The organism is Maribellus sp. CM-23 (genome assembly GCF_021354595.1).
In the GTDB taxonomy this organism is placed as follows: domain Bacteria; phylum Bacteroidota; class Bacteroidia; order Bacteroidales; family Prolixibacteraceae; genus Draconibacterium.
On sequence record NZ_JADWYJ010000004.1, the window covers coordinates 401444 to 459114 of the forward strand.

A 57671-nucleotide genomic window follows, 5' to 3' on the forward strand; every position below is an offset into this window, starting at 1 on the left:
CCATTTTCTTTTCTTCCTGTGGTTTGTGCGGGTAGATGGTTTCGTTGTGGAGCAGGTTGCCTTGTTCGTCGAGACACACCACTTTACAGCCGGTGCGGTATCCGGGATCGATGGCAAGCGTTCGTTTTTGTCCGAGTGGCGGCGCAAGCAACAATTGTTTCAGGTTTTCGGTGAAGACTTTGATGGCTTCTTCGTCGGCCTTTTCTTTTGAAAGGTTGGAAAATTCGGTTTCAATCGATGGCTGGATCAGGCGTTTGCACGAATCTTTCACGGCCATTGCCACCTGTTCAGCGCTCGGATTGTTTCCTTTTACGAAAAAGCGGTCGAGGTTTTCGAGTACCCTGTCTTCATCGGGCGTTACGCTTACACGCAAAAAACCTTCGTTCTCTCCGCGACGCATAGCCAGCAAGCGGTGCGAAGGGCATTTTTTCAACGGCTCGCTCCAGTCGAAATAGTCGCGGTATTTGGCGGCCTCCTCTTCTTTTCCTTTTACCACTTTGGAGGATATAATTGCGCCCAGGTCAAAGCTCCGGCGGACAATGTTTCGGGCACGCTCGTTTTCGCTAACCCACTCTGCAATAATATCGCGTGCGCCGGAAAGTGCTTCTTCGGTACTGGCAACTTGTTCGTTCAGGAACTGGTTGGCACGGAACTCCGGATCTCGTTCCACCTGTTTCATCAGGATTTTAGCCAGCGGTTCGAGCCCTTTTTCACGTGCCATGGTGGCCTTGGTGCGGCGTTTGGGTTTGTAGGGGAGGTAAATATCCTCCAGCTCTACCGGATCAAAACAGTTTTCAATGCGTGCCTTTAGTTCAGGCGTCAGTTGTTCTTGCTCTTCAATGGTTTTCAGAATGGTTTCTTTTCGCTTCTCCAGCTCGCTGAATTTCTCGTTGAGTTCCTTGATTTGCAACACCTGCACTTCGTCGAGACTACCGGTACGCTCTTTCCGGTAACGCGAAATAAAAGGAACGGTAGCCCCTTCGTTCAGTAACAGGATGGTATTGCTTACCTGCACTGTTTTTACCTGAAGTTGTTGGGCGATTAAATCTGTTATGTTGTTTTGCATTGTACCTGTTTTTGCGGAAGACAAAGGTAACGAAACTTGCTTGTTTGTCTTGCTTTTTTACACGATTGATCTGCTGAAACAGGGTGATAAAGCCGTTCCAGCTATCGAAGCCCTGTCAAGCGACGGACTGCCCGGTCCGCAGTGCCGGGTTAGGTGGTGTATATGGACCGTTGTTCGGAGGGATGGGGGGATAAAAGTGCATTTAGCAGTTCGGGACGAAAGGTTGGCAGTCCCACAAAGAACTTTAAATGCCCGAAAGTTCGATGCTTTCTTTACGTGAATCGGATTTTGGTGTTGAGGTGAGCGGCAATATGTCGTTAAGTAGTTGAAATACATCGCCCTGTTAGCTTTTGACTCATCCTGTAGGCCCACGACCCTCCCTGTAGGTGTTTGATCCTCCCTGTTGCGTTTTTAGCCCTCCCTGTTAAACAGGACGGGAAAAAAAGCTACAGGATTGAGAAAAACTTCAACAGGGCAACAAAAAAACTTACAGGACGGCCAAAAATGGTACAGGAAATCGAAAAATTGCCACAGGGAGACGAAAAAGTTAGCAGGACGGCTCGCCAGGTTACAGGAGTTCCGAACTCTTAGCCTGCAATACGTAAATTTTTTCGAGCGAAGCGGACGCAGCCTGGAGCTCGGAAATGCCTTCCTCGTATTTACTATTTGTGTTATGACAAATAGTAAAATCCAGCTGATAAGCTAAAAATTAGAAAGATAAGAGCTTTGGAAATCGAAAAAACCGTTCTTCTATCAACTAAAAGATAGAAGAACGGTTTCTGTGGTCAGACTGTGAGCCTGTCTGTAATGCGTAATAGAAAGAACTAATCTGCCGATAACATCTCCAGCAACCAGTTCAGGTAGTTTTTGCTGATTTCAGAAGAGCTGTTTTTTACTGATTTTTTAAATGCCTTTTCAACCGCTTTCTTTTCATCTTTTGATATGTTCACCGCCGATTTCCGGGCTGCAATATCAAAAAGTGCCTGTTTGGCGCCGGCTTGTGCTTTTGGATTATTTTCACTGAGCATCTGAGCCAGTGTCTCAATTATTGAAGCGCCTTTTAAGACGGCTGCTTCCCCGGCTTGCTTTCTGATATCTGCATCAGCACTGTAAAAACCTTTTTTTACATAGTCCGGGTCGTCATCCAGGTTCAGAACAGAAACGTTCCTGAACTTTGCAAACTCGCCTTCTTTGCTGTGATTTGACTGAAAACCGATGGCCCCCGCCATGTTTTTGCCCTGCATGCTTTTAACCGTATCTACATCGGCCACGGTGGTTATTTTTCCATCTACAGAAACGGTGATGTTTTTCCGGTTGCATTTTATTTCCATTGTGTGCCATATTCCGGTGGTTTCATCGGGGCGGTTGCTCACAGCTACGTGCCCGTATATGGAACCGGTACAATGCAGGTCGTCACGGTAGGGTGTCCATGGAGCCAGTAATTGTACTTCTACTCCGGTTCCCCATGGATTCTCGGGATTGCAGCGAATAAGTACTCCGCTGTTTCCTACTTCAGATAGCAGGTATTCAAACTTAAAAATAAAATTGCCGTACTGCGTTTCTGTATACAGTTCGCTGCCGTTGTGGGGAGCTGCCACCAGCACTCCGTCAAGCACTTCAAAACCGGGAACTTTCCCCGGCATCATCCATCCGGAGAGGTCTTTGCCATTAAACAAGGAGGTAAAACGATCTGTGTTCTGCGAAAATCCCGCAAGGCTTATTAGTAAAAAGGCAAAAAATATTGATACTCGTTTCATTTGTGTAGTTTTTAGATGCTTAATAAACCGGAAGCGACCAGGGTGAACGGTATTCCCTTGACAACAGGAAATTGGCTGCCGGATCATTTATAAATTCTTCTTTATGGCTGTCCCACTGTAATTTTCGTTTCAGGCGGAACGAGATTAAGGCCAGGTGCATAGGCAAAGTCATTTCCCGTGCGTATTCCAGATTACTTTCCGGTTGGATACGTGATTTTACGGCATCGAGGAAATTTCGCTGATGACCCGGTGAGCGGGGGATCGATTGTGCTACTTCCGAAAGATCGTGGGTAGTTTCGCCTCCTATTGATATGATTCGTTTGTCGTAATCGCAGGTGAGGGTCCCTTTTTCTCCTTCAAAGTGGGCTCCGATTCCCATTTTGTCGGCTCCGGGAACATCGGGCGGGGTAGTGGTCCAGTACACATCCAGGTCCTTAAATTTGAAATCCACATCGATCCATTTTGGTGTATCAGCAATTCCGTCGTTTGGAATATCGCCCCGTGCATCAATGCTGGAAAGGCCTTTGGGATGAAGCGACATGTACATAATGTCGGCAATGTGACACCAGAAATCGGCAAACACGCCACCCGAATAATCAAAAAAGCTACGGTAGGTGCCGTGGCATTTTACCGGGGTATATTCAGCATAAGGAGCAGGTCCCAGCCACATGTCCCAATCGAGGGTGGCAGGCGGTGTTTCGTTGGGTGGAAATCCCAAGCCGGATGTTCCCCCGGTTTTCCACAGGCGAACAGTGTGGATTTTCCCCAATGCACCGGATTGAATAATTTCGGCTACGCGGTGGTAATTATCACCGGCATGAATTTGGGTTCCCAACTGGAAAATACGGTCGTGTTTTTTGAGGGATTGCAGCATCACTTTTCCTTCCTTTGCTGTAAAAGAAAGCGGTTTCTCCCCGTACACATCTTTACCCGATTCGAACGCCATAATGGCCACCAAGGCATGCCAGTGATCGGGCGTGGCACAGGTGATAACATCGATGTCTTTTCGTTCGATGATGCGTCTGAAATCAGAGTAAAGTTCGGGATTGGCTGATGAATTGTTGGCAACAAGCAGCTTGCGTGCATTGGCCAAACGCAGTTCATCCACATCGCACAAGGCCACGGTTTCCGCATCGGGGAAAGCCGAGAACCAGCGGATATGCGAACCGCCCATGTTTCCGGTTCCGATATGTGCTACCCTGATTTTATCGCTGGGAGCCACTCCGGAAAAGCCATTCAGGATCAGCGGAAAACCCATGATACCCATTCCGGTCGTTTTCAGGAAATTCCTTCTGTTGGTTTTAGGTTTTAGACTCATTTGCTTTTGTTTTATTCGTTTAATCTTCCGGTTATTTGCCGGCTTTGTTTTATTGTCAGCTTAGAGCATCTTTCTTTTGTTGTTGACCCACTATTGCCTGTATGAAGGAGAGACAGGTTTAATAGGAATACATAAGTTTATCTAAAAGTGAATCCATACTGTTTGTAGTATGGATTCACCGGAAATTTAGTTCAAATATGCCTTTTTCGCAAGGCAAAATTTACCTAAAAAGAGGTAATATAAACTTCTAATGGTTGTAATTCTTTTTTATCTACCTCCGGAATGTCGATGGATAAAACATCTGTTGTACTCGTGTTGGACGCAATGATGTATTTCTGGCCATCCTTGCTTTCCTTTATCATAATATGCAGGTTGTCGTCTACTTTCCTGTGTTTTGTTTCGAGCTTAACAATGGGCAAATTGTTGTTTAATTCCTTTAGCATCGGAAGCAAGGTGTCAAAAACTTCGGGTGTTTTTCTCCAATCGTTCCAAAAAAGAATACCCGTTGCCCCGTGAATAATTGACGTATAAATCTGGCATTTCACGTGGCTGATGTATTCTTGCGGTGCCATTTCGGAAGGCCTGGCATAACCGTTGCCGTCAAAATAAATCCATAGGGGTGTTTTTTCACCTAAGCCCGCTTTAAGTGCATCGACCGTTATCCCAGACAATACGGGATGGGCAAAGTAATCACGGAAAGCATTTATTCCAAATACATCGCCGTTGTTTTTATAGCCTTGCGCTATTAACCGGGTATTCTCGTACCACACCGATTTTAAGGTCTCCAAATCATAATCAACATATGAATATTCACCATTACTAAACTGGTAAACAGGATTGCCATTGTGGGCATGGAAAAATCCCAGCAATGGTATTTTACAGTTACGCGCCTCCGGATCGATTAACTCATAAGGCGGGTTTTCAGGAAGAGCACCATGTTCTTTTAAATAGTTTTCTTCAAAAAGGTAGGTACTTCCTTTGCAATGGCCCAGCAGATCTACAAAAACAAGTGCATTCTTATCCTGTTTTTTTAGCCTGCTGTTTATTTTAGCCCCCACCGAAGGCGGTACCGCCCATTTGCCTACACCGCCCAAAGCGATTTCGTCAATATGAGAGTATATGTACTTATCATTAGGAAGATTCTCCGAGATTTTTTTGATCGCAGCATCCAGGTACTGCTCAAATTCCGGACTGTTTACGTGCTTTTTAATCGCCCGACTCCGGTAATAATCTTTATCATTGCCCTCAGGTAATCCGGGTATCTTATCGATGTAAGTATGCAGCATCGGTGAAAACGGATTGAGAATATGTATTTTATCCGCCATGTAATCTTTTTGGGTGCCCGGTGTTACAAAAAACATGTTAAATGGCTCCGATTTCTTTTGAAACAGGGCCGCATTTTCGCGGTAGGCTTGTTCATCCGCTTCCGGAGAATTGGTAAAGGTGTAACCGGGAACATGCCAGGTTCCGATTGCAAAAAACTTTTCATATTCGCTGCTTCCTGCTTTTTGGCTCATAATCCAGCCATCATGGCTTGCTTGCCAGTTAAATTTTTGGGCGTGTAATGCAATTGGCTGTATGAAAATCAGGAAGAGCCAGATTGAATTGAATACCATTTTTTTATTCATTGGTTTATCGTTGTTAGTTCTTCAGCAGTTCAATTTGTTCACAAGAATTAATTCTGTCGTTGTTTTGAACAAATGGCAATATAGTGTGCCCGTTTTATCTTTGCAAGTATCCGCTAATTAAAAAAGAAGGGAGCGGGTTGAAATCTCAGATGTTTTCGATAATCTGTAACCTTGTCTTTATTTAATCTTTCTAGCTCTGCCTATTCATGGATAAAGAGGATGCAATGTTGGCTGGTCGTTAGAGATTAAGTTTTGAAAGGAAGCAGAGTTTCCAGAAAGAAAGTTCCCGGAAGCTCTGCTAAATAAGATTGTGGTTCAGATTATCAAAACGAGGTTTTTGATGAAAACTTACATTCTATTCTCCCCAGACTATAAATTCGGCCAGGTCGCATTGAGCTCCGCTTTCTGCTCCTGTTTCTGCATTGTGATAAACAAAAGCTTCTGTAATCACCAGTTTTACGTACCGGGCTTTTGTGCCTTCAACTGTAAAACGATGTTCACGCGGAAGATTATCTTCTATTTCCCAATCTCTTAGTTTTGTCCAGTTTTCTCCATCGTTGCTTGCCTCAAAATATCCTGCTTTAATATTTCCCCTCCAGGTACTGTTGGTAGGCTTTACCAGGTCTATTTGATAAAGAGTATGCTCTTTTTGCATGTCGAAGATGAAATAGTACGGAAATGGCTTTGGTGCATCCCATTTGGAACCCCAGTAGCTTTCGCCATTACCATCCAGTAAATTTTCAGGAACCCGTCCCAAGCCTTCGTATTGAGGCTCTTCGCATATGCAAGAATTCCATTCAGTTATTACCCATTCACTTCGGTCGAGAAGTAGTGGTCTGAAAGAGACCGGAATGTATTGAATGGCTTTTTCCGGATTGATGTTGTTTTTGCTTACCGAAGTAAGTTTTACCGGTAGTAGATAATCTCCGAACTGGTACTGGCCATTGCCGTCAGAAAAGCCTTCCTTTACGAAAGTGATTTTAATGGGTTGTTTGTTCGTATATATGGGAATTGTCAGCGATGAGGGATCAATCTTGAATGCTGATTCGTTCAACACCTTGTAGTTTGTGTTGTTGATTGCATTGTATTCTTCTACCAGATTGCCTTCTGTTGCAACCGCAAACTCAATGTTCCACTGGTTGTTGTAGTTAATCTGTACTTCCGAAAAGAACATGGTTTCTTCAGGTGAGCGTAAGTCTATTATTGTTAACTCGTGCAGCAGTCCTGCTTTCTCCATTTCAATGTAAGGTTCATTTACTGCCGGAACCAAAAGAGAGAACATGCTTTCTGCGTTTTCCATTTTAAAGTTTCCGGATAAAATTTCCATTTGAAAAGGCAATGCGTATTGGTCGCCCGTTGTTTCAATTAGCAGGGTGATCTCTTCTGTATTTAATTCAATTTCGAAAAAGGCCCTGTAATCTCCTGCTTTCAATGTCAAAGATGGATTATTAATCTTGACCAGCTCCTGAGGCAACATTTTCAAGTCGGTTTGATTGGCTTCATTGAAATCAACCAGCAATGCTTCGTCAATTTTCAATGCTACTTCTCCTCCCTGCTGACCTATTCCACTCTTAATTACACCGAGTTTATAGGTGTAACCCGGCCAGTTGAAAATTGTCTGTTCATTGAGTCCCGGGTTTAGCAGGTATATTTTATCGTCTTCCATGTCATTCATCCTGTTGTCTTCACAAGCTGTAAATAAAACAGTACAGATTAGCAGGATAAGAATTGATATATGGTTATTGATTTTCATGGGAATATTTCTTAGTGTTAAACTTTTACCATCCATAGTTCTGCGTAATATTTTTCATCTCGCTCAATTGAGTCTGGTGAATTGGGAAGAAGTAATGTTTCGGTTCAAATACCATTTCTCCCGGGAAAATTTTGTCTGTTCGCGTCCATGAATCCTCGTAATTGGTTGCTTGCAGGTTACGGGTGTAGTTTGGTCCCGAGAACTCTTCTTCTGCAATCATCCAGGTTCTGATGTCGTAATACCGGTGTCCTTCAAAAGCCATTTCAACCATGCGTTCCTTCTGAATCAACTCACGCATCAGCTCTTTGTCTCCAATTACTTCAGGGTATGCTTTTTCAAGTTTGTTCAGGCCACTGCGTTCCCTCACTTTATTTATGTACAGCAGAGCTTCCTGTTCGTTTCGGCTAGGCTTTTCATTGCATGCCTCTGCATAGTTCAGATAAATTTCGGCTAAGCGAAAATAAGGCCAGCAAAATTGCCCCCACTTATTATCTTCAATATTATTGGACGGGTCACTCATTCTGCGCCACAAATAACCGGTTTTCACACAGTCACCTGATTGTTGATAAGATGAAGTACCTCCTGCAAAAAAAGTAATCACTTTATCGCCTTTGTACCTGTTCACCCAGTTCATTCCGTTTGCAAGCACCGATGCATAAAAGCGTGCATCTCTTCCCACGCAACTGTTGTGTGCTTTGATAGGAGCCCAGTTATCAAGCGGGTGTATGTATGAATTTGTAAAACCTTCGTCGCTGTACCCGGAAAGAGGGTCAATAATTGGTTCACCATTGCTGGAATAGCCGGTTACCGGGTAGCGTCCTGATTCGGCCATCGGATATGTATCTACCAGTTTTAGCGAAGGGCTATAGCCACCGTAACCTGTTTTTACCGCCCGTGGAGGAGCTGTTCTTACAACAAAGCTAAAAGCATTTGAGTACCATCTTCCCCAAATGACTTCGTCGTTCCAGAAATCGAAATAAATTCCCATGTAGGATTTAATTGCTTTTCTAAAAGGATCGCTTTCTGTTGTGTTTTCATACAAAGAGTATTGGTTTAGATCGATTACTGCTTTAGCCGCCTTTGCTGCGTCTTCCCATTTATTTAAATCCGATGATTGTGGAAACAGAAATTCGCCGTAATAGTTCTTCATGCCTTTGTAGAGTTCGGCCCCGTTAAACAAGGGACGTGCGGCGTATACCGTTAGACGAGATTTTGCGGCCATTGCGACCCCTTTGGTCACCCGTCCCGCCCATGCATCGTCTGTTATGGTCGCGGGTAGTACCTCAATACTCTTATCGAATTCCGAAAGAATGAAATCCAAATTCTCCTGCAAGGAATGCCGGTCTACTTCTTCTGCTCTTATTGTAATGTCAGATTGCTGGTCGCCCCAAACATATACAGGTCCGTACTTGCGCAACAGTGTGAAATAGAAGTACGCCCTTAAAAAACGCGCTTCTGCTTTCATGATATCAATGGACTGCTGATCCATTTCGGTATTGCGGTCAACATTGTTGATAAAAATAGTTGCCTGGTTAATGCCGGTATAATCGTGTTCCCAGGTTTGATAGGCACTACTTGTTGGTCCCCAGGAACCATTGTTGAAGTTGAGCCAGGCCACACCCGACAACCATGAGAATAGAGCTTCATCACTTCTTGGAACAACAGTTCCATCTCCATAGACAAGATCTTGATCGCTTGGCAAATAACCATATATTTGAGCCAGATATGCTTCCGTTGTTTGCCGTTTGTCAAAAACTTCTTCGAGTGTCATCTGGTTTTGAAGTTCAACATCGAGGTAGCTGCTACAGGAAATAATAAATATACCAAAGAAAAATAGCAGACTTATTTTGATTATTTTCATTGCGATTCCTTTTAGATTTTAATATTTAGTCCAAGGTTAACGGTTCTCATATGAGGATAAATATTCCCCCAGTTTGTGCCCAGTTCCGGATCCCATAATTTGAACTTGCTGAAAGTTAGTAGATTCACGCCCTGTAGGTAAACTCTTACGGTAGACAGTTTTACCTTATTGGTAATGCTTTTAGGAAGAGTATAACCCAATTCTCCTTGTTTGAGTCTTAGAAAGCTCATGTCGCGGAGAAAAAAAGTGGAGTGATGCACATTGTTTTCGTTGTAGGCCAAAGTAAGTCGGGGGTACTTGGCATTCGGATCCGGATTTTCTGTGGTCCACCTGTTGTCAGCCAGATCAGAATAAATTTGACCATTAACCAAGATACTTCCGGAAGGGCCTACTACCGGGCTACCGTTGATTACTCTGGTAACATTTCCTACTCCCTGGAAGAACAGAGATAGGTCAAGTCCTTTCCAGCCCATTGAAACACCAAAGCCATAGTTTATTTCAGGGATGTGTGATCTTCCAATTGCAACAAAGTCATAGCTGTCAACAATACCATCTCCGTTTATGTCCTTGTATTTGATATCGCCGGGCTGAACTTCGCCAAACTTTTGTACGGGACTGTTTTTTATATCTTCTTCCGACTCAAACAAGCCCAGGGCAATCAACCCGGTTTGTTGTCCGTAAACTTTTCCTACTTCTGACTGGTAGGGCCAAACCGGAGTAGGTTTGTCATCGTATAGCTTTTTGTTGCGGTTGAAGGTAAAGTTTGCTCTTCCCTGAATCGTGAATTCATCAAAGGTTTCAGTATACTGCAGAGATGCATCAAAACCCCTGTTTTCCATTTCTCCTAAATTCACATACTGTGCAACATTTACTCCAACGATGGAGGGAACGCTTTCCTGTAAAATGTAAATTCCATCTCTTTTGTCATAGAAAACATCTGCCTGGAGTTCGATTTTTTCAAATAATCCCAATTCTATCCCAATGTTACTTTTTCGGGCACTCTCCCAGGCTACGTTGGGGTTTCCGGGATGTCCGGTTGCAATACCATCTCGCCACTGTTGGCCTGTGGTTCCGAAGTGATAACCTCCTGTGTTTTGCATCTCCGAGTTAAAGGCAAACCTTCTGTTTCCTCCAATCTGGTCATTTCCGATTTCTCCGTAAGAACCTTTGATTTTTAATAAGTTGATGAAAGGGAACATGTCCTTGAAATACGGAGCGTTGCTTGCCAGATATCCTAACGCAATGGATGGGAAGAAGCCAAAACGGTTTTCCGGAGCAAAATTTTCAGATCCGTTGTAGCCGAAGTTTCCTTCAATAAAATAGGTGTCCAGGTATGAATAGGTAGCTCTTCCGGCAATCCCAATATTCCGGAATGGAAAAGCGGCAATAAAATCGCCGGGGAAATTATTGGTATGTTCGCGCATGCTGAAAAGAAACAGTCCCCCGACCCGGTGCTTTTCTCCAAAAGACCTATCATAATTCAACGACGTTTCGAGATTGGTTGTCCGGTTTCCCCGGTTCGATCGGGCAAGAGACAAATAATCGCTTCCATCTTCATTTTTATGAAGAATCAAGTTTCCGTTTTCGTCTCTTCCGGTGGCATAATAGGTGGCAGGATGTTTACGCAGGTCAAGTGTTGAGCCGTTGTAAGCATCCCACGAAAATTTGAAATTAAAATTTAGTCCGGAGGTTACCAACTCTGACAAATCCTGAGAAAACTCTAAAAGAGCCTGTGAATTGTTCCAAAAGTCGTTGGAGTAGCCCGTGCTGTTCAATGAATAATACGGGTTCCGCCCCACAAGTGGTTGGGCATGTGTTCCATCTGAATATTCTGTGGGAATTGATATTGGAGGGGTTTGCAGTAGCATATTATACATGCTTCCCATATCTACCCCCAACCTGTTTTTTCTTTCGTATTGGTTCGATAAACTTAAGGCTACTCTTGTTGTTTTTGAAAGATTTACATCCAGGTTAGAACGGAAACTGAATTTGTCGTAGTTAACAGAAGGGTCGTATGTTTTTGTCGCTTTAGGGTCGAATATCCCATTTTCGTTGTAGTAAGATCCCGCCACAAAATAACGGAGCGCTTTCCCTCCTCCGGTTACGTTCAGGTTCACCCTTTGGCTAGTTGTAAAGTCTTTATAGATTTCATCCATCCAGTCTACATTGGGGTATAAATCTGGATCACTTCCATCCAGGTATTTTTTCTTAATGTGATCTGGAAACGGAATCTGCCTGGAGGCATCAAATGAAATATCGTTGTAATAATCCATCCATTGTTCGGCAGTAGCTAATTTAGGCAGCCTGGTAGGCGCCAGCGTTCCATATTCTACTTTTGCATTGATAACCGGTTTGGATGTCTCGCGTCCTCTTTTGGTGGTAATCAATACAATTCCGTTGGCACCGCGAACACCGTATACGGCGGTGGCTGTTGCATCTTTCAGGATTGAGAAAGACTGGATGTCTTCCGGGTCGACAAGGTCGAGCGATCTTTCAACACCATCCACCAATACCAGCGGGCGGTTATTGGCTCCAAAGGTACTTACTCCCCGAATCCAGAAATTAGAACCGGAACCAGGTTCTCCGGAGCTTTGCATCGATACGATCCCGGCGAGCTGACCCGCCAAACTATTACTTAGTTTACTTACAGGTATTTGCAGGTTTTCGGAAGACATAGAAGTGATCGCTCCAATCACACTTTCTTTTCTTTGTTTTCCGTAGGCTACAATCGTTACTTCATCCAACTCTTCATTTTGGGCACCCAGCTCAATATCTATAGTGCTTTGGTTCCCCACATTAACGATTTTGCTTTCCATTCCAATAAATGAAAAGACCAGTTTGTCGCTGGGATTTGCTTCAATTGTATAGCTTCCGTCAATGTCGGTTATTACACCCCGGGTAGTTCCAACAATGGTTATGGTGACCCCGGGAAGAGGGAGTCCTTCGGAATCGGTTACCTTTCCTTTTACAACATTTGATTGCGGTTGCGATGCCGGTAATTCAGGAGTATTGGATTTCGAGATAATTACCGTGTTGTCGAGCAGTCTGTATTGCAAATTGACAGGTAGAAAGATTTGATCCAGTACCTCTTTTAATGTCCCATTCTTTATTGATAGGTCAATTTTAGTATTGGTGTCAAAATCATTGTTACTGTAAAAGAAATCCAGATCACTTTGTTTCTTTATGTTCTCCAATACTTGTCTGATGGAAGTGTTCTTGTATTCAAAGCTGAAGCTTTGCGAGTAGGTTTCCTTGGCACATACTCCCAAAATATTTAAGAAAACCAAAAAAAGCGTTAATCGCATAAAGAGAAAAATTTTAGACACATCAATCCAGCTCCAAGGGAGGGGAAATTTTTTTTTCATACATTTGATTTTAGTTAGTTAAACATTTGTGCTCTTTCAGTAACGCGCAAGAGCATAGATTAATTAATGTGCCGGGAATTGGTCCAATAATTCCCGGTTTTTAATTTTGTTCGATTATGGATATTTCATTCTCATTTTTTTCAAATTTTACTTTATTGGTTAGTTCTATAATATTCAAGTTATAATCCAAGGGTTTATTTTTGTTGATTACCCCGGTAAAGGTTAACTCTTTAAGGTTTTTACTGTTGAACACAAATTTCTCCCCATACCATTGTTCCATCAGGAATACCAGGTAGCCTAGGCTATTGTTGTCAAGGAAGACTTTACCTTCTTTCCATTGATTGTAACTATCCAGTTCAACCTTCTTTTGGGTAATTTTATCTGTAAGCAGATTGTCAGAAAGACTTTCTCCGGGGATCATAAAACTGGAATGCTCTTGGCGCAGGTATTCTACTTTCCCTTCCAGCAGTACTACATCGTTTTTATTGCCTTGGGCGTAACTGGTGACTACGAACTTTGTTCCATGTACTTTTATTGAGGCCTTTTGTATGTTTACTAAAAAGGGGAGTTTGTCATTTGAAGTAACATCAAACATCGCCTCCCCATCTAGTTTTACAAACCTATTTCTCTCACCAAATTTATTATTGTATTTTAATATGGAATTTGAGCCCAGCCAGGCATTTGTTCCATCAGGCAATTCTACTTGCTTCATTTCACCGGTGCCCGAAACAATCTCTGTAAGGAGTACCTGTTCGTCGGAAGTAGGGGACAAATAAGTTACTACTCCCAAAGCCCCTCCCAGTAATGCAAGTATAAAAAGGGCGGCTACATAAGGAAAACGAAGGAACTTTTGAACGATAAGATTCTGCTTTTTTTCTATCATCCGATCCTCTGTTTCTGCCCAGGCGCTTTCCGCCGGTTTTAGCTTCGCGAGCAGGGTGACCTTTTCCCTTAGACTGTAGATTTTTTCTACAGACTTAAACTCCTTTCCGTAATAGTCTTCTTCTTGTAGATCTTCTCTTTCTCCCTCATGGAAAAAGGAAACCAAATCATCTAATTTATTTTCGCTTTTACTTTTCATCTTTGTTATTTAAGACACATTTTGGATTAAACAGGGTGAAGAAAAATTTAAAAGAATTTACAATCGATCGAAAGATTGCCGATTGACGTTGGTAAAACTTCCTTTTCGTGAAAATGCAAACAATACTATTTTTGAAAGATTTGCATTAAAACGATAAGCGACTGACGGAGTTTGTCGCGGAGTTGACGGTAGGCAATTCCCATCTGGGTTTTTACGGTATTTTTAGATAGGTTGAGTTCGTCGGCAATTTGTTGGTAGGTGAAATTCTCTTTATAAGCCAGTGAGAAAATGTTATGACAGGCTGGGGGCAGTGTTTTTATAGCTTCCGCGAGTTTTACTGATAATTCTTCTTTCTCAAATTCTTCCGATTCACTTTCTTCTAAATCAATCTCTAGTTTTGAAAGTGAAACGGTGTTGGTCTTATCACGTTGTATCCGGTTTATTGCATGGTTTTTTACAGTCGAAAGCAGGTAGCTTTTTAAATTGCGTTCTATCTGAAGTTCTTTGCGTTTTTCCCACAAGGCCACAAACACATCCTGAACCATATCTTCGGCACGATCAATGTCGGGGATGTAGCGTAAGGCAACAAGGCATGCTGTATGATAATTCTTTTTGAAAAAAGTGCCATACTGTTCTTTTGTCAGCATTAACCTCTCTTTCGTCTCCATTTTTTAGGCTGTAATCTTTCTCTAAACTGGTTATAGTAGCTCTTACTAAATTGAAGAAAGATGAATTAGTTTTAACGTTTTGTGTTTTACTCTCACAAGCAAAAATAGAAGAATATATCTAACCCGGGCCGAAATAAATGAAATGTTACTAACCTAGTTTTGTTTGATAATTTAACTTTTTACCGGGTTGTTTGTCCTGGTTACTTGCGATATTATTGGCTGTAAACGGTGTTTTTATTTATGCCCCAAACAGGATTTGGTATTATTACACATAAACAAACAACTGTATCCATCCCTGGATAATTTCACCGGTTTCGGGATCCAGTTCTGAGCCATACATGCTGTGCGGAATTGAATAAACAAGTAACATAACCACGGCGGCTAAAACCGTATAAAACGGACGCTCTTGCTTACGATTCATCGCAAAAGCGAGTATCCAAAAGAGAAAGGCCACCAACGTTTTGTTGTCGGTGAGGTCCCAGGCAAAGGGGATTCCGGCCCAGGCTTCTCCAAATGCATACAACTGCACCAGTGGACCCAAAATCATTCCGCCAATAAAAAGGGTAATAAGCATAAGTGTGGTGTAGAATTTAAACCGTTTGTGTTTAAATAGTGCCATCGTTCCAGCCAGGTTGCCCAGAAACATCGCAAAGAACATAACGAAAATGTGAGGGACAAGAATTCCAGCCGGAACATGGCCTTTAAACCGTATGATCACCGGCATTCCGTCATTTAGCCGAAAACTTTGGTCTCCTTTGGTCAGTGTAATCTTGTATTCGTATTTTCCTGCCGGCGGCAAATGCGGTAAAGTGGCAACAAGGTATGTGCCTTCACGCGTCAGTCCCTGTTCGGTCCACTCGTTTTTCGAGGGGAAAGGTTTAAAAAAGATGGTTCCGCCAATGTTTTCATCCTCTAACAGCAATTGAATTTTGCAGTCGCTTTCACCTCCGTGACTGCGGGTGAGGCGTAGTTTATATTCCTTGTTTTCGATGGTAATTTTTACCCGTTTGTCTTTGGTTGGACCCGTGGTGCGTTGGTAAGCCATTGCGCTTAGTGTGATAACAACTGCAATCAGCCAGTAAAGTACTGTTTTCATAAAGTTAGGATTGAATCTGTTATAATGATAGCCAGATTTCAGGACTCTTCAAAACAATCCTGATTTTTTCTCAGTAGTTGAAAATCATTGATTTAATCCATTGTTTTCCTACGGCTTTTTTAAATCACGTTGAAACTCCAATTCGGTAAAATAGGTGTGTGGAAAAGTAATTCTTTGCTTAATGAATAATAGATTTCTATTTTTACGATGAATTACGGGAAGAGATAAGTCTTCAAACCCGTTTGCAATGTCTGAAAAATTACAATAGACTGTATGGCTTTAAACTACCTCTTTATTTTCTTTTTTTTAGCTGCATTTGTGATTGGTTTGGCCCGCCTGGTATTTCTGGGAGATACGGCAGTTTTTACCGAAATGGTGAACGCTACGTTTGACATGGCCAAGACAGGATTCGAAATTTCCCTAGGTTTAACAGGTGTGCTGACGCTTTGGATGGGGATTATGAGAATAGGGGAGAAAGGTGGAATTGTGCATGTATTCTCAAAGTTGATCGGTCCCTTTTTCAATAAGCTTTTCCCTGAATTGGGAAAGGAACATCCGGCGCACGGTTCTATTATGATGAACATTGCTGCCAATATGCTGAATCTCGACAATGCCGCAACTCCCATGGGCTTGCAGGCAATGAAAGAGATGCAGGCAACCAATCCTCACAAGAACACGGCTTCCAATGCCCAGATTATGTTTCTGGTGCTAAATACCTCCGGGTTAACTTTACTCCCGATTAGCATCATGGTTTACCGGGCTCAGTTGGGAGCGGTAAATCCTTCAGATATATTTATTCCTATTTTGCTGGCAACCTATTTTTCTACCATTGCCGGTTTAATTGCTGTGGCGCTTTATCAAAAAATCAACTTGCTCGATAAGGTTGTGCTCGCCTACCTGGGAGGACTGACGGCCATTATTGGTGGCATAATCTGGTATTTTTCAACACTCGACAAGGATGCAATTACCAATATTTCGAACATTGCCAGTAATTTTATTCTGTTTTCGGTGATCGTGGTTTTTATCCTGATGGCTTTGTTCCGAAAAGTAAATGTCTACGAGGCATTTATTGACGGTGCAAAAGACGGGTTCAAAACCGCTGTAAAAATTATACCCTACCTGGTGGCTATTTTAGTGGCTATTGGTGTTTTTCGGGCATCGGGCGCTATGGACTGGCTGGTAGCCGGGTTTACCTGGAGCTTTGAACAACTGGGACTGAACACCGATTTTACCGCAGCTTTGCCAACCGCCCTGATGAAACCATTAAGCGGAAGCGGCGCTCGCGGAATGATGGTGGATGCCATGACTACCTATGGAGCCGATTCGTTTGTTGGCCGTGTTGCCAGTACTGTGCAGGGAGCAACCGATACTACTTTTTACATCCTGGCTGTGTATTTTGGCTCTGTGGGAATTAAGAATACACGTTACGCGGTAGTATGCGGGTTAATCGCTGACTTTGTTGGAATTATTGCAGCCATATCAATGGCTTATCTTTTCTTTCACTAATTGAAAAGTGCTCAGTTAATGGGTTTATCCAGCGAGTCGTAAACAACCACTTTGTTCCATAAATGCTGGTTTTTTTCCACAAATTTAAGATGGATGGGATCAACCTGGTAGGCATCTTGTCCTGCCTGGTCGTCGAACATGACCATGTACGAAACAGAATAAGAATGGTCTACCACGTCGCGGCTTTCAGTACCTGCCGGGAAACCGATATGGCTCATTTTTATGGTTTCAACTTTCAGTAACTCCTGCAAGGCTTCCACCAACTGTTTTTTGTGGGCTTTGTTAGCCGGTTCTTTTAACCAGAAAAATACGTGGTGAATCAATGCCCCTGTAATTTTCACTTCACCGGCACGGGAAGTTTTGGCAAAAGGCAGCAGTCCGGCCAATGTTGCTCCAGCTACTGCTTTTTTCAAAAAAGATCTTCTGCTTTTCATTTTTTATCAGGTTTTAGTAGTTCTTCAATTTCTGAAAGATGTAATCTGAAATGTCTCGGAAAATCATCGACCATATCCCGGAGGCTTACTTTTTGATCTTTATCGGCCACCCATTCATTCTGCAATTTCTCCGGATTGATCTGCTGAATGACATGAATGATATGCAGGTGCAAATATTTCCAGAGATTTACGAGGTTTTCCCAATTTTCATTTTCATAATTCTGAATCGATATCCAGCGGTCGTTGTTTCCGTGAGTTGCATAATTCGGAAATATCAGCGGTATTTCGTTGTATTGCAGATGAACAATTCGGTGTGTATTGTTTGAGGCAGAATCGACCATGTGTCCCACGATCTGGCGGATGTTTCGACCTTGTCCGTTACGGGGTACAGAAACTTGTTCTTCGGACAGAAGAATTAGTTTGTTCTCCCATTCAACGAGCAAGGTGTTCAATTCATTGGCGATTCGATCAAACATACAGTAAGTTTTAATGATTTTTATCTAAAACCGTTCACCGTTTTTCTAATGGCAACTAACCTGGTCAGAAGTGATTCAAGTAAATCGAGTCTCAGCATATTGGCGCCGTCCGATTTTGCCATTGCCGGATTCGGGTGTGTTTCAATAAAAACGCCGTCAACACCCACTGCAATTGCTGCGCGAGCCACTGTTTCGATGAGTTCGGGTTTGCCTCCGGTAACTCCGCTTGATTGGTTGGGTTGTTGCAGCGAATGGGTGATGTCCATCACTACCGGAACATTCATGGCCTGCATTTCGGGTATTCCCCGGTAATCTACCACCAGGTCCTGGTAACCGAAAGTTGTTCCGCGCTCTGTAAGTACAACGTTGCTGTTGCCGCTGTCGATGACTTTATTGACCGCAAATTGCATCGCTGCAGCAGAAAGAAACTGTCCCTTTTTAATATTGACCACTTTTCCGGTTTGGGCTGCTGCCACCAATATGTCGGTCTGGCGGCAAAGAAATGCCGGGATTTGAAGCACGTCGACGTATTCGGCGGCCATGGCAGCTTCTTCAGCGTTGTGAATATCGGTCACCACCGGAATGTCAAAAGTATCAGCTACTTTTTTCAGGATTTTTAGGGCTTTTTCGTCGCCAATACCCGAAAACGAATCAATGCGCGAACGGTTGGCTTTTCGGTAGGAACCTTTGAAAATGTAGGGAATTTGTAATTGGTTCGTGATGGTTACAATTTTCTCCGCGATTTCCAATGCCATTTCTTCGCCTTCAATAGCACAGGGGCCGGCCATCAAAAAGAAATTACCTGAGGCCGTATTTTTGAGTTGTTTGATTGTCGGAATCATATCTAAAATGTTAGTGCTCAAAAGTAGCAAGAAATTTACAAATGCGTTTGATTTGTTCCTGAACTGCATTGTAAGAAATGCGAAATTGTGCTGCTAATCCGAAAGGCTCTGGTTGGTGCTTTTGTAGATGTTTTGAATGAGGGAATACATGAGTGCCGTAGACCAGCCGATCAGCATAATGCCATTGATGGCTTCAAAGCCCGACAGCATCCTCCACTCGGAGCTAATCGTTAAATCGCCGTAACCAAGCGTAGTGAAGGTCACGATCGAGTAGTAAAAGATATCTCCAAAATTACTGAAGTCAACATTGGTTTTGGGAAGAATTTTAATGCAAATTGCCCAGGTAAGCGCATGCGTCAGATGCAAAAGTGTCAGGTATAGAAAAGAGAAAATCAGAAGGTTGAACGATCTTATTCCGGATAAGTTATTATTCCATTTCGAAATTATTTGTTTGGTTTTACGCAGCCAAAACATACTGGCAGCCGCCTGGATCACCACATTGAGAGCCACAATCAGAAAACCAATGATAATAATTTTAAACATCCATGTTTTGTTTCGTTTGCATTAGTGAACCAGTATCGATCGCAGTTATTGCTTGTTTAATCGTTGCAATGGATTGGTTATTCGATATTTAAAACTAGTGATTTTCTGAGATGAAACCTTGCGATTGCTCTAAAAAGTGAGGGGGTAATCTGGAATCTAAAGGTATAGGGGGTATAAAAACACAAATGGGAACTATTCTTTGACAAATAGTTCCCATCCACTTCCAAACAACCGGAGTTGTTTATGGTGCCAGGCTACGGTTATTACGACTGGCCGCTGCTTGTTTTTGCAAACAAACCCTGACCCTTTACCTGCCGGTTTAGCTTTCTACGGCTGAACCTTTGGGTAGTTCATTCGGCATTCGCGTTTACCTTCCTGAACGAAGTGTCTCACAGTGTATGGCTGTCTTCTTCCTTGCGGATTGGTACAGTGTCATCAGTAAACTTCGGTTTCCCGGTTGTACTGAGCAGTGCTGCATTGAAAAAACCGAGGTTTTTTTGGCATTCTGCCTGGAGACCCAATCTTGAAAGAACTTCTGGAGATTCTCTCAGATGATTGCCTGAACTTTGACATTCCAGATTATCTTGTTCAAACTTCGGCTTTCCATTGTGCCGTCCCGAAGGATGGTTCGAATTGGCTCCGGATTCAGCTAAGAAACTTTTGCCTTTTCCACAATTTCCGGCGGTCATTTATCGCTCACCTGATATTTCAAATTTACAACGAAAAGCGAAAAAAGCAAGTGATTTACAGTGGTTTATATTCACCTTGAATCAACCGAGGATATTAACAATTGTTGATAACCGGCTTGTTCTCTGAATGGCTTATTTTATCCAGATCCACTGAAAATTTAGCGGTTCATTTGCACCTGGTTCTACTTGCATTTCTATTTCATAAAGGCCCGGTTCCGGAAAATGAATGCTACCCAAACGGTGCGACTTGTATGCGTCAATGTGCCAGTTTTCGTTGGGCTCACCCACTGTTAACCCGGTGGGGTGTATGTTTTCTTCCAGAGTTGATTCAGTGGTGCGAATCGTAATTTTCCCCTTAACTTCTTTTCCCTGATAACTGTAGGAAGCATCCACCCTTTTTTCTCCGGCTTTATCCACGAATATTTTCCATTTGAAGGTTTGGGATTTGGATACAAGCACATGTGCGGGTATGGTTTCGTATTCTGACGGAGACACGATTTCAATATTTTCCGGCTTCGGACTTTGGTTCCCGGGAAGCAGTGAATAACCACCATCAACGGTTTTGGCAACAATGCCGTCTACCGCTGCCGGGCGCTGTTTGTACTCGAGTACCACCACCGAAACATAGGGATCGGGCTGATCGTTGGGCAACGAGACTTCAGTGTAAATACTGTTGTGAGAGAAGCTCAGCGATGCTTTGTCTTTATCGGCCAAAAGATAGGCCTTCTCCGGATTTCCGCTTACGCCGGTCAAATAAAGCTTTTTGTTCAGCGGCCAGTTGTAAACGTGCAGGTAAAGTTTGAACAAATCGCCTTCCTGTTTGCAGGTGATCTTTCCCCAGTCGTGCTGATCCTTGTTCAAATCAAAAGCCTGCGTGCCATAAATCGCTTTTCCGTTTACTTTTAGCCATTCGCCCATTTCGAGCAGGCGCTGCGAAATCTCAAACGGCACATCTCCGTTGGCGCGTGGCCCAATGTTGAGCATGAAATTGCCGTTGAGGCTGGCATTCCCAATCAGGGCTTTTAGCAACGATGAGGTTGATTTCCATTGTGTATCAGAAGCATGAAATCCCCACGAATGTGCCACCGTACCAGGCGATTGCCATGGAAAGTCTTCTTTCTTGTCACCCAGTTGATTGTCGCCGAGTGTTTTAAAATCAATGTCCGGATCTTCTTCCATGGATAAACCAAGTCGGGAATTGACCAAACAAGTGGGTTGAAGGTCGCGGATCATGGTTTTTAGTTGTACCAGTTGCTCTTTGGTAATAATCGATTGCGAGTGGTTGATCCACATGTCGAACCAAATCAGGGAAATTTCTCCGTAGTTGGTAAGTAACTCGCGTACTTGCGGTATCACCTTTTCCTGCCAGTAACGGTCGTACTCTTCTGCGCTGATGTTGTAAATTTCTTTGCTGTGATCCCAACCACCGGGATGTTCCCAGTCTACCCAGTGAGAATAGTAAAGCCCGAGTTTAATGCCGTGTTTTTTACAGGCCACCGCCATTTCCTTAATGATGTCTCGCTTGGGCGAGGTATGATCTCCCAAGTCATATTCACTCACCTGGCTGTCCCACAGCGCAAATCCATCGTGGTGTTTGGCGGTAATGGTAAGGTATTTCATCCCGGCATTTTTGGCCAGAATCACCCACTTTTCCGGATCAATGCTGTCCCAGTCGAAACGATCGAGCAATTGCAGGTATTCGTCTCTGTTGATCTGATTACGGTAATAAATCCATTCGGCATAATCGTTGGCGTGCCTTAGTTTCTCTCCTTTCCAGTAGCCTTCGGCACCGCTGTAAAGCCCCCAGTGAACAAACATTCCAAATCGGGTATCGGTAAACCATTGGGCACGTTCGTTGGTATCTTTTTGTGCAAAAAGCTGAAGGCTAAAAACAAATAGTAGTCCGGTTATAAAAGTGGTTTTCATTGGTTTTGGTTTGATTGTTTTATTGATTTTACGAAAGCCGGGATTTAAAATCGTGGTATGAAAATTTCCGAACGATTTTCAGCTCATCGTTTTCAGTCCAAATAGCAATGGCCGGGTGATTGACCCCGTTGAACATGGTGGTTTTTACCATGGTGTAATGAATCATATCCAGAAATACCAGTTGTTCGCCAATTTGGAGTTCGTGGCCAAAATCATAAGCTTCCATAAAATCTCCGGCCAGGCAACTTCCGCCGCCTAAACGGTAAAGGTGTTTGCTTTCATTTGTTAGGTCGCTTGCACCTATTATTTTCGGACGGTAAGGCATTTCCAGCGTGTCGGGCATGTGCGCGGTAAACGAAACATCCAGGATGGCTGTTTTTACTCCCTTGTGCTCCACAATGTCCTGAATGGTGGAAACAAGCACCCCGGTTTCCCAGGCAATGGCGCTTCCCGGTTCCAGTATAACTGTCACGTCGTATTTTTCGCGGAAGGTTTTCAGCAGGTTGATCAGGTGGGCGTGATCGTAGCCTTTGCGTGTCATTAAATGACCGCCGCCCATGTTCACCCATTTAACTTTGTGCAGGTATTTGCCAAAGTTGGCTTCGAATTTCTCCAGCACTCTCTCCAGACTGTAGGAATCCGATTCACACAAAACGTGGAAGTGAATACCTTCGATTCCTTCAGGCAGTTCATCCGGCATATTTTCGATGCCCACTCCCAAGCGCGATCCCGCAGCACTTGGATTGTAAAGATCGGTGGCAACATCCGAAAATTCGGGGTTTACACGAATTCCACACGATATTTTATGATCGGCCTGTAAGGTTTGTGCGTAGTATTTTTCAAATTGCCTGAAGGAGTTAAAAACAATGTGGCTGCTGTATTCCATTAACTCTTCAAACTCGTTTTCGAGATAAACTGGCGAATAGGTGTGTGCGCGCGTCTGCATTTCCTCGAAGCAAAGCCTTGCTTCGTTGAGCGAACTGGCTGTGGCGCCTTTCAGGTACTCTCTTACCAGCGGGAAAGCGCTCCACATGGCAAAACCTTTAAATGCGAGGATAATTTCAATCCCGGCTTCGTTTTGCACCCGGTTGATGAGTTCGAGGTTTTTCCTCAGTAATTTTTCGTCCAGCACAAAAGCCGGGGAGGGAATTTCTTGGTAATTCAATGTTTCAATTTTAAGTGTAAAGTAAAAAGGCAAAAGTGAAGCCGATCAGAATGGATAGAAAAAAGCCCCAAGCTTTTGACTCGGGGCTCGAAGCTTGCATCTTATATTAAAGTTCCAGATCGCCGTTTATTTCTTCCTGCCACGGAAGTCCGAATTCTCCGATGCGTTCCATGAACGGATCCGGATCGAATTCTTCAACGTTGAATACGCCTTCGCCTTTCCATTTTCCGGTAAGCACCATCATGGCTCCCAGCATGGCAGGAACACCTGTGGTGTAAGAAACGCCTTGTGTACCTGTTTCTTCAAAAGCTTTCTGGTGGCTGCAGTTGTTCCAAACGTAGTACGATTTTTCCTGTCCGTCTTTAACACCTTTAATGCGGCAACCAATCGAAGTTTCGCCGGTGTAGTTATCGCCCAGATCGCCCGGGTTCGGAAGTACTTCTTTTAAGAACTCCAGCGGAATAATGTCAATTCCCTTGTATTTAACCGGATCGATGCGTGACATGCCAATGTTTTGAATCACACGCAGGTGAGTAAGGTATTCGTCGCCAAAAGTCATCCAGAAACGGGCGCGTTTCAAACTCGGGAAATTTTTGGTCAACGACTCCAGCTCTTCGTGATAAAGAACATACGAATTACGTGCACCGATATTCGGGTAGTTCAATGCTTTTTTAATTTCAAACGGTTTGGTTTCAACCCACTGACCGTTTTCCCAGTAGCGGCCATTTTGCGTTATCTCACGGATATTAATTTCAGGGTTGAAATTGGTGGCAAATGCTTTGCCGTGGTCGCCGCCGTTGCAGTCAACAATGTCCAGGTAGTGCATTTCATCAAAATGATGTTTGGCTGCATAAGCCGTGTAAATGCTGGTTACCCCCGGATCGAATCCACAACCCAGTACTGCCATGATCCCTTTTTCTTTGAAGCGATCGTGGTAAGCCCATTGCCAGCTGTACTCAAACTTAGCTTCGTCTTTGGGCTCGTAGTTGGCGGTGTCGAGGTAGTTAACGCCGGTTTCCAGACAGGCATCCATAATGGGCAGGTCCTGGTAAGGAAGCGCCACGTTAATAACGAGTTCCGGTTGGAAAGATTTAATCAGGGCAACGGTTTCTGCTACATTGTCAGCATCCAGTTGCGCGGTTTGTATGCGGCCTTTGCCTACTTCTTTTGCAATTACATCGCATTTCGACTTTGTACGGCTGGCCAGCAAAATTTCTGAAAAAACTTCCGGATTGTCGGCACATTTACTGGCAACAACGCGGCCAACACCCCCGGCTCCGATTATTAAAACTTTACTCATCGTAATCTTCTGTTTAAAAAATTCCATTAAAAATACTGAACTTTAATTGAATGCCTGAACGATCCTTCGGATTTATTCCAAGCAGGGGGCAAATTAAATATTTTTTTTGATGCCAAATTCACCCATTCGGGAATGAACGAAATAAATTAAAGAGGGAAATTAATGGAAGAATAAGTTGAAAGTGAAATGAAGTTGTTATAAATTGCTGTTGCGACGGAATGTGAAGTTTTGGTTGTTTTTTATTTGTGTTGAATATCAGGTTTTTATATTTGAGAAAGACCTTGTTTTATGTTTATGAAGTTCATATTTTAATTTTTCAGACTCTGCTCAATAATTCTCGGGAAAAATGATTTTATTTGCGGTCAAAATAAAAACGAATAAACTCTTTATGGTTACGTAAAATGAAGAATAGCTATTTTGATTTGATTGAACAAAGCTACTACTTTCCGCAGGAAGGCTTTGATTTAAGAGACAACTACCTGACTTTTCACGGTATCTCTTTAAAATATCTGATTAAAAAGTACGGGACACCGTTTAGGTTCATATACCTGCCGAAGATCGGTGATCAAATCAAAAAGGCACGAAACCTTTTTAACAAGGCCATAAAGAAAAGCAACTACAGGGGGCGGTATTTCTACTGCTATTGTACCAAATGTAACCACTTTTCGCATGTGGTTGCCGAGGCCCTGAAACACAACGTCAACCTCGAGACTTCCTCTTCGTACGACATTGATCTGATTCTGTATCTGTTTCATGAAAAGAAAATAGATAAGAACCGTATTATTGTGCACAACGGATACAAAACCGAAGAGTACCTGACGAAAATTCTTTCGCTGCAAAAGCTTGGTTTTAAGAACAATATTATTGTACTCGACAGTATCAATGAGCTAACCCGCATTGAAAAACTGGCCAACGGCGAGAAGGTGAAAATCGGTATCCGCATGGCGATCAACGAAGAATCCCAGTCGGCTTATTATACCTCGCGTTTGGGAATTCGTCATACGCAGATTCTCGACTTCTTTAATGAAAGAATCAAAGACAAGAAGAACATCGAATTGAAGATGCTTCACTTTTTTGTTGATTCGGGAATCAAAGACAGTCTTTATTACTGGGGTGAATTCCAGAAAGCACTGAAGTTGTACATCGACCTGAAAAAACAATGTGATAGCCTGGATTCGTTCAACCTGGGCGGAGGATTCCCGATTCGCAACCACCTTGGTTTTGAGTACGATTACGAGTACATGATCAAGGAAATTGTTTCAAACATCAAAACTGCCTGCGAAAACGAAAACCTTCATGAGCCCGATATTTTTACCGAGTTTGGTAAATACACGGTGGGCGAAAGTGGAGCGATTATTTTTGAAGTGCTGGAGCAAAAGCAACAAAACGATACGGAAAGCTGGTACATCATCAACAACAGTTTGATGAATACCATCCCGGATGCCTGGTCAATTTTCGAGAAGTTTATTCTTCTTCCCATTAATAAGTGGAACAACGAATACAAACGGGCCAACATTGGCGGTATCAGTTGCGACCACTCGGATTACTACAACTCGGAAGACTTTAACCAGGAGGTTTTGCTGCCTTCGTATTCCGATAACGACAAAGAACCGCTTTACCTTGGTTTCTTCCACACGGGAGCCTACCAGGATGCGATCAGCGGTTACGGCGGTATTAAACACTGTCTGATTCCTTCTCCAAAGCACGTAATTATCGATCGTGACGAGAAAGGGAACATTATCGACTTTGTTTACCGGAACGAGCAGTCGGCACAGGATATGTTCAAAATCCTGGGTTATGCAAAAGAAATGGAGGAAAAAAAGGGCCTGGATAAGCCAGTCTAAGGTCTCCTTCTGGTAATATTCATTCAGTTAGTTGAATCGAGAAATAGTTGGGCAAAGAAAGGTCCCGACCAGGTGATGTTTTGTCCTTTAATTAAATAATACCTCGTGGCTTGCCACGGGGTATCCTTATATTCTCCCCTGAGTTTCAGGGGAGATGTCATCCGTCAACAGACGGGTGACAGAGGGGTGAAGTAAAGAAAATTCGATTTTAAGCTATTTGCGGAAATAAAGTTGGCGTAATGTCCTTGGCTCTGCCACGGGGATAGTCAAGTTTAAGAATTTTCTTTATTTGCAACTTTTTTACCGGTACCGTGTTTTTCTGTTTTCAACTAACTTTATTATGAATTACAATTCCATTTCAGAGATTATAAAGGCCCGACGGGCAACGCCACCCGGTATGCTGATGAAAAAGGAGATTTCCAAAGAAGTCATTGAAGAGCTGCTGGAGAATGCTTCGTGGGCACCGAACCACAAGAAAACAGAACCCTGGCGGTTTAAAATTTACACCGGGGAGTCGAAGCAGAAACTGGCTGAGAACTGTGGCAGTATTCTGGAAGCCAAGCGTGCGGAGGGCTATCCGGTGGCCGAAGAGAAAGTAGCCAAATTTGTCGGGAACCTGCAAAAAGTACCCGTGGCAATAGCCACTATTGTACAAATAGACCCGGCTAAACGTTTGCCCGAGTGGGAAGAAGTGGCCGCTGTTTCAATGGCCGTGCAAAATATGTGGCTAACAGCTACAGAAAAAGGCTTGGGAGCATTTTGGGCCACTCCCGGTTTTGTGGAGCTGTTTGACGAAATCCTCGAACTTCAACTCGGACAAAAAATGCTTGGATTTTTTTATGTCGGTGAGGTGATGATGGATTATCCTTCGCCGGGGCGGAGAGACCAGGCACCCAATATCGAATGGAAGTAGCAGCGACGTTAGTCCTCTTTTCAATTAAATGAGAGAGCAAGACAGATTCCCTTTTGTTTCAGAACAAAAGAAATAGCAAAAACTTCATGTATCTCTGTGAAGAACTCTGTGACGCTCTGTGGTTACTTTAACTTCTAAACACAGAGCGCCACAAAGAAAATGCACAGAGTACCACAGAGATTCAGTAGTGAGGGAAATTTGTAGTACACCCATTAAATGAGGCACAGGCAAGCGCACAAAATATTTCATTAACTTTCCCGGAAATTACCAAGCTTTACTTTAAAACTGAACAATGAGAAAATTGGTTCTGAGCATTGCACTGCTGGTTGTTGGTCAGGTATTGTTGGCGCAGGGTTTAAATTCTGCGGACTACCACACTCACCGGGAGTCGCTTCAAAATTCATTTCTGAAGTTTCAAAACGAGAAAAAAGGACGGGTTGCCTTTTTGGGTGGCTCCATAACTTTTAACCCGGGATGGCGCGATTCGGTTTGTAATTACCTGCAACAGAAGTTTCCTGAAACCGATTTTGATTTTATTGCGGCCGGAATACCTTCGATGGGATCTACACCCGGCGCGTTTCGTTTTGAACGTGATGTCCTGAAAAACGGGCCGGTGGACCTGCTTTTTGAAGAAGCGGCTGTAAACGACGATACCAATGGAAGAACCGCCGATGAGATCATCAGGGGAATAGAGGGAATTGTACGCCGTGCACGAAAAGCCAATCCCGCATGCGATGTGATAATGATGCATTTTGTCGATCCCGGGAAGATGGAGGATTACCGTTCAGGAAATATCCCCGAAGTAATTCGGTTGCACGAACAAGTAGCGGGTCATTACAAGGTTTCAAGTATTAACCTGGCAAAAGAAGTTACCGAACGTATTGATGCCGGTGAGTTTGAGTGGGAGAAGGATTTTGTTGATTTGCATCCTTCACCGTTCGGACAGGGAATTTATGCACGATCGATCATCCGGTTTTTGGAAGATGCCTTTAGCCGTGATTTTACAGGAAAGCAAGTGGCTACACATGATTTTCCGGAACCTTTGGACGCATCTTGTTACGACAACGGAGTGCTGATACTTCCCAATCCGCCGAAGCCGGTTAAAGGCTGGACGCTGGTGGAAAACTGGCAGCCGGAAAACGGGAAAGACACAAGGCCGAATTATGTGGATGTACCGATGTTGGTGGGCGAGTACCCCGGCAAGATCATCAAATTTGCATTTGAAGGAAACGCCGTAGGGATTGCGGTTGCCGCCGGACCCGATGCCGGAATTATCGAATACAGCATTGATGATCAGCCCTGGCAGAAGCAGGATTTGTTTACCCGGTGGAGCAAAAGTCTTTATCTGCCCTGGTATTTTACCCTGGAGAGTGGCCTGAAAAACCGAAAACACATGCTGCAAATACGTACGACCGCTGAACGAAATCCCGAAAGCACAGGAAACAAATGCGTAATAAGGTATTTCTACTTCAATAAAAAATAATTCAGACTGGCTTGATCTATCTTTTTTCAATCAGTAATCAGCTGGCCGTATTTTATCGCTCTATATTTGAATGAGCGGAAGGAATCCGGAGGATTCAAATGTTGGTAGCTCAAGACGCATTGAAAAGCAATTCGACTCCGGCTGGAGTCGGATCTTTTAAACGTGATAATTCGTTTTTACAGACATTCAATCCTTCCGGGATTTTGTAATTGGCGAGAGCCTGTTTTTCTTTATAAAAAATAATGTCAGCGGTGCGCTGCACCTGTGTTCGCGTTTCTATATCCGCTTAACTACAAGTATTTTGGGTGCGCTGCACCTTTTGTTTCTCTTTCTCTATCCACCGAACTACAAATATGCTTGGTGCGCTGCACCTTTTGTTGTGATGTGATATTCATACTTTGTAACGCTTGCAGAGTGTTGCCTCGCATCAGCGGCAGGGGTTTGTAAACCAACATTTGGTTGCCGCGCATCAACGGCAGGACAATGTAACACTTGCAAAGTGCTGCCAAGCACCAGCGGCATCATTCCGAACGATAACATTTGCCTGCAGCGGAGCAGAGGCAAGCGCCCGTATCAAATACAAAGGCATGCCCTTGCACAAGTTCAGCGCAGGTTCAGTCGTATTTTTCAGACCTCAACTTTTCTGCTTCGTCCCACTACCGGGGTGAAGCAGAAAAGCGGGCTAAACATTCATCCGAAAAAATGAAAAGGAAACGGGTATTATTTGATATTTTCAAGAACATCCACCAGGTGTTTCCAGAATTTACCGGTGGTTTCAATGTCCAGCCGTTCGTCGGGAGAGTGGGCTCCGCGGATGGTGGGGCCAAAGGAAACCATGTCGAGGTGCGGATATTTTTCGAGGAACAAACCACATTCGAGTCCGGCGTGGATCGAACGCACAATGGGTTCGGTGGCAAATAGTTTTTTGTAGGAATCAACCGTTATTTTCAATACGTCTGAAGTTGGATTGGGTGCCCAACCCGGATAACCGTCGGTATGGCTTACCTTGGCTCCGGCCAGTTTGAAAACCGATTCGATGGTTTCGGCCGCATAATATTTCCGGCTTTCAATTTCGCTGCGCTGGCTGGTGGTTACCAAAATCTGATTGTCATCCAGGAACTTCACCGACGCCAGGTTGGAGGATGTTTCCACCATTCCTTCCATGCGCGAACTCATTTCCAGCACGCCATGCGGACAAGCATAAACGGCATTTAGCAGGTTCGATTGTGTGTCAGTGTCAATCACCGTTTTGGAAAGACTCACTTCTTCGCAATTTAGCTGAAGCTTGCTTTCGGCAAATTCAAATTCATTTTTGATGGCGGCAGAAAGCGTATCAAAAGCGGCCAGCACTTCCTTTTGTTTATCGGCAGGAACGGTTACAATGCCAAAAGCCTCGCGGGCAATAGCGTTGCGAAGGTTTCCTCCGTTAAAATCGGCAAGCCGGGCATTAAAATCGCGGGAGAATTTCCACAAAAAGCGGTTGAGAATCTTGTTGGCATTTCCACGGTTTTTGTGGATGTCGTCACCCGAGTGACCGCCCAATAAACCTGCGACAGAAATCTTCAAAGCAACGGAGTTGGCCGGAACTTCTTCTGCCCGGTAATCAAAAACAGCGATGGTATCTACACCGCCGGCGCAACCGATAAAAAGTTCGCCTTCGTCTTCCGAATCAAGATTGAGTAAAATATCGCCACTCAAAAAGCCCGGTTGAAGTTCAAAAGCACCGGTTAAACCGGTTTCTTCGTCCACTGTGATCAGGCATTCAATGGGCCCGTGTTGTATTTCGGTGGAAGTAAGCACCGCCAGCTGGGCAGCTATTCCAATGCCGCAGTCGGCTCCCAGCGTTGTTCCGTTGGCTTTTACCCAGCCATCCACCACCATCGGTTCAATGGCGTCGTTTTCGAAATCAAAAACCTTGTCCGAATTTTTTTCGCAAACCATGTCCATGTGCGTTTGCAGAATCACGGTGGGCGAATTTTCTCTTCCGGGGGTGGCTGGTTTTAAGATCAAGACATTTCCGATAGCGTCGGTTTTACTTTCCAAGCCGTTTTGAGACGCAAAATTGAGCAGAAACTGCCTGATCTTTTCCTCTTTTTTTGAAGGCCTTGGAACCTGGCAAATGGCTTCGAAATAATCAAACAGGGGCTGGGGTGTGAGTTGCGACAATGTTTTCATGAATAAGTTATTTCTGTCTGGTTTTAAAAAATCAGTTGAAGGTACAATAAAATGGATAAAAAATGGGATTATTCAGCATAACTGTCAGTGAAATTGCTTTTAACTTTTATGCTTGTCTTGCTTGGTCTGTACTTGCTGAGAATGTCGAAAAATAATCATTCTCACGATGTTTCAATACAACGAACATCGGGGCTTTGCCCCAAACCCCACTTCATTTTTTGGCTTGAACCAAAAAACGAAGCAATCCCGATAGCTATCGGGACAAGGCTGCGTCCGCTTCGCACGAAAAATTGGCGTTCGCACGGCTAAATCGTCCAAACTCGCTCGTCGCTCGCTCAAACAAGGACGATTTTTAACGCCGTCCTCACTGATTTTTCGTCCGTCAGCTGACGGACGAGGCCGACTGGCATAGCCATCTCAGCCTGGCATTGATAAAGAATCACCTCTTCTCCGGTTACTTGTTTTAATATGCAAGACTACCCGTAATCTTTTAGCCAATTTCTTTGGCATAACTGTGTTTGCCGGTATTCCAGCCCCGCTTCCCCAAATGTTTTTCGCCCGATTCAATGGCTCCGGTTTCTATTTCGGTTCCCATGGAATCGTTCCAGCGGTTGAGGTAGCCAAACAAGGCAACCACTCCTGTTATTTCCACAATTTCGCCTTCTTCCCAGTGTTCTCTGAGGTTTTCGGCAATTTCGTCGCTTACCGAATTCGGAACAGTAGAAGCCGCGAAAGCAAAATCAAGCGCGGCTCTTTCAGCCTCCGAGAACGATGCGTGTGTGCGGTACTCCCAAATATTGTTCATTTGCTCTTGCTCTGCACCGTATCTCTCGGCCGCCCGAATGGCATGGGCCTGACAATAGCGACACCCGGCAGTATTGCTGCTGATGTAGGCGATCATTCGTTTTAATGCACTGCTAACCCTGCCTTGGTTTTCCATTACAGCTTTGTTGAGCTCAATAAAAGCATAGGCAATTGCCGGGCGGTGATGCATGGTTTTTACACTGTTGGGGCAAAAGCCAAGGGTTTCTTCGTAAAACTCAATCAGTTTTTGCAATTCGGGATCCGACGCGCCGGATTTTGGATGCACAAGTGGCTGTTTCATAGTTTATAGCAAAATAAATAGGTGAAAAATAAGTGTTTACTCCCGGTCGTTCACTATGCCGTTTTGGCTGAGGAGAATGGCAAACGGTTTGGTTCCCGGAAATTCAGACATAATGATGATCAGAATTACGGTTATCGGAACGCTCAGCAACATTCCGGAAATTCCCCAGATCATTCCCCAGATAGCCAGCGTAAGAAAAACCACCAGCGGGCTAATGTTTAATGAGTTTCCCATCAGACGGGGTTCCAGCAGGTTTCCGACCACCATCTGGATGGCACCCACTACGGCCAATACCCACAAGCCCGGACCCAGTTCGCCAAATTGCAAAACAGCAAAGAGGGTAGGGAAAGCGGTGGCGATCAGCGAACCGATGGTGGGGATAAAATTCAGAATGAAAATCAGAAATGCCCAGAACAAGGGTGCATCTACACCGATAAAAAGCAGGGCCACATAACTGAGCACGCCGGTAATAATGCTGGTGAGGGTTTTCAGCGCAATATAGTTACCGATGGAGTGATCTATTTTGTTAACGAGGTCGTTCATGTGTTGGAATTTTTTATCATCGGGGTACATGGCCCGCAGCTTTTTGGGGAAGATGGGTTCTTCGAGCAAAATAAAAAGAAGGTAAAGCAGCACCGTAAAGGCGTTGCCAAAAAGCCCGGTTAGTGTTGAAAGCAGCGACGATAATATAGCTCCGAATTTGATGTCTTTGGAGAAATCTCCCAAAACCGAAACCAGGTCGATGTTAAACGTTTGGTTGATTTTTCCGGTGATGTTCTTCACATTGGCTTCGTACAAAGGCAAGGTTTTGGACAGCTGGGCAATGTTGCTGGAGATCATCGTGACGATCAGCACCAAAAAGCCTATCAAAACCAGTGTCGAGAAAAGCGTGAGTATCCAGCGTGGCAGGCGACCAATGAACTTTACCCTTGAAAGCAGTTTCTTAATGACCCGGATCAGGAACCAAAATAAAACGGCCAGTACAAAAGGGATAATGATCGTCTGTGCGTAAATACAAACAATTACGGCGATTACAAGAATCAGAAAAATGTAGATCTTTTTGCTGGTTTCCATAGAGCGTAGTTTAGAAAGCCAAAATACAAATGATTTCTGAAGAACAGGGAAGAGTGTCTGGTGGATTTGTATTTTTCGTTGGGTGGGTACTCCAAAATAGTTATTGACAAACCGATTAACCGGCTCCGAATACCCGATATACTTTGCCGGCTTTTTGCATGGTCTTATTATTTTCCAGGTATTGTAGTAACTTTAGAGAACGATAAACATGGTGCATTATGAATGAATATCTTACGTTCTCTCTTACTGTTTTTACCGGTTTCTTTGCTGTTATGAATCCACTTGCCAATACGCCCATTTTTTTGGGTCTCGTGGAAGGTGAAGATGAAAAAGCAAAACGTAGAATTGCCAAAACATCCACTGTTACGGCGTTTATTATCGTAGCGACATTTGTAGTAATGGGGAAATACATTTTCCAGATTTTTGGCATCACCATTCCTGCGTTTAAAATCACCGGTGGAATTCTGATTTTCTACATTGGTTTTGAAATGCTTATGTCGCAGAAGTCGAAAGTACATAACGCTGAAAGTAAGGAAGAAGAAGGTAGCATTGCCATTTCCCCGCTGGCCATTCCCATATTGGCTGGACCCGGAACCATTGTTACGGCCATGAATTTTGTTACAAAAGCCAATTTCCTGCACATTGCTATTGTTATTATTTTGTTTGCCTTGATCATTTATCTAACCTACCTGGCTTTTACCCTAAGTGAGGTGATTGTTAAGAAAGTGGGGCAAAACTTAATTGCGGTTATCGGAAAGATTATGGGGCTTATCCTTGCCATTATTGGAAGTGGAATGCTGATAGAAGGAATAAAGTTGGGGTTTGGTCTTGCAACGTAGTTTCGAATACTGCTTCAGCACTTAATAAGTAGAAAAAAGGATTGTCCTGATGATTCAGAACAATCCTCGGATTATTTTTTAGATCTTCTTGCCAATGTAAAATACATAGCCGTAAAAAGCCTTGTATTTGTGGTACAGTTGCTTCTCGTGCCGTTGGTTGGCAATAAATTCTTCGGCTGTTTTATTCCCTGCGTACTTTTTCAGGAAGATTTCATCAGCAACTGCCTGCGGTGCGTAGAAATGCTCGGTCCAGCAGTTATCGGGCAGAATAAAAGTAGCCACCGGAATGTAACCGGCGTTCTGCATTTGTGCTGCTTTTTTCGGAATCGTGTCTATTTGCGGGTAGGCATCCATCCAAAAATCCTCGATTTCGCGTGGCCGTTCATCGGTAAACCACGAAACTTCTGAAACGGCAATGTATCCACCGGTTTTCAGAAACTTTCGCCATTCGTTGAGTCCCCGTTCAAAGCCAATGTTGTAAATGGCGCCTTCCGACCAGATCAGATCCAGTTCCTCGTTCTGAAACGCAAGATTGTCCATGGACCCAACGATGCCTTTTACGCGGTTCTGAACCTTGGTTTTGCGCGCGTTTGCGTTGAACAGATCGATAAATTGGGGAAAGAGGTCAACCCCGGTAATCTGTCCTGAAGTGTGCGCTGCCAAAACCATTGTCTGGCCGCCGGTTCCGCAACCGATATCGGCCATGCGCGATTGGGGAGTGAGGCCTTCAACAAAACTCAGGGCCTTTTGGGTTACTTCGGGGCTTCCCGGGCCCTGGCGTTCTACATGGGTGAAATATTCGCAGATTAGCTGTAAGTCGAATTCGTGGATTGATTTATTTTCGTTACTCATGGTGTTTAAAATTAATGTGTATAAGAAGCATACGTTTTTGTTAAATGATTGCTTCGGTTGCTTATAAAAATAAAAAATGTAAAATGCCCCGAACAGGAATAAGTCCGGGTTCAAATAAGGGATAACCTTGGAAAAACTCCAAAGTTATTTACTTCACCAAATCCTTCTTAATTTTAGACATCCAATGTTTTTAGACGCAGCAAAGATAGAAATATCTTTTGTTAAATATTTCTTTTTCCTGGTTTTCTTATGTTAAGATTGAAGCCATTTATCTGGCTGTTTTCCTGTATCTCCAAATGGCGAGGCTCAGAAAAATGGTTCCGAGGATTAGCAGTGAAACAAATTCTTCCAGCAGATCAAAAAAGCCTGAACCTTTGAGCACCACGTGCCGCATAATCCGCATAAAGTAATAAATGGGATTGGCGCGGTCGAGCATTTGGGCCCAATGCGGCATGCTTTCAACGGGGGTGAAAATTCCGCCCATCAGAATAAAGATCATCATAAAGAAAAAGCTGATGAACATTACCTGTTGCTGGGTGTCGCTAACGGTTGAGATAAAAAGCCCAAGGCCGAGCACGCTGATCAGGTAAACGCTGGCCAAGCCAAAGAGCAGCCAAAGACTGCCAACAATCGGGAGGTCGAAAACGAGCCAGGCGATGAACAGTCCGAACGCAAGATCGAAAAGGGCGATGAGCCAGAACGGTACCAGCTTGCCGATAATAAACTGGTATTTTTTTACCGGTGTTACATTGAGTTGCTCAATGGTGCCCACTTCTTTTTCGCGTACCAGGTTCATCCCCGACATAAACATTCCGATAATGGTTACCAGTATTGCCAGGATTCCCGGTGCCATGTACCACTTGTAATCGAGTTCCGAATTGTACCAGTAATTTTCTGTAATCGAAATTTCTGTTGGTGGCGTAAAACTGGGAAGTCCTTTCCATTCCGCCACCAGGTTTTTATTGAAGTTGCCTATTATTTGGGCCGAGTATGAAAATATGAGTTGTGCTGTATTTCCGTCGATGGCATTTACCAGCAGTTGAATTTGGGCCTTGTCATCGCGTACCAGGTTGCGTTCCATACTGGGAGGGATTACCAGCACCACATCCGCGTCGTCGGTCAGCAGCATGTCTTCTCCAAAGCTTTCGTCCGGAACAGCGGTTTCGAGATGGAAAAACGGGATGCCGTCGAATTTGGCAATCAATTCGCGCGAGGTTTCCGAAAGGTCTTTGTCCACCACTACCATGTCGATCTTTTTCATGTCGAAAGTGGCCGCAAAAACAAGCACCAGCATTTGCAGCAGCGGCACTCCAAAAATCATCGGCAACATGGTGCGGTTCCGGAATATCTGCCGGAATTCTTTTTGTAATATGTATTTTATTGTTTTCATGCAGAAAGCCCCAAGTTATTAGCTACAAGCTACAAGTCTATTTTAAACTTTTTTGTAAGCCTGTAATCATTTTTTGTTCTTCTTGAACATCGTGTGTCAGTTCGTTGAATTTCTCGTCGTTAATGAATGAAAGTTTGTGCGCAATAATAATTTGTGTTTCAAGTTCGAATGAAGAGCCCAACGAAATATCAAGGAATCTGCTAAAATCTTTGTCTGAGTTTCTTCCGGAACCTTCGGCAATATTGGAGGGTATTGATACAGCTGAACGTCTCATTTGAGATGTCAGTCCATACAATTCTTCAGACGGGAAATTTTGAGATGTCTTGTATATGTCAACCACCAGGTTGATTCCTTTTTGCCATATTTTCAGGTGTTTAAAGTCTTTCATCATTTATTGTTTTAAGGTTACTATTGTGTTCTATCATAGAAACTTGCAGCTTGTAGCTAATAACTTGCAGCTATTCAAGCCGAATCTTAAATTTCTTCACACTCAGTGCAATAAAAAACAAGGTCATTCCGATTAAAACGGCAGTTTCCTGCCAAACAAATAAAATTCCGGTTCCTTTTAACATAATGGCGCGGATGATGGAAATGAAATACCTTGCCGGCATAATGTGGCTGACTACCTGCAATACTTCGGGCATGTTTTCAATGGGGTAAATAAAGCCCGAGAGAAGAATGGTTGGCAACATCAACACAATCATGGAAATAAACATGGCCGTCATTTGGCTTTTGGCAACGGTGGAGATGAAGATGCCCAGGCAAAGCGCCATGGCAATAAAAAGAATGGTTTCGAGCATGAGCAGGGTAAAACTTCCGAGAATCGGGACCCCAAAAACAAAGCGCCCCATTAATACAATTACAAATGCATTGGCAATGGATAACAAGAGGTAAGGCAATACTTTTCCGATAATGATTTGCATGGGGCGCAGGGGAGAAACCAGCAGTATTTCCATGGTTCCCAGTTCTTTTTCGCGGGTGATGGAAATGGAAGTCATCATCGCGGAAATCAACATCAGGATCAATGCCATTACTCCCGGAACAAACATATAGGCGCTTTTCATTTCTTCGTTGAAATACATGCGTACTTCGGGTTCAAGCTGCATGGGCAACTGAAGATTCGGATGCATCTTTTTTACGTAGTCGTTGATAATTCCGGAGGTGTAGGAAATGGCGAGCCGGGCCATGTTCGGATCCGATGCATCGGCGATCAGTTGTACATTGGCTTTGCCTTCTTTTGTGAGTTTTTCTCCAAAGTCGCTTTCAAAAACAATCACCTCTTTTACTTTTCCCAGGCGGAAAACAGACTCGATATCGTTGATGTTTTCCAGGTTTTTCTCCAGAATGAAATAGCCCGATGAAAGAATTTTGTTGGTTATTTTCTGCGTGGTTTCATCTTTGGCCTGGTCGTAAATGGCAATGTGTATGTCCTGTATTTCGTTTTTGATAACGGTTCCGAAAATCAGCAGCTGCGCAATCGGAATAAAGAAAAGTACCATTATCGTTCGCGGATCGCGAAAAATGTGGTAGAATTCCTTTCTTATAAATGATTTGAGTTGTTTCATTTTTTTAGTTTTTAGCTTCTAGCTGCAAGCTGCAAGCTTTTTCTCTTGAGGCTCGTAGCTCATCGCTATCTTGCTATTTTTAAAAACACTTCATCCATATTATTGGCATTGTATTTTTCCTTTAGTTTTCCGGGGGTGTCGAGCGCTTCAATTTTGCCGGCGTCCATAATGGAAACGCGGTTGCAATATTCGGCTTCGTCCATGTAATGAGTGGTCACAAACACCGTAATCCCGTTATTCGAAGCCTCGTAAATCAGGTCCCAGAATTTTCTGCGGGTCACAGGATCCACTCCGCCGGTGGGCTCGTCGAGAAACACAATTTTAGGTTCGTGGAAAATGGCCACCGAAAATGCCAGTTTTTGTTTCCACCCCAGTGGTAACCCGGAGATCAGTTTTTTTCGGGCGCTTTCCATTTCCAGTTTCTCCAGCAATTCGGCTTCTTTTTCCTTTGCTTTTTTAGAAGGAATCCCATAAATACCTGCATACAACCGGATGTTTTCGGAAACAGTCAGGTCTTCGTACAGCGAAAACTTCTGGCTCATGTAGCCGATATTTTTTTTGATCTTCTCTGTTTCGCGGTAAATGTCGTAACCGGCAATTTTTATGTCGCCGGAAGTAGGGGTGGAGAGTCCGCACAAAATCCGGATGGCAGTGGTTTTTCCGGCACCGTTTGCTCCCAAAAAACCGAAAATCTCGCCCCTGTACACATCAAAAGTAAGGTGGTCGTTTGCTGTAAACGCTCCGAATTTCTTGACCAGGTTTTTGACTGTTATTATTTTATCCATCTTTTTTACTGTAAACTGCGACTGTAAACTGTGACTATCAGCTGCAACTGCTCACAGCGATTGTAAACTCATAAACACATCTTCAATTCCGGGATGTATCTCTTCTACGATTACATCGGTATGTTTTCGTTCGGTCAGGAATTTATCGAGTTCGCTTATTTCCACTTCGTCATTGACACCGGTAAAATGCACAAACTGCCCAAACGCAAACACTGACTCCGCTTTGGGGAACGACCTCAGATCCTGTATCAGGCGAAACATGTCTTCGGAATGCACCTGGATGATTTTTCTTGGAAATTTCTCGGTGATCCTAGAGGGAGAGTCAACGTCCAGAATCGTTCCTTTTTGGATCAGCGCTACACGGTCGCAAAGCGAAGCCTCGTCCATGTAAGGAGTCGATACCAGAATGGTAATTCCTTTTTGTTGCAGCGCCTTCAGCATCTCCCAGAATTCTTTTCTCGATACCGCATCCACTCCCGTTGTAGGTTCGTCCAGTATCAGAATTTTGGGTTTGTGAATCAGCGCACACGATAAGGCCAGCTTTTGTTTCATTCCGCCGGAAAGTTTACCGGCCCGCCGGGTTTTAAAGGGCTCAATCTGGTAATAAATATCGCGGATGAGGTCGTAGTTTTCTTCGATTGTCGTTCCAAATACGGTGGCAAAAAAGTGAAGGTTTTCTTCTACGCTCAGGTCCTGGTACAGCGAAAACCGGCCGGGCATGTAGCCTACAATGTGCCTTATTTTTTTGAAATCTTTCACCACATCCAGTTCATTCATTTTTGCTTCGCCGGAATCGGGCAGGAGCAAGGTCATCAGAATCCGCATAAGGGTGGTTTTTCCCGCACCGTCAGGACCAATTAATCCAAACAGTTCCCCTTTTTCAACGCTTAGCGAAATCTCCTTCAGCGCCTGAATGTCGTTGTAGGATTTTGATATGTTTTTAATTTCTATCATTCTTGCTAGTGTTCAGTCTCAGTTTTCAGTCAGAAGTCTTTGCTGCTTCCAAATTTTTCCGGGTTATTCATCATGAAGTTCAATAGTTTGCCAATTTCAACACACTCATTGTAAAAACTTTTGTGTATACCAGCATCTAAATATTTGCAGGCGAGTGCAAAATCGAGCCATGAAGCTGTTTCACTGTTTTCGCCATCTGAATCCGTTAGCTTGCTCAGGAAATGTTTTGGATAACGTCTCTTTCGATAAGCCTCGGCAATATTGGTACATGTTGATCTTGAAGATCTGCGGATTTGATCTGTAAGAGAATAGGTTTCTTCTTTGGGAAATGATTTTGAAACCTCAAAAATATCCATAGCAAGTTTAAATGCTTTTTGATAAACGATTAACTCTTTGAAATCCATACTCTTTTAATTTATGTTAGCCATCTGTTTACTGTGACTGTTTACTGAGACTGGCGACTGCGACTACTCACTGCCAACTCACTTCCCCCGGCATACCGATTTTTAGCGTTCCGTCGTTTTTAACGGCCACTTTTACCGCGTACACCAGTTTTACCCTTTCTTCTTTTGTTTGGATGATTTTTGGGGTGAACTCAGCTTCCGATGAAATCCAGGTAACTTCGCCTGAAAGTGTTTGGTTTTCCGTTTCCGATTTATCGATCAGAACATTTACCTGCTGTCCGATTTTTACATTTGGAAGCTGTGCGCCGCTTACATACACTTTTAGCGTCAGCACATCCAGATCAGCAATTTTAAACAGAGGTTTCCCGGGTGTTGCCAGCTCTCCCTGTTCTACATAGGTTTCCAGAATAGTCCCGCTCACCGGCGACTTGACAGTACATCTGGTCAACAGATCTTTGGTTGTTTCCTGCTGAGCTTCCAGTACTTCCAGTTCTTTATTTACCGAAACAAACTGCGTTCGGGTACTTTCAATCTGCTTTTGAATAACACTGATCTGGCCGCTAATATCATCCAGTTGCTTTTGCGTGGCAGCCTGGTCTTTGACCATTTTTGCCACCCGCTCTTCATTAATTTTCAGTGTTTTAATCTGTTCTTCAAAAACTCCGATTTGTGACTGAATCGATTGACGCCTGGCAATAACTGCGGCTTTTTGTGCTTCCAGTTGCTGAAGTTTCAGATGAACCTGGACGGTATCGATGACAGCCGAAATAAAGTCCTTGCCGATCTTCTGGCCTTTCTCAATCGTTAACTGAAGAATTTTTCCCGATGACTCAGAAGAAACAATCACCGGATCGGCTTCAAAATTGCCGAAAGCATCCGATTTCTCGTCTGTACTGCTACAGCTGAAGAGCACGACTGAAATCAATATCATTAATAAATTTCGTTTCATATTATTCTGATTTTTTGTTCTTTTAATTACTACTGAAAACTGTGACTGAGAACTGAGATTGCTTACTTCCTGTTTTTCCCTGAATAAGGCGATACTTTTCTTTTGCTTCGTTCAGCTGAATTTGATGAAGTTCCCGATTCAGTTTGGCAATGGTTTCGGCCTGTACATCCTGAATGTAATCTGATGTTGTAATTGTTTCGTTTTCCAGCTTTGAGGCGGATGTTTGGGCAATTTCAGCGCGCAATGCCACCATTTTTGAATCGGTCTCCATCAATTTTTCCAGCTTGGCGATCTGTTCGTTTTGCTGAACAAGCAGCAGTTGAATATTTTGAGTAAATGTTTCTTCCTGGCGGGTGATCCTGTCGGATTGAAGGTGGAGCATTTGTTTTTCGCGGTTGGTTTTCTTCCAGTCAAAAACATTCCATGACAAACCAACTCCAACCATATAATAAGAATCAAACTTGTCATTCAGCATGTTTAATCCGGGGCGTCCGTAGCCGGCCTGTCCAAATCCGAATAATTTGGGATTTCGGGTTTTGGTAAGAAGATCCGACTGTTTTTCGAGCTGGTTTTTCTGAGCCGAAAAAAGTTCCTGTTCGGGCCGTGTTAGGTCTCCGTTAAAATCGACAGGTAAGGTATTGAATAGTAATTTTGAGTCACTAGAAATGGTTCTCCCGGTTAAAACTGAAAGCATTCGGGTAGCCGTTCTTTTGGCAGCATCCAGCTGCAGATCGCTTTGGTCGAGGTTCAGAATCTCGGCTTCCAGTTCCAACGCAGCCGATTTTTCAATAACCTGGTTTCGAACACCGGATTCAACTTTTCTCAGCTTTTCCTGTAACACTTTCTTTTGCTGGGCCAGCACTTCCCTTTGCTTGTCTACCGCCAGTGCCGTAAAAAAGGCCTGCGAAACCTGTTCGTTCAGTTTGTAAACCTCCACTTCCACCTGGCTCAGGTTGCTTTGCAAAATCGCATCTTCCAATTCCGCGTTGGCCTGAGTAACTCCGCCGTCCCAAATGCTTTGCTTTAATTCAGCATAGGCTTTGTATTGATCTTTTGCAACGCTTGGCACCGAAACATTGGGCACCGAAATGCCAATGTGCGTTACATCCGACTGGTAAGTTGCCTGGCCGTTCAGGGTAACCGTTGGCAGATGGTTCGTTTGATTGTTCTCCTTCCTAAGCGAAGTAATTTCTGTCCATATTTCTGCCTGCTTCAGGTTCGGATAATTCTCCCTTGCCCAGCTGTAGCAGTCGTTCAGGGAGACCTCGTTCTGCGCGAAGACAAATTGCACGGGGAGCAGCAATAAGATGATCAGCTTCCTCATTTTATTAAAATTGAATTTAATACAAACTCTGTGACTGTTTTTTTCCGCCTTTCAATAAATGCTTTGTAGGCGGCTTTGTCGTTTTCAAAAAACATGATCGTTATCAGCGGCCCGGCGGCAATCGGGAAAATGCTAAGGCCAAGTATGTTGACCAAAATGTCACGCGGGTCCATCCGGCGGATTTTTCCTGCGTCCATTTCCTTTTCGAACATGGCAATCACTTCTGTGGGGTTTACGCCGCTGCCTTTGATTATTTTTGCAAGAAAATCCGGGTTTCGGTTCATTTCCTTGAGAATGAAAGTGGGTAAAAACGGGTTCTTTTGTAAAAGATCGATGTAGGTTTCAACAAACATACCCAGCTTTTCTTCCAGTGGCCGTTCCGAACGAACCATCGTCATCAGGTTGGGAAATATTTGCGAAAATACTTTGGTGAAAATGGCATTGAACAGTTTTTCCTTTGTGCGAAAGTAGTAGTGAAGCAAGGCTTTGTTGATTCCGGCTTCATCGGCAATTGCCTGCATACGTGCACCATCCATTCCTTTTTCGATAAACACATTCTGAGCGGCATTCAGAATTTTTTCTTCGGTATTGTCTTTTTTAAGATCGTTCATTATGCAAATAGTTTAACTTTTTGATTTAACCAACTGGTCAAAAATAAAGCAAATAATTTATTTGACCAAATAATTTAACCAAATAGTTAAAAGTGGATTTTGTAGTCGGTGATTTCGCTTCTCTCGTTGAGTACTTTTTTCCGTTTTCCGGATTACGTTCTATTTGTAAATCCATGCACTTTTCGGGGTAGAGTGATTTTCCAAAATTCTTCTACCTTTACTAACGGATAAACCAACAAAATCAAAAAGAATATGAATTCAATCAAGAAATGTGGCGTATTATCGATGGTAGTTTTGTCGATGGTATTGACTGCCTGTACGTCTAAACCTAAGGCACAGAAGGCGGAAGAAACAAAGTCGGCCGAAAACTGGATACAGTTGTTTAACGGAAAAGATCTGAACGACTGGGATATTAAGTTCAAGGGGGAAGAGCTGGGAGTGAATTACAACAATACTTTCAGGGTGGAAGATGGTTTACTTCGGGTTTCGTACGATAATTGGGAGGGATGGAACGGTAAATTTGGTCACATTTTTTACAAAGGCGAATTTTCGCATTACAAGCTCCGGGTTGAGTATCGTTTTGTGGGCGACCAGATAAAAGGTGGTCCCGGTTGGGCATATCGGAACAACGGGTTGATGCTTCACGGGCAAAGTGCCGAATCGATGGAACTGGACCAGGATTTTCCGACTTCGATTGAAGTGCAGCTGCTGGGAGGAAACGGAACAGACGACCGGCCTACGCTGAATGTTTGCACGCCGGGAACAAACATTGTAATGGACGGGCTTCTAACTGAACAACATTGCATGAGTTCGGATTCAAAGACTTTTCACGGCGATCAGTGGGTTACGGTTGAAGTGGAGGTTTACGGAGGCGATGTAATACGGCATTTGATCGACGGCAAAGAGGTGCTGTCGTACGAAAAACCACAGTACGATCCGAAAGATAAATACGCGCAAACACTGATTCCTGAAAACGGTGATCTCATCATAACCAAAGGATCGATTTCTTTGCAGGCCGAAAGCGGGCCGACTGATTTCCGAAAAGTGGAATTGCTGGTGCTTGAATAACAATACGATTAAATACAAGCAGGAAGCCGGTTTCGTCAGGAGCTGGCTTTTTCTTTTAGTGCCCTCCGGTTGGCATAGTTAAGCGACAGCAAGGACAAGGCGATAATGGCCATTCCGGTTAATGAAACCGTATCAGGCTTTTCGTTTTCCATGATCAGCCAGCTAAGCGCTGCTCCTGAAACCGGGATAAGAAATTTCCATACATTGAGCAATGAAACTTTTACGCCCGGACGTTTTAGGAGCGAATTCCAAATGGTAAAAGCGGCAGCCGACAAAAAGCTAAGCCAGGCCAGTGCGTACCAGTATTTGGGTGGGAAGGGGCCTAAATGAATACCTTCTACCGGAACCGATACCACCGATAGCAATATTCCGCCAATCATTAATGAGGTAGAGCTTATTACTGCAGGCGATATCCCTTGTGAATGTTTGGAAACGAGTACGTTGGAGTAGCCGGCAACCAGGTTGTTGACCAGCAGCAGTGCAATTCCAAGCCATTCGAGGGTACCTTTCATTTCCACGCCGGAGCGGCCAAGGGTGATCACTGCAATTCCTGCCACCCCAATCAAAATACTGCCTGTTTTAAGTGGTGTCATTTTATCGTTGTGAAAGGAAAAATGGGCGACCAATGCGATAAACATGGGTTGCGAGCCAATGATCATGGCGGCAAGCGAGCTTGGAAGCAGGTTTATGCCGCTGTAAAACAGGGAATACTGGATAAAAGTCTGTATCAGCGAAAGCTTGAGAATGAATTTTAGGTTTGCTTTTAGTTCGGCAAAATACCGTGCAGGTTTTCCAAAGTACAGGAAAATGAGTATTCCGGAGATAAAAAAACGTACGCCGGCAAATTGCAGCGGAGTGTGGTAGGTAAGCCCGATTTTAACCCCCACAAAAGCTGTTGACCAAAGCCAGCAAGCAATAATGGCGAGAAAAGTGGTGCTTTTTATAATATTTTTCATACGGTTTTCTGAAGCGCAAAGATTAGAAAATTAACAGAATAAAAGAGGTTATGTTTAAAATTAGAACACAATGTAGAAATATTCTATAAAACGAACGGCTGCCTTTTGAAAATGGGTGGGTTCGTGCCTGAAATCTTTTTTTACACTTTTAAAAAAAATTAAATTGGCACCTCAAATTACAGATATGGCAAAAAGAATCATCAACAATTACGCAGAATTTGAAGCCCTTCTCGGTGAGGTTATCGGGGTTTCGGATTATGTTCAGATAACCCAGGAACAAATCGATAAGTTTGCGGACGCAACCATGGACCACCAGTGGATCCATACCGACCCGGAACGCGCAGCCAAAGAATCGCCTTTTGGGAGTACCATTGCACATGGTTATTTGTCGCTTTCGATGCTAACTTATTTGTGGTACAATGTGGTAGATGTTCGCAATGTGAAAATGATTGTGAATTACGGTATCGAGAGTCTTCGTTTCCAGTCGCCAGTGAAGGTGAACGACCGGATTCGGGCTACTGTTTCGCTGAACGACATTAAAAATTTAAGAGGGATTGCCCGGGTGCAGGTAAAAATTGTGGTGGATATTGAAGGAGAGAAGAAACCTGCTTACGATGCGTTGGTGAATTTCCTGTATCATTTTGAATAGCAAAACGGAACAAGATAGATTGAAGCAATGAGATTTAAGCGGCAGCTTAAATCTCATTCTTTTTTATTTTGTCAAGTAAACCCTCGCACGAATCTTCCAACAAGTCTAAAACCAGTTCAAAACCATCGGCTCCCCCGTAATACGGGTCGGGTACTTCGTCGTAATCAAATGCCTGGCTGAAATCGGTCATTTTATAAATTTTACCCAGATCAGCTGTGCCGCTAGCCATTCGCTTCAGGTTCTCGATGTTGCTGTCGTCCATCCCGATAATCATATCGAAATAGTCGAAATCGGTTTTCGGATCGAACTTGCGGCTGAGGCTGGTTAAATTAAAGCCACGTTTGATGGCGTGTGACTGCATTCTCCGGTCGGCAGGCTCGCCGGCATGCCAGCCCGAAGTTCCGGCTGAATCCACTTCAAAATCAGCCAATACTCCTTCTTTTTTGATAACACCGTTAAAAACAGCCTCGGCACTGGGCGACCGGCAAATGTTACCAAGACACACAAATAATATCTTTTTCTTTTCCATAATTTATTAGCTACAAGCTACAAGACACAAGCGCAAGTTGAACAACTGTTCACTGCGACTGAACACTGAATACTATTCCTCCGAGTTCCATATTTCGTAGGCACGGCGGGCTTGCCCGAGTAACATATCGTATCCGTTTTTCACGGTGGCGCCTTTTTCTTTTCCTTTGGCCATAAACTGCGTTACCTCGGGGTTGTAAACCAGGTCGAAAAGTAAATGTTTATCCGTGATAAATTCGTACGGAATGTTGGGGAAGGTTTCCACTTTAGGATAGGTTCCCAGCGGAGTGGCGTTAATGATGAGCATGCGTTCCTGCATCATTTTTTCGTCGATATCTTCGTAGCGAATTTCCTTTTCCTTCAACTCTTCAATAGATGCAGAGACGTATTCGATGCCCAGTTTTGTCAGCACATATTTCAAGGCCTTGGAAGCTCCTCCCGTGCCCAGGATCAGCGCTTTTTTGTGGTGTGCTTTCAGCAATGGCGACAGCGAAGTCTCAAAACCATAGGTGTCGGTGTTAAAACCTTTCAGGTGTACCGAATCGCCGCTTCTTGTTACTTTGATGGTATTTACTGCCCCGATTTCGCGGGCCGAGTCGTTCAAATCATCGAGGTACGGAATTACCTGCTCTTTGTACGGGATGGTTACGTTGAAACCGATCACTTCCGGATTGCTTTTTACCACCTCCGGAAATTTGGTGATGCTGTCGATCTCAAAATTATCGTAAGTGGAGTCGATCTTTTCTGTTTCAAACTTTTCCGTAAAAAAACGTTTTGAAAAAGAATGGGTGAGCGGGTATCCGAGTAGTCCGTATTTTTTCATGAGTCTGTTTTTAATTTCCATGTAAAATATGCAATGTTCAATATCCAAACTTCTTAACTGATTTGTGTCGTTTTTTGTTGAGGATCCAGTGGCAAAAATTGGATATGGGTTATTATTTCTTTTACACCTATTGTTTGTCTGCTGACTGTCAGCTGCGACTGTCTACTTTTTTAGCTTGTTTCCGATGCCTTCCACAACAAAAATGAGTACAAAGCCAACTACAGCCAGTGCAATGGCACCAAGCATCCAGGCTTCGTGACCGGTAATTTGTTCGTAGGTTCCCGGAAGGATGTTTCTTTCCGCAATGGGTTTTAGTTCGCCGTGGCGGTCAATGATTGTTTCGGTTACTTCTTTCCACGGCCAAACCTTGTTGAGCGAACCCACCATAAAACCGGCCAACATTGCAATGGTCAGGTTGTGGTATTTTTTCAGCAGCCACGAAAGTGCGTTCGAGAACGAAATGATGCCGATGGCGGCACCTGCCATAAATGTTAGGAGAACGGCAATGTTCATGTCGCCAACGGCACCGAGAATAAATTTATACATGCCCAGCAAAACCAGGATGAAACTACCGGAAATACCCGGAAGGATCATGGCGCAAATGGCGATCATGCCCGAAACAAAAACAAACCAGTAGGCGGTATTGGCTTCGGCAGGGCTGATAACCGTTATGGCAAAAGCAACCGCTATTCCAATCAGTCCGGAAATAATGGTGCCTGCATTCCATGTTTTTATGGCACGCGCCACATAAATGGCGGAGGCTACGATCAGACCAAAAAAGAAGGACCAAACAAGAATAGGGTAGTGAGTTAGTAAATACTCGAGCCCTTTTGCGAACGAAAAAATACTGATCCCGATTCCTGCCACCACGCTCACCAGGAAAGTACCGTTAATGGCTTTCCAGAATTCGGCGAACTGGCCGGTAAAAAACAGTTTCACTGCTTTCAGGTTGATCGATTTTATAGAGTTGATAAGCTCTTCGTAAATTCCGGTGATAAAAGCGATGGTTCCGCCCGAAACACCCGGCACCACATCGGCGGCGCCCATGCCCATTCCTTTGAGCACTAAAAGGAGGTAATCTTTTGTTGATCTGTTCATATTAAAACATGATTATTGGAAATTGAACATTGGCATTTCATTATTCAGCAATGAATAATCCGTATTCGATGCTCAATTTTAATGAGGTGCCAAAATACAAAATATAGGGTACATGGAAAGAGAAAGCCGCTATTTTTCTCCTTTTCTGAATTCGTCCACCACTTTTTTCAGGCGTTTGCTTTTTAACGACTTCGGATAGATATCAAACAGGTAGTTGATGTTGCCAAAATCCTGCTTCATAGCCACCTTTAACCAGTCAAAAGCTTCTTTCTGGTTTTTATCTTCGAGTAACAAGGCAACCAGACGGTATTTCAGCATAGAATCGTCGTTCTTTTCAATTGCTTTTTTTATTACTTCGATCGCCTGTTCTTTCTCGTCCTCTTTGCGGTAAAGCTCTGCCCAGGTCAGCCAGATTTCCGTATTTTCAGAATCGATCTTAGCTCCTTGTTTAAAAGCTTTCAGGGCCTCCGGAGCTTTTTCTGCGTCGGTGTAAACCTTGCCAAGAGTGAGCCAGTATTCCGAGTTTTCCTTGTCGAGTTTTATGGCTTTGCGGATAAAAACAACCGCCTCGTCAAACTTCTGCTCGATCCACATAATCAACCCGATCCCAAACCACGCCGTATCGTTTTCGGGATTTATGTTAACCGCTTTCTGGTAATGGTATTCCGATTTCAGGCTGTTGTCGAGGTTGAGCCAGCACTCGCCAATGTAACAATAGGCATCATCGTTATCGGGTTCGAGTTCGAGGTATTCCTCGTATTTTGCAATGGCCTCTTCAAAGCGGCCGGCATTGGCCAGCGCATTTCCGATATTGAAAAGCGCCATGTTGAAATTCTCGTTAATCGCCAGTACATACTCGTAAGCTTCAATGGCTTTGTCGTGCATGTCGGCTTTATTGAACACAATTCCCAGGTTAAACCAGGCGGTGTAGTTGTAAGTATCGTTATCGATAAAGCGGTTGTAGTACTCAATGCTGCTTTCGTAATCGCCCAGTTGGTCGCTGAAAAAAGCAAGGTCATACAAAACCATGTCGTTGTTTGGATTGTATTTCAGCGCTTCCTCAAAATAAGAAATCGCTTTTTTCATCTCGCCAATTTGAATGTACGCCGATGCAATGTGATAAAGAATTTCATCCTCTTCATCGTCGGCAAATTTTACGGCTTTTTTGAATGATTTCTGGGCTTTGATTTCATTTCCCATGATCAACCAAGCCGAACCTTTCAGTAAATGAACATCCGGGTTGTTGGTTTCCACCTGTTCAGCGAAGTCGAGGTACTGGTGAGCCAGGTTGTATTTTCCTTTGCTGATCAGTATCTGGGCATATTTCAGCTGAAGCGGAATAGCATTGGGATGTATCTGAATGCCTTGCTGAATAGCTATTTCCGAAGAATTAATATCGCCTTCTTCCATTAGCTGCTCCGCAATTCCTTCGAATTCCGATACATCAAAATATTTTTTTCTACCTGAAACAAGTGAGCTTTTAAATCGCTTAACAGCTTCACTCATATCTTCTTCCCTGTAATTATCTCTTTCCTCGTTCATTACCCCAAATGAGTTCGCGAAATTAATAATTAAGCCGTAAACACAAAAACAGAATTAGAGATGTTGTTCGCGCAACAAGTCGTTCACTGTTTTTACGGGATTAAAAGTCTCTACCGGCACTTCCACAAACAATGTGTTCCAATTGCTCATGGCGCCGTTCCACAGCCCTGGGAGTTCCTGAGCCTTCAGTTCTTTTCCGTCTTTTGATTTTTGGGAAATAAAACCGGTTTCAGGATCGGTATATTTTCTAAGATCGTATTTTTCTCCTTTGTAATTTTTGACTGCACAAACCAAATCAACCGGGTTGAAATGTGTTGCGTTTTTGGCAATGTTTTGCTGCTGCACACTTTCAGGGTCGATCTGCGAACTTTCCACTACCTGCAACGAAACGGTTCCGTCCTGGTTCATTGCCCAAAATGGTCCTCCGCCGGGTTCGCCTTCGTTACGTACCATTCCGCACACACGCAGCGGGCGGTTTACCTTTTCTTTCAGGTAATGATACAATTCGTCTTTTTCTGTGTAGTACTGGTTCGATGCCGGCTTGGTATTCATGGTGTTTTCCAGGAAATTGGCCACTTCGGCCAGAAAACCGCTCTGCAACGCCACCGGATGCTTTTCATTCAGCTCTTTCTGGTAGATAAACAGTTTCTGCTGATGTTTTAGCAACACGCCCGCCAATGCTTTTTTGTAATCGACCGTTGCCTGTTTTAGGCGGTCGGGTACCACATTGTCGATGTTTTTGATGAAAATTATGTCTGCGTTAAGGTCGTTCAGGTTCTCGATAAGCGCCCCATGCCCTGCCGGGCGGAAAAGCAGACTGTCATCCGGATTCCGGAATGGTTCGTTGGCCAGATCAACCGCAATGGTGTCGGTGGCCGGTTTTTGCTGACTAAACGTAATGTCGAAGTTTACTCCGAGTTCTTCTTCGTATTTTTCTTTTACATCAGACAATAACGCTTCAAAGCCTTCCTGGTGCTCGGGCGAAACCGTAAAATGTATTTTTACCGTACCCGACAAGTCGCAGGCATATTTTGCTCCTTCGGCCAAATGTTCTTCAAACGGCGTTCTGGCTCCTGTTTCGTAGGAATGGAACTTTAACAGCCCTTTGGGTTTTGAACCATAATCCAGCCCCTTGGCCGAAAGCAGGTATTCAACCTTGTTGGTGGCATTCAGCTCTGCTCCGTCAGCCTCAATGGCCGTTGTTAAATCTTTGGCAAACGCAAATTTATCCAGTCCTTCGAGGTATTGCTTTACATCTTTGTTTTTACTGATGACTTCTTCTTCCGAAGTTTTAGCAAAGGCTTCCAAACCTTCGAAAAGCGCTTTGAACATACGGCTGGCTGCGCCCGAAGCAGGCACAAATTTCAGCGGTTTAATACCGCCGGCCACTTTTTCGTCGTATAAGGCGATTCGTTTTGCCAGGTTTTCCGGGTTAAGCCGGATAATGCCGTTGTCTACTGAAGCAGCTTCCCGGATGGGTAAATAAGGAAAGCCTTTTTTGAAATTTTCGATTTGCGTCAGAACAGTATGTAATTCACTCCCACGTTGCCTGATCTGTTTTTTATCCTTTTCTGAGAACATAATCTGTCAATTATCTGAAAATAAAAATAGGCATAAGAAACCTGAATCGAAACGGATTTGCGGGAAGAATGCTTTAAAGTTTTCAAGACCTGTTGATAAGTTTCTGCCTACAGACAGGTCCTTCCGAATTTTGTCTACTTTTGCGCCATCAATTAACTGCCAATGGGTGAAACAGTTTATAGTTGGGGGCACGGACGCAGGTACAACGATTTTCCTACGTATTTCAGAGCGCTTTTTTCGGAGCGGGTGCAAAAGGTTTCGATCGATGCAGGTTTTACCTGTCCGAATCGTGATGGATCAAAAGGAAAGGGTGGATGTACGTATTGTAATAACAAAACTTTCAAGCCTACGTATTGCAACCTGGAAAACAGTGTCAGCAGCCAGGTGCAGAAAGGCATTGATTTCTTTGCCCGGAAATACGAGGCGATGAAGTTTTTGGCCTATTTTCAGGCTTACACCAACACTTATGCGCCGCTCGACGATTTAAAACGTTTGTACGAAGAGGCGCTGGAACACCCAAAAATTATCGGGTTGGTTATCTCCACCCGGCCCGATGCAGTTTCGAATGAGTTGCTGGATTACCTGGCCGAATTGAGCAAGAAAGTATACGTGATGGTAGAGTTTGGGCTGGAATCGCACCTCGACCGCACGTTGGAAAGCATTAACCGCGGACATAGTTTTTCTGAATCGGTGTGGGCGCTGGAAGAAACGGCCAAACGTGGCATTAATAACTGTGCACACATGATTGTCGGTCTTCCGGGCGAGAGCCGAGAAGAGCTGCTTGACCAGGCAAGGACTGTATCGCAGTTACCGGTGAAGAACCTGAAATTACATCAGCTTCAAATTCATCACGGTACTATTCTGGAACGGCAATACAGCGAAAATCCCGAACAGTTTCAGCTTTATACAGCCGAAGAATACATCGAACTGGTGGTAGATTACCTGGAGTTGCTCAATCCTGCAATCATCGTAGAGCGATTTATAAGCCAGGCACCGCCCGATATGCTGATCGCACCCAAATGGGGGCTCAAAAACTTTGAATTTGTAGCCAAAGTGGAAAAACGTCTTGCCGAACGAAATACCTGGCAGGGGAGGTTATTTTAGCTGCTGAACTAGGATTTTACTAATACGATCTTTTCGTTTCCCTTTTTTACCATCTGATTCATATAATACTTGATTTTGGAATAAACTTCAGCCGGATAGACGGCTTTTTTAAAAAAGCTCGAGAAAGTAATTACCAATTTGTTCTCAGTTTGATTGATAGTGTATTCCATCTCCACCAGGTCATTTTTTGCTTTAAAGCTTTCCGGAACAAATTCCACTCGATAGCCTTCCGGTATTTCAATTGAGGTGAAGTAGGTATCTCTCCATGGATAAATCATGTCGACAGGATAGGTCCTGGTTTCCTGGTTTAATGGATTGTCCTTCATCGGTTCATTAAGGAAAGGGGATATATATATTTTTTCATTGATGATTTCGGCAGTCGTTTCAGGTTGAAATTCATATTTATAGTACCGGGAATTTTCGTCCATATCCGCAATCGAGACATTTTCTTTCTCAACGCTGTAACTTTTCTTTTTTAAATGCTCCAGAAGTTTTTCCGTATCGTTGCCAATTTCCTCTTTTAAGCCGATTGCCTGGTATTCGTTTACTGAGATTTGAACTGACGATTTTAGCTCACTATTCTCCAAATGCATTTTTATCACCGTATTTGTTTGCGTGGGATAAGCACATTGCAGACCAATCCAGGATACATCTTTATTCTCATTTTCTTTAATCAGCAATCCTTGATCATTGATGCATCTTTGGGGTATCCTATATGATGAACAGTGTATGTCTGTGACATCGGAGAGAACATTTAAGTTGTCGAGTTCGGCGTACAACAATACATAGTTGAAATATTGAAAAAAAGGATAGTCGGTTCGAATCTTACCATTCTTTCTGGTGCTGATTAACACCGGATAGGCCTCAATCCCAATTGCTTTTAATAACCCTATGGTGAAAAGATTAAGATCAGCTGCATTTCCAAATTTGTCTTTCTCCAGATTAGCCGGCGATTTGGAGGCGTATTTTGCATTGTAATCATTCCATTTATAATTGCTTTTTACAAACTCTATCACTGCTTCAAATCGTTCCTTTTTACTTTTGCTCTCCAACGCTTTTACATCAAGGATCTTTGCTGCTAATCTTTCGCTTTTGTTAACATACTTGCCAAAATCCGGATGGTCGTTCAGTTCTTTTATCATGTCCGGCCAGGTTGAAATTATTTTTCTTTCACCACCGCCAGGGTATTTAATTTTAGCAAGTTGAAAATCTAATTTAATGATGTAATCATTTATTGATGTTATGTATGACTCATTTTCAAAAGCAGGAATATCTTTCATCTCATATTCGTGTATGTAATCTTTGTACTCTATAGTTCCGTATCGCTTAGCGGATCCCCCATCCTCATATGAATTTTGAGAATCAAAACTACTTGCACCCTGCAATATGAAAGCATAGTCATAGAATGGAACTATCCTGGCGGTGTATTTGCTAAATACTGTAGGTATTTTACTTTGAAAAGACCAGTCTCTTAAGTTGAATAAATATTGAGTAGATAACTTGTAACGATATTCAATTATAGATCCTTCTTTTATGTTTGGAAATGCCAACTTTTTCACCTTCCAGAAGTCATTTACTTTTTCATCATGAATGTTTTCTTTTTCAACAACCGTTCTGGTTAGCCTGCCATCTTCCAGATTATAAGTATATGCTTCCAGATCATAGACCTTTTCGAAAATATCTCCTTCTTGATAAAAAGGGATCTCAACTTCGGCATATTTCATTCCTGCTTCTGAAAGTATTTTTATTCGCTTCGAATGTTTAAAGATTATTTCAAAGCCACTGGAGGTTTCATTAAAAAACGAATCACCTATGTCGAATAAAATAACTGCTTCGGCTTCTTTGTCTTTGGCATAGGTTTTTAATTCCAGGTCATCTTTTCCTACTTTCCCAAACTCAGTTGAGAAATTTTGTGCGTGAGTATTACTAATAAGTGTACAAATCAGGATGAGTGTTAGAATTAGGTTTTTCATTTTAGCTTTTTTTTGAGGTTGTGATGTAGGTTTTATTTTCAAGGTTGATTACGGTTTGTAAAAACTCGTAAAGGTCATTATACTCCTCTATCTGGTAATATCCGTTGTTTAGAAGAAATGATTTAATAATAATAAGTTCCTTATCCCGAAGTTCTGCTGAAATGGAATAGTTGCCATAAGCACTTGTTAATAGCGTATTTGGTAACGAACTGTTTATTTCATATTCGTCCGTAATTTTATAGTGTAGGGTGTCTTTTTGATAGATGGGATAATCAATCTGAAAAGGTAGTTTTCGCTCAACGGGTGTTTCTATTTTGGGAAGGCTAAAGGGCAGTATTTTTAAGATGAGGTCGTTTCCGTATTCTTTAAAAACCTCACTCGAACGGGCAGAATATTTTAATGTGATTTTTGTTGAATCCCTCTCTTGGGGGGAAAAGTTGATACTGATTGGTTCAAATTTATTTTCAAGTATATTATCTCTGATGATTTCTACCTTTTTGTTTTCTTTGAATGAATTATCGATTTGATCAAGGATTTCAAACTGCTTTCCGCGGTATGTATTTGTAAAATCAGCCAATGTCTCGTTGTTTAGTTCGTATTTCATACTTACATTCCGTTCGAGGAGGACTTGGTTCGGTTGTAGTATAGGCGTTCTGGAAAAAAAGCTTTTGTCTTCATTGATAACAAAAACTTCCCGGTTTTGAATAAAAGTACCAACGTAGTTAAAAGGATCGTCTGAGGTACAATCTATCCACAAGGTGTCCCGGTTGTCAACAGGAACACAAATAATAACGTGATTCGACTGCTGGGAAGGTAAGGTATGGTTAATTGAAGCTATTGTGCCTCCTGCAAAAATCTTTGAGTAAAATGATTCTATATTCTGAGATTTTAGAATAGCTCTGAAATAATTGCTCAGCGCTTTGCAGTCTCCATAACGGTTTTGTGCAACATAGCTTGCCGGGTAGGGTTTTAGTCCTCCTGTTTCGATGCTAATGTTGATGTACCGTGTTTCGTCTTGTAAATAATGAAAGAGCGTTTTAACTATTTGTTTTTTGTCTTCCATCCCCTCTGTCAACTTTTTTGTTTTGTTTATTTCCAGGTCAGGAAGGTCGGATATATCTTTAATCAGTTTATGTTGCCAAAGTCCGTAACTCTGCCAGCTGGCAAACGATCCTTCAATATCAAATTTGAAATCCTCAGGGACAACTGTTACCAACGGAAGGAAATCATACAATGGCGGTGTAAAAGCTTCATTTTTTAAGTGACCATCGTATGTGGCTTCCCATTGGTAGATAAAATTATCTTCCAATGTATCTTTGGCAAATTTACTTACCAATTGAGAATGAAAATTTATTTTGTAGTCTTTGGGAGCTTGGATTGTTAGCGATGCCTCCAATGTCGGTATGTCGAAATCCAAAATTGGATACCAGTTATCGACATAAATAAATTCATCCTCTTTTTCTTCAAATTCATAGCAAATAATGTAGGGATATTGATTGTGCTTTAGTGTAAACTCCTTTACAAACTGGTCTTCATAAAAAGAGTACGATGGATAAGAGTTTCGTTCGCTAATATCATTTTTACTTAATTTCTTTATGATTTTCCCATCGATTGTTTTTATGTGAGCATCGATGTCAGATACCTTGTTCATTTTGGAAAAGGGAATCTCGATATCAGTATATTTTTCACCTTCTCTGTTGTAAATGCATATCTCGTAACTGGAGTGTCTGCTGAGTTTATTGTTTTTTATAGTTATCGAGGTTTTCTGCGATAGTAGGGCTGCATTTTTCTGTGCTGCCTTTGCATTGCCAATGATAGCGAAGCATAGTAAAACTAGTAAACAACTTTTGATTGACAGGAAGCTTATGGGTATTGTCATGTGTTTAATGGTAAATAAGTCAGGTTTTACATAGGTCCTTAAAAATCAGGTTTAACAAATATAGTATTTTGAAAATCACAAGAAAATGCGGTTTGCTATTCTCGGTAATTTAGATTATGTCTAGGTAAAAGATAAATATAGAGCAGGTCAACTTTTTGAACGTGCTTTAGAGATAATCCTTGAAAGGATGCATCGAAAAAGTAGCTTCATTTATAAAATGCAGTCTTTTGTAAAACCTAATGTATATTCTTATATGTTTTGCTTGTGGGTATGTATGATCAGCATTCATCATTAAACAATGAAATAATGTCTTTGTGCTTGTCCAAAGAGGCTCAAAAACTTTGAATTTGTAGCCAAAGTGGAAAAACGTCTTGCCGAACGAAATACCTGGCAGGGGAGGTTGTTTAAAAACTGGTATTCCTACTGGTTTTCTATAGCAGATTAAGATTAGAATACGATATTTTCCGTTTGGTTATATTCTGTGCTGAAGGGTACAAACAGAAAAATCTACCAGTTCCCTTTAGTATGAAAGGTAAAAACAGGTAGATTTTTCAACTGTAGTAAAGTAGAATTAGTCAATTTTATTTTTTGCAGTCCGGTCGTCAATCACCATCAAGCGATATTTGTGTCCGTCCATCACCACCCGGTGAGCTTCAATGCGCAGGTGCTTGGTTTTTACCTGGTTGTTGATTACAAAATCGCGGATCAGCTCTACGTCCGATAAATTCGAGCCCGACAACAGGTTGCGAAATTGGCAGTGTTTACACAAATCTTCATGCGGATCAAGCAGTTTTTCACGTTGCGTGCATCCCATAATCTGGCAAAATTCATGATCCAGAATGTCGCTTTTGCTGCTTTCTGCCAGTACCGAAAACGATTTGTTGTAGTACTTCACCTTGAAATCATGGTCGGTCAGAAAGATAGCATGAGGATGGTGTTCAATGAGTTGGTTTAACAAGCCGTTGGCTTCGTCCACTTTTAAAAATTCTAGTCGCATGGCGTTTTGGTTTTAAGTTTATACAAGCCTTTGCTTTCATGAACCTCCACTGCTAAAGGCATATTTAATTTAAGCATTATTCGCGTAAAATTCAATCAAAGATGTCCAACAAAATAAAAACAGGTGAACGGTTATGAATCAACCGAGCCAAATACCCTTTTCAGCAGGTTGGTAACCCGGGCTGCCGGGTCTTGGCGAATCTGTTTTTCTTCGTCTGCAATTTTGAGAAAAAGGCCGTCGAGAGCTTTGGCAGTCAGGTAATCTTCCAATTGGGTGTTCACCGGTTTTAAGCCTGCAATTTTCCCGGCCACACTGTTGGCCACGGTGTTCCATTTGCCGGTAAGGCTGTCCCAGCTTTCTTTGGTAGAAATGCCTCCCACCAGTTCCTTTTCCACCGAGCTTTTGATTTTTGGCTGGTAGAGCGCAAAAAGCTGGTCGTAAGTGGTTTTGTGAAGGTATTGCGTGGCCGCGTTGTTTTGTCCTTTCAAAATGCCCACTGCATCCGAAATGGTCATGCTTTTAATGCTGTTCACAAAAATGGGTGCGGCTTCTTTGGCGGCGTCTTCCGCAGCACGGTTGATTGTCAGCAGTACGTCCTGAACCAGTTTGTCGCCGCCCGGAATTTTGTTGAGGTTGTCGACAATTACATCGGCTTCGGGCGGAAGCATGATTTTCACCAGCTCGTCTTTGTAATATCCGTCGGTTTTTCCGAGTAATTGTGCCGATTTGTTG

The 57671-nt window shown here is 43.1% G+C and carries 48 protein-coding genes (2 of these 48 running past the window's edge); 8 read left to right on the forward strand and 40 right to left on the reverse strand.

The genetic code is table 11. The annotated features are described in order from the left end of the window. From INQ51_RS15560 to INQ51_RS15605, 10 genes are all read right to left on the reverse strand, one after another. Positions 1 to 1066: the 5' end (the start) of a Tex family protein gene (locus INQ51_RS15560; protein ID WP_233378875.1), read on the reverse strand. Its footprint begins 1067 nt before the window's first position; only the first 1066 of its 2133 coding nucleotides appear in the window; its start codon is at positions 1064 to 1066; its stop codon lies off the left edge, out of view. An 824-nt stretch (positions 1067 to 1890) separates the two neighbouring features. Beyond that, positions 1891 to 2823 (reverse strand): DUF1080 domain-containing protein, encoded by a 933-nt coding sequence (locus INQ51_RS15565; RefSeq protein ID WP_233378876.1) that lies wholly within the window; start codon positions 2821 to 2823, stop codon positions 1891 to 1893. Between the two features lie 19 nt (positions 2824 to 2842). Continuing rightward, positions 2843 to 4141, reverse strand: a complete 1299-nt coding sequence (locus tag INQ51_RS15570; protein ID WP_233378877.1) for a Gfo/Idh/MocA family protein — start codon at positions 4139 to 4141, stop codon at positions 2843 to 2845. Between the two features lie 224 nt (positions 4142 to 4365). Then, entirely contained in the window at positions 4366 to 5769 is a 1404-nt protein-coding gene (locus INQ51_RS15575) for a hypothetical protein (RefSeq protein ID WP_233378878.1), read from the reverse strand. Between the two features lie 355 nt (positions 5770 to 6124). Then, the gene (locus INQ51_RS15580) at positions 6125 to 7522 is read right to left on the reverse strand and encodes a BT_3987 domain-containing protein (protein ID WP_233378879.1); all 1398 of its coding nucleotides are present in this window, start codon (positions 7520 to 7522) and stop codon (positions 6125 to 6127) included. Between the two features lie 25 nt (positions 7523 to 7547). Further along, positions 7548 to 9383: a RagB/SusD family nutrient uptake outer membrane protein gene (locus tag INQ51_RS15585; RefSeq protein ID WP_233378880.1), complete on the reverse strand. Its 1836-nt coding sequence runs from the start codon at positions 9381 to 9383 to the stop codon at positions 7548 to 7550. Between the two features lie 11 nt (positions 9384 to 9394). Beyond that, entirely contained in the window at positions 9395 to 12688 is a 3294-nt protein-coding gene (locus INQ51_RS15590) for a TonB-dependent receptor (RefSeq protein ID WP_233378881.1), read from the reverse strand. 160 nt (positions 12689 to 12848) lie between these two features. Next, positions 12849 to 13829 (reverse strand): FecR family protein, encoded by a 981-nt coding sequence (locus INQ51_RS15595; RefSeq protein ID WP_233378882.1) that lies wholly within the window; start codon positions 13827 to 13829, stop codon positions 12849 to 12851. Positions 13830 to 13954: 125 nt separating this feature from the next. Beyond that, complete coding sequence (locus INQ51_RS15600) at positions 13955 to 14497, reverse strand: RNA polymerase sigma-70 factor (RefSeq protein WP_233378883.1); 543 nt, start codon at positions 14495 to 14497, stop codon at positions 13955 to 13957. Between the two features lie 265 nt (positions 14498 to 14762). Further along, on the reverse strand, positions 14763 to 15593 hold the full coding sequence (locus INQ51_RS15605; RefSeq protein WP_233378884.1) for a hypothetical protein: 831 nt from the start codon (positions 15591 to 15593) through the stop codon (positions 14763 to 14765). 273 nt (positions 15594 to 15866) lie between these two features. Here INQ51_RS15605 and INQ51_RS15610 point away from each other — a divergent pair, with 273 nt between their 5' ends. Next, a complete protein-coding gene (locus INQ51_RS15610; protein WP_233378885.1) occupies positions 15867 to 17099 on the forward strand; it encodes a nucleoside recognition domain-containing protein in 1233 nt (410 codons plus the stop codon). An 11-nt stretch (positions 17100 to 17110) separates the two neighbouring features. On the opposite strand, the gene INQ51_RS15615 is transcribed toward INQ51_RS15610, so the two are convergent. The 7 genes from INQ51_RS15615 to INQ51_RS15645 all read right to left on the reverse strand — a co-directional run bounded on the left by INQ51_RS15615 (position 17111) and on the right by INQ51_RS15645 (position 24474). Next, a complete protein-coding gene (locus tag INQ51_RS15615; protein ID WP_233378886.1) occupies positions 17111 to 17533 on the reverse strand; it encodes a Dabb family protein in 423 nt (140 codons plus the stop codon). Next, positions 17530 to 18009 (reverse strand): DinB family protein, encoded by a 480-nt coding sequence (locus tag INQ51_RS15620; protein ID WP_233378887.1) that lies wholly within the window; start codon positions 18007 to 18009, stop codon positions 17530 to 17532. The genes INQ51_RS15615 and INQ51_RS15620 overlap by 4 nt, the downstream gene beginning before the upstream one ends. 20 nt (positions 18010 to 18029) lie before the next feature. Beyond that, positions 18030 to 18851 carry a 3-deoxy-8-phosphooctulonate synthase gene (gene kdsA / locus INQ51_RS15625; protein ID WP_233378888.1) on the reverse strand — a complete coding sequence of 274 codons (822 nt, stop codon included), beginning with the start codon at positions 18849 to 18851 and terminating at the stop codon, positions 18030 to 18032. Between the two features lie 93 nt (positions 18852 to 18944). Beyond that, on the reverse strand, positions 18945 to 19394 hold the full coding sequence (locus tag INQ51_RS15630) for a potassium channel family protein (protein WP_233378889.1): 450 nt from the start codon (positions 19392 to 19394) through the stop codon (positions 18945 to 18947). Between the two features lie 821 nt (positions 19395 to 20215). Beyond that, on the reverse strand, positions 20216 to 22009 hold the full coding sequence (locus tag INQ51_RS15635) for an alpha-L-fucosidase (RefSeq protein ID WP_233378890.1): 1794 nt from the start codon (positions 22007 to 22009) through the stop codon (positions 20216 to 20218). 28 nt (positions 22010 to 22037) lie between these two features. After that, a complete protein-coding gene (gene nspC / locus INQ51_RS15640; protein WP_233378891.1) occupies positions 22038 to 23174 on the reverse strand; it encodes a carboxynorspermidine decarboxylase in 1137 nt (378 codons plus the stop codon). A gap of 106 nt (positions 23175 to 23280) precedes the next feature. Further along, positions 23281 to 24474 (reverse strand): saccharopine dehydrogenase family protein, encoded by a 1194-nt coding sequence (locus INQ51_RS15645; RefSeq protein WP_233378892.1) that lies wholly within the window; start codon positions 24472 to 24474, stop codon positions 23281 to 23283. 401 nt (positions 24475 to 24875) lie between these two features. Between INQ51_RS15645 and INQ51_RS15650 the strand changes: the two genes are divergently transcribed. The 3 genes from INQ51_RS15650 to INQ51_RS15660 all read left to right on the forward strand — a co-directional run bounded on the left by INQ51_RS15650 (position 24876) and on the right by INQ51_RS15660 (position 28714). Then, positions 24876 to 26318: an arginine decarboxylase gene (locus INQ51_RS15650; RefSeq protein ID WP_233378893.1), complete on the forward strand. Its 1443-nt coding sequence runs from the start codon at positions 24876 to 24878 to the stop codon at positions 26316 to 26318. A gap of 340 nt (positions 26319 to 26658) precedes the next feature. Beyond that, positions 26659 to 27231 carry a nitroreductase gene (locus INQ51_RS15655; RefSeq protein WP_233378894.1) on the forward strand — a complete coding sequence of 191 codons (573 nt, stop codon included), beginning with the start codon at positions 26659 to 26661 and terminating at the stop codon, positions 27229 to 27231. A 292-nt stretch (positions 27232 to 27523) separates the two neighbouring features. Continuing rightward, entirely contained in the window at positions 27524 to 28714 is a 1191-nt protein-coding gene (locus INQ51_RS15660) for an SGNH/GDSL hydrolase family protein (protein ID WP_233378895.1), read from the forward strand. Between the two features lie 720 nt (positions 28715 to 29434). Here the strand turns inward: INQ51_RS15660 and INQ51_RS15665 are convergent. From INQ51_RS15665 to INQ51_RS15675, 3 genes are all read right to left on the reverse strand, one after another. Then, a complete protein-coding gene (locus INQ51_RS15665; protein WP_233378896.1) occupies positions 29435 to 30889 on the reverse strand; it encodes an aminoacyl-histidine dipeptidase in 1455 nt (484 codons plus the stop codon). A 490-nt stretch (positions 30890 to 31379) separates the two neighbouring features. Further along, entirely contained in the window at positions 31380 to 31994 is a 615-nt protein-coding gene (locus INQ51_RS15670) for a carboxymuconolactone decarboxylase family protein (protein WP_233378897.1), read from the reverse strand. Between the two features lie 36 nt (positions 31995 to 32030). Beyond that, positions 32031 to 33068 carry an AI-2E family transporter gene (locus INQ51_RS15675; protein WP_233378898.1) on the reverse strand — a complete coding sequence of 346 codons (1038 nt, stop codon included), beginning with the start codon at positions 33066 to 33068 and terminating at the stop codon, positions 32031 to 32033. Positions 33069 to 33286: 218 nt separating this feature from the next. Here INQ51_RS15675 and INQ51_RS15680 point away from each other — a divergent pair, with 218 nt between their 5' ends. Next, on the forward strand, positions 33287 to 33907 hold the full coding sequence (locus INQ51_RS15680) for a MarC family protein (RefSeq protein WP_233378899.1): 621 nt from the start codon (positions 33287 to 33289) through the stop codon (positions 33905 to 33907). 78 nt (positions 33908 to 33985) lie between these two features. Here INQ51_RS15680 and INQ51_RS15685 read toward each other — a convergent pair whose 3' ends face one another. From INQ51_RS15685 to INQ51_RS15730, 10 genes are all read right to left on the reverse strand, one after another. Continuing rightward, a complete protein-coding gene (locus INQ51_RS15685) occupies positions 33986 to 34759 on the reverse strand; it encodes a class I SAM-dependent methyltransferase (RefSeq protein ID WP_233378900.1) in 774 nt (257 codons plus the stop codon). A gap of 268 nt (positions 34760 to 35027) precedes the next feature. After that, positions 35028 to 36149 (reverse strand): ABC transporter permease, encoded by a 1122-nt coding sequence (locus INQ51_RS15690; protein WP_233378901.1) that lies wholly within the window; start codon positions 36147 to 36149, stop codon positions 35028 to 35030. Between the two features lie 37 nt (positions 36150 to 36186). Further along, complete coding sequence (locus tag INQ51_RS15695; RefSeq protein ID WP_233378902.1) at positions 36187 to 36537, reverse strand: four helix bundle protein; 351 nt, start codon at positions 36535 to 36537, stop codon at positions 36187 to 36189. Between the two features lie 70 nt (positions 36538 to 36607). After that, positions 36608 to 37714, reverse strand: a complete 1107-nt coding sequence (locus tag INQ51_RS15700) for an ABC transporter permease (protein ID WP_233378903.1) — start codon at positions 37712 to 37714, stop codon at positions 36608 to 36610. Between the two features lie 65 nt (positions 37715 to 37779). Further along, on the reverse strand, positions 37780 to 38499 hold the full coding sequence (locus INQ51_RS15705; protein WP_233378904.1) for an ABC transporter ATP-binding protein: 720 nt from the start codon (positions 38497 to 38499) through the stop codon (positions 37780 to 37782). Positions 38500 to 38550: 51 nt separating this feature from the next. Beyond that, positions 38551 to 39453, reverse strand: a complete 903-nt coding sequence (locus tag INQ51_RS15710; RefSeq protein ID WP_233378905.1) for an ABC transporter ATP-binding protein — start codon at positions 39451 to 39453, stop codon at positions 38551 to 38553. Positions 39454 to 39482: 29 nt separating this feature from the next. Then, positions 39483 to 39857: a four helix bundle protein gene (locus INQ51_RS15715; RefSeq protein WP_233378906.1), complete on the reverse strand. Its 375-nt coding sequence runs from the start codon at positions 39855 to 39857 to the stop codon at positions 39483 to 39485. Positions 39858 to 39924: 67 nt separating this feature from the next. Then, positions 39925 to 40806, reverse strand: a complete 882-nt coding sequence (locus INQ51_RS15720) for an HlyD family secretion protein (RefSeq protein ID WP_233378907.1) — start codon at positions 40804 to 40806, stop codon at positions 39925 to 39927. A 22-nt stretch (positions 40807 to 40828) separates the two neighbouring features. Further along, positions 40829 to 42130: a TolC family protein gene (locus INQ51_RS15725; RefSeq protein ID WP_233378908.1), complete on the reverse strand. Its 1302-nt coding sequence runs from the start codon at positions 42128 to 42130 to the stop codon at positions 40829 to 40831. After that, the gene (locus INQ51_RS15730; RefSeq protein WP_233378909.1) at positions 42127 to 42741 is read right to left on the reverse strand and encodes a TetR/AcrR family transcriptional regulator; all 615 of its coding nucleotides are present in this window, start codon (positions 42739 to 42741) and stop codon (positions 42127 to 42129) included. Before INQ51_RS15730 ends, INQ51_RS15725 begins: the two co-directional genes overlap by 4 nt. Positions 42742 to 42993: 252 nt before the next feature. Here INQ51_RS15730 and INQ51_RS15735 point away from each other — a divergent pair, with 252 nt between their 5' ends. Further along, a complete protein-coding gene (locus INQ51_RS15735; protein ID WP_233378910.1) occupies positions 42994 to 43809 on the forward strand; it encodes a DUF1080 domain-containing protein in 816 nt (271 codons plus the stop codon). A gap of 35 nt (positions 43810 to 43844) precedes the next feature. Here INQ51_RS15735 and INQ51_RS15740 read toward each other — a convergent pair whose 3' ends face one another. Continuing rightward, a complete protein-coding gene (locus tag INQ51_RS15740; protein ID WP_233378911.1) occupies positions 43845 to 44765 on the reverse strand; it encodes a DMT family transporter in 921 nt (306 codons plus the stop codon). 184 nt (positions 44766 to 44949) lie between these two features. Here INQ51_RS15740 and INQ51_RS15745 point away from each other — a divergent pair, with 184 nt between their 5' ends. Further along, positions 44950 to 45414: a MaoC family dehydratase gene (locus INQ51_RS15745; RefSeq protein WP_119440188.1), complete on the forward strand. Its 465-nt coding sequence runs from the start codon at positions 44950 to 44952 to the stop codon at positions 45412 to 45414. Positions 45415 to 45460: 46 nt separating this feature from the next. Here INQ51_RS15745 and INQ51_RS15750 read toward each other — a convergent pair whose 3' ends face one another. The 5 genes from INQ51_RS15750 to INQ51_RS15770 form a co-directional block, all read right to left on the reverse strand. Next, complete coding sequence (locus tag INQ51_RS15750; RefSeq protein ID WP_233378912.1) at positions 45461 to 45943, reverse strand: low molecular weight protein-tyrosine-phosphatase; 483 nt, start codon at positions 45941 to 45943, stop codon at positions 45461 to 45463. Positions 45944 to 46015: 72 nt separating this feature from the next. After that, positions 46016 to 46765: a shikimate dehydrogenase family protein gene (locus INQ51_RS15755; RefSeq protein ID WP_233378913.1), complete on the reverse strand. Its 750-nt coding sequence runs from the start codon at positions 46763 to 46765 to the stop codon at positions 46016 to 46018. 162 nt (positions 46766 to 46927) lie between these two features. Beyond that, on the reverse strand, positions 46928 to 47863 hold the full coding sequence (locus tag INQ51_RS15760) for a DUF368 domain-containing protein (RefSeq protein WP_233378914.1): 936 nt from the start codon (positions 47861 to 47863) through the stop codon (positions 46928 to 46930). A gap of 129 nt (positions 47864 to 47992) precedes the next feature. After that, entirely contained in the window at positions 47993 to 49405 is a 1413-nt protein-coding gene (locus INQ51_RS15765; protein WP_233378915.1) for a tetratricopeptide repeat protein, read from the reverse strand. A gap of 54 nt (positions 49406 to 49459) precedes the next feature. Then, positions 49460 to 50986, reverse strand: coding sequence for a DUF4301 family protein (locus INQ51_RS15770; protein WP_233378916.1), 1527 nt, complete (start codon positions 50984 to 50986; stop codon positions 49460 to 49462). A gap of 162 nt (positions 50987 to 51148) precedes the next feature. Between INQ51_RS15770 and INQ51_RS15775 the strand changes: the two genes are divergently transcribed. After that, positions 51149 to 52090 (forward strand): TIGR01212 family radical SAM protein, encoded by a 942-nt coding sequence (locus INQ51_RS15775; RefSeq protein ID WP_233378917.1) that lies wholly within the window; start codon positions 51149 to 51151, stop codon positions 52088 to 52090. 8 nt (positions 52091 to 52098) lie between these two features. On the opposite strand, the gene INQ51_RS15780 is transcribed toward INQ51_RS15775, so the two are convergent. From INQ51_RS15780 to INQ51_RS15795, 4 genes are all read right to left on the reverse strand, one after another. Then, positions 52099 to 54063 (reverse strand): DUF3857 domain-containing protein, encoded by a 1965-nt coding sequence (locus INQ51_RS15780; protein ID WP_233378918.1) that lies wholly within the window; start codon positions 54061 to 54063, stop codon positions 52099 to 52101. Between the two features lies 1 nt (position 54064). Further along, positions 54065 to 55942 carry a DUF3857 domain-containing protein gene (locus tag INQ51_RS15785; protein ID WP_233378919.1) on the reverse strand — a complete coding sequence of 626 codons (1878 nt, stop codon included), beginning with the start codon at positions 55940 to 55942 and terminating at the stop codon, positions 54065 to 54067. A 571-nt stretch (positions 55943 to 56513) separates the two neighbouring features. Beyond that, complete coding sequence (locus INQ51_RS15790; protein ID WP_233378920.1) at positions 56514 to 56939, reverse strand: PAS domain-containing protein; 426 nt, start codon at positions 56937 to 56939, stop codon at positions 56514 to 56516. Positions 56940 to 57070: 131 nt separating this feature from the next. Next, positions 57071 to 57671, reverse strand: partial view of a DUF4197 domain-containing protein gene (locus tag INQ51_RS15795; RefSeq protein ID WP_233378921.1) — the 3' portion only. 152 nt of this gene lie beyond the right edge of the window; the window shows 601 of its 753 coding nt (coding positions 153-753); its start codon lies beyond the right edge, outside the window; its stop codon occupies positions 57071 to 57073.

What these genes read in the sequence shown, in the direction of transcription:
- INQ51_RS15565 (WP_233378876.1), bottom strand. Translation starts at nt 2,823, where the DNA reads ATGAAACGAGTATCAATATTTTTTGCCTTTTTACTAATAAGCCTTGCG.
- INQ51_RS15570 (WP_233378877.1), bottom strand. Translation starts at nt 4,141, where the DNA reads ATGAGTCTAAAACCTAAAACCAACAGAAGGAATTTCCTGAAAACGACC.
- INQ51_RS15575 (WP_233378878.1), bottom strand. Translation starts at nt 5,769, where the DNA reads ATGAATAAAAAAATGGTATTCAATTCAATCTGGCTCTTCCTGATTTTC.
- INQ51_RS15580 (WP_233378879.1), bottom strand. Translation starts at nt 7,522, where the DNA reads ATGAAAATCAATAACCATATATCAATTCTTATCCTGCTAATCTGTACT.
- INQ51_RS15585 (WP_233378880.1), bottom strand. Translation starts at nt 9,383, where the DNA reads ATGAAAATAATCAAAATAAGTCTGCTATTTTTCTTTGGTATATTTATT.
- INQ51_RS15590 (WP_233378881.1), bottom strand. Translation starts at nt 12,688, where the DNA reads ATGCGATTAACGCTTTTTTTGGTTTTCTTAAATATTTTGGGAGTATGT.
- INQ51_RS15595 (WP_233378882.1), bottom strand. Translation starts at nt 13,829, where the DNA reads ATGAAAAGTAAAAGCGAAAATAAATTAGATGATTTGGTTTCCTTTTTC.
- INQ51_RS15600 (WP_233378883.1), bottom strand. Translation starts at nt 14,497, where the DNA reads ATGGAGACGAAAGAGAGGTTAATGCTGACAAAAGAACAGTATGGCACT.
- INQ51_RS15605 (WP_233378884.1), bottom strand. Translation starts at nt 15,593, where the DNA reads ATGAAAACAGTACTTTACTGGCTGATTGCAGTTGTTATCACACTAAGC.
- INQ51_RS15610 (WP_233378885.1), top strand. Translation starts at nt 15,867, where the DNA reads ATGGCTTTAAACTACCTCTTTATTTTCTTTTTTTTAGCTGCATTTGTG.
- INQ51_RS15615 (WP_233378886.1), bottom strand. Translation starts at nt 17,533, where the DNA reads ATGAAAAGCAGAAGATCTTTTTTGAAAAAAGCAGTAGCTGGAGCAACA.
- INQ51_RS15620 (WP_233378887.1), bottom strand. Translation starts at nt 18,009, where the DNA reads ATGTTTGATCGAATCGCCAATGAATTGAACACCTTGCTCGTTGAATGG.
- kdsA (WP_233378888.1), bottom strand. Translation starts at nt 18,851, where the DNA reads ATGATTCCGACAATCAAACAACTCAAAAATACGGCCTCAGGTAATTTC.
- INQ51_RS15630 (WP_233378889.1), bottom strand. Translation starts at nt 19,394, where the DNA reads ATGTTTAAAATTATTATCATTGGTTTTCTGATTGTGGCTCTCAATGTG.
- INQ51_RS15635 (WP_233378890.1), bottom strand. Translation starts at nt 22,009, where the DNA reads ATGAAAACCACTTTTATAACCGGACTACTATTTGTTTTTAGCCTTCAG.
- INQ51_RS15645 (WP_233378892.1), bottom strand. Translation starts at nt 24,474, where the DNA reads ATGAGTAAAGTTTTAATAATCGGAGCCGGGGGTGTTGGCCGCGTTGTT.
- INQ51_RS15650 (WP_233378893.1), top strand. Translation starts at nt 24,876, where the DNA reads ATGAAGAATAGCTATTTTGATTTGATTGAACAAAGCTACTACTTTCCG.
- INQ51_RS15655 (WP_233378894.1), top strand. Translation starts at nt 26,659, where the DNA reads ATGAATTACAATTCCATTTCAGAGATTATAAAGGCCCGACGGGCAACG.
- INQ51_RS15660 (WP_233378895.1), top strand. Translation starts at nt 27,524, where the DNA reads ATGAGAAAATTGGTTCTGAGCATTGCACTGCTGGTTGTTGGTCAGGTA.
- INQ51_RS15665 (WP_233378896.1), bottom strand. Translation starts at nt 30,889, where the DNA reads ATGAAAACATTGTCGCAACTCACACCCCAGCCCCTGTTTGATTATTTC.
- INQ51_RS15670 (WP_233378897.1), bottom strand. Translation starts at nt 31,994, where the DNA reads ATGAAACAGCCACTTGTGCATCCAAAATCCGGCGCGTCGGATCCCGAA.
- INQ51_RS15675 (WP_233378898.1), bottom strand. Translation starts at nt 33,068, where the DNA reads ATGGAAACCAGCAAAAAGATCTACATTTTTCTGATTCTTGTAATCGCC.
- INQ51_RS15680 (WP_233378899.1), top strand. Translation starts at nt 33,287, where the DNA reads ATGAATGAATATCTTACGTTCTCTCTTACTGTTTTTACCGGTTTCTTT.
- INQ51_RS15685 (WP_233378900.1), bottom strand. Translation starts at nt 34,759, where the DNA reads ATGAGTAACGAAAATAAATCAATCCACGAATTCGACTTACAGCTAATC.
- INQ51_RS15690 (WP_233378901.1), bottom strand. Translation starts at nt 36,149, where the DNA reads ATGAAAACAATAAAATACATATTACAAAAAGAATTCCGGCAGATATTC.
- INQ51_RS15695 (WP_233378902.1), bottom strand. Translation starts at nt 36,537, where the DNA reads ATGAAAGACTTTAAACACCTGAAAATATGGCAAAAAGGAATCAACCTG.
- INQ51_RS15700 (WP_233378903.1), bottom strand. Translation starts at nt 37,714, where the DNA reads ATGAAACAACTCAAATCATTTATAAGAAAGGAATTCTACCACATTTTT.
- INQ51_RS15705 (WP_233378904.1), bottom strand. Translation starts at nt 38,499, where the DNA reads ATGGATAAAATAATAACAGTCAAAAACCTGGTCAAGAAATTCGGAGCG.
- INQ51_RS15710 (WP_233378905.1), bottom strand. Translation starts at nt 39,453, where the DNA reads ATGATAGAAATTAAAAACATATCAAAATCCTACAACGACATTCAGGCG.
- INQ51_RS15715 (WP_233378906.1), bottom strand. Translation starts at nt 39,857, where the DNA reads ATGGATTTCAAAGAGTTAATCGTTTATCAAAAAGCATTTAAACTTGCT.
- INQ51_RS15720 (WP_233378907.1), bottom strand. Translation starts at nt 40,806, where the DNA reads ATGAAACGAAATTTATTAATGATATTGATTTCAGTCGTGCTCTTCAGC.
- INQ51_RS15725 (WP_233378908.1), bottom strand. Translation starts at nt 42,130, where the DNA reads ATGAGGAAGCTGATCATCTTATTGCTGCTCCCCGTGCAATTTGTCTTC.
- INQ51_RS15730 (WP_233378909.1), bottom strand. Translation starts at nt 42,741, where the DNA reads ATGAACGATCTTAAAAAAGACAATACCGAAGAAAAAATTCTGAATGCC.
- INQ51_RS15735 (WP_233378910.1), top strand. Translation starts at nt 42,994, where the DNA reads ATGAATTCAATCAAGAAATGTGGCGTATTATCGATGGTAGTTTTGTCG.
- INQ51_RS15740 (WP_233378911.1), bottom strand. Translation starts at nt 44,765, where the DNA reads ATGAAAAATATTATAAAAAGCACCACTTTTCTCGCCATTATTGCTTGC.
- INQ51_RS15745 (WP_119440188.1), top strand. Translation starts at nt 44,950, where the DNA reads ATGGCAAAAAGAATCATCAACAATTACGCAGAATTTGAAGCCCTTCTC.
- INQ51_RS15750 (WP_233378912.1), bottom strand. Translation starts at nt 45,943, where the DNA reads ATGGAAAAGAAAAAGATATTATTTGTGTGTCTTGGTAACATTTGCCGG.
- INQ51_RS15755 (WP_233378913.1), bottom strand. Translation starts at nt 46,765, where the DNA reads ATGAAAAAATACGGACTACTCGGATACCCGCTCACCCATTCTTTTTCA.
- INQ51_RS15760 (WP_233378914.1), bottom strand. Translation starts at nt 47,863, where the DNA reads ATGAACAGATCAACAAAAGATTACCTCCTTTTAGTGCTCAAAGGAATG.
- INQ51_RS15765 (WP_233378915.1), bottom strand. Translation starts at nt 49,405, where the DNA reads ATGAACGAGGAAAGAGATAATTACAGGGAAGAAGATATGAGTGAAGCT.
- INQ51_RS15770 (WP_233378916.1), bottom strand. Translation starts at nt 50,986, where the DNA reads ATGTTCTCAGAAAAGGATAAAAAACAGATCAGGCAACGTGGGAGTGAA.
- INQ51_RS15775 (WP_233378917.1), top strand. Translation starts at nt 51,149, where the DNA reads ATGGGTGAAACAGTTTATAGTTGGGGGCACGGACGCAGGTACAACGAT.
- INQ51_RS15780 (WP_233378918.1), bottom strand. Translation starts at nt 54,063, where the DNA reads ATGAAAAACCTAATTCTAACACTCATCCTGATTTGTACACTTATTAGT.
- INQ51_RS15785 (WP_233378919.1), bottom strand. Translation starts at nt 55,942, where the DNA reads ATGACAATACCCATAAGCTTCCTGTCAATCAAAAGTTGTTTACTAGTT.
- INQ51_RS15790 (WP_233378920.1), bottom strand. Translation starts at nt 56,939, where the DNA reads ATGCGACTAGAATTTTTAAAAGTGGACGAAGCCAACGGCTTGTTAAAC.